The organism is Simiduia curdlanivorans, from assembly GCF_030409605.1.
Taxonomy (GTDB): domain Bacteria; phylum Pseudomonadota; class Gammaproteobacteria; order Pseudomonadales; family Cellvibrionaceae; genus Simiduia; species Simiduia curdlanivorans.
Window position 1 is genome coordinate 3,039,387 of the sequence record NZ_JAUFQG010000004.1, and the last position, 57,671, is coordinate 3,097,057.

Below are 57,671 nucleotides of genomic sequence, written 5' to 3' on the forward strand. Positions count from 1 at the left end.
AAAGGAACAGATAAGGAAGAAGTTCAGTCGGGTTACGATCAAAAAATTGCGTGGTTACGCCAAGTATTGGATTGGCATGAGGAGCTCGGCAACAAGTCTGACGACAATTTACTCGCCGATCATTTAAATCCGAGTTTAAATCAAGATCGAATTTATGTGTTTACCCCAGAAGGGCATGTTGTGGATCTCCAAAGTGGATCGACGCCGCTGGACTTCGCCTACCGTATTCATACGGATGTCGGTAATCGTTGTTGTGGTGCCAAAGTTAATGGCCGAATAGTGCCGCTCAACTACCACCTATGTACCTCAGATCAGGTAGAGATATTGACCGGTAAACGCGAGTCGCCGAGTCGAGATTGGCTAAGCCCCGCCTTAGGTTATGTCACCAGCTCCCGTGCGCGATCGAAAATACAACAGTGGTTTAAGTTACAGGCTAAAGATAAAAACTTAGCTGATGGTCGCTCGCTACTCGACAAGGAGTTCAAGCGTCTCGCCGTGCAGGATATAGATTTCTTAGCACTAGCGAAGACGCTGCGCTATAACAACTTAGATGACTTATACACTGCCGTTGGGGCTAGCGATGTCAGTGTTTCGCAAGTGCTTAACGCGGCTCAGCGTCTGATTGATGCCGATTCAACAGAAGAGCCGCAATTAAATATTGTGCGGCCCTCGAAGAATAAGGGGGATGGAGCGGGCGTATTTATCGATGGCGTGGGTAATCTACTTACCCATATTGCAAAGTGCTGTTCACCAGTACCAGGCGACGCGATCAATGGCTATATAACCTTGGGCAAAGGTGTTTCGATTCATCGGCAGGATTGCAGCAATATTTTGCAATTGGAAGCAGATGAACCCGAACGAATCATTCAGGTTTCCTGGGGCGGTGCGCCGGATAAGGTTTACAGCGTCGATGTGCTTATTGAGGCGTTTGACCGACACGGGCTATTGCGCGATGTAACGGCATTACTCGATAGTGAAAAAATAAACGTTATCGCCATGCAAACTTTGTCCGATAAAAATCTAAATACCGTGGATATGCAAGTAACCATCGAAGTTCGTAATTTCAACGCCCTAAGCCGAGCCTTAACGCGCCTGAATCAGTTGCCCAACATCGCGGCAGCGCGAAGGAAGCGTTGATATGGCTGCTAAATATAAGCTCGATGATTTACTTTATTTAATGCAGCGTTTGCGAGACCCGGCGTCCGGTTGCCCCTGGGATTTAGCTCAGTCTTATGCGTCTATTGTGCCTAGTACGCTGGAAGAGGCTTATGAAGTAACGGATACCATCGAGCGCGGCGATTTAACCCACCTTGAAGAGGAGCTTGGCGATCTATTGTTTCAGGTGGTTTTTTATGCTCGGCTCGGCGAGGAGGATGGGCTGTTTAGTTTCAACTCTATTGTAAACTCGTTAACCTCTAAGTTGTTGCGCCGTCATCCCCATGTTTTTGCCTCGGGGAACTTGTATTCCGAATCAGGTGAAAACGCCACTGTGTCGGTTATGGCCTCGGACGGCGTAAAAAAACAGTGGGAGTCGATTAAATCTCAAGAGCGCGCAGACAAAGGCAAGCATGGTCAGTTGGCTGATGTGCCGCTTAATTTTCCCTCGGTTACCCGAGCACAAAAGCTACAAAAGCGCGCTTCACAGGTGGGTTTTGATTTTGGCTCCATTAAACTTGCCATGGAGAAAGTGCACGAGGAGTTGGCTGAGGTTGAGGCTGAAATTGCTTTGCTGGAAAATACGGATTGCTCTATAGCCTTAGGGCAGGAGTTGGGCGATTTAATTTTTTCGGTAATAAATGTGTGTCGTTTAGCCAGCTTCGATGCCGAAACGCTTTTACGCAGTACCAATAAAAAATTCGAGAAGCGATTTTCCGCTATGGAACAGGTCATTGAAGGTGAAGGGCAGGCGCTTAAAAATACTAGCCTCCAGGATATGGAGGCTGTTTGGCAGCAGGTTAAGCAGCTTGATTAGAGTGTCGGCTTTTTTTCTGGATTTCCTCTTGCCATTCAAAAATGTTCAGTTCGATAAAAACGAATGCGATTAGCCAGAGGAATGCGTCCCAGAAGTCTAGAAAGTCTCCGTCAATCCACCAGTAAATGGCGCAGGCCAGCAATGTGCCGTATAAGCCTGCCTTAATCCAACTGGAAAGCGCAAGAAAAGGGCCCATCACCCGCTTGCTGGTTTGTAGATAGACATCTATCTCTAGCACAACCACGATGAGTACCCAAGTTAGTGCATTGATCACGTCTACAACGGCTAGGTTTTCTATAATGTTATAGGACTCTACGCTGCCTATGATTTCCGTGCCATTTAGTCTCATCATATCTACGCCGTTAAGCTCGTTGCAGCTGGCTGCGCTAAGGGGCTGATATTCGTTCAATGAAATAATTTGAGTAAAGCTTGTGTTGACCAGTTCGCATGCGTCCGCGATGCTAAACGGGCTGGCTGCCATGACGGCTATATAGCGAGATATATAACCATAGAGTGAATAGAAAATGAAAATATAGCTTAGGGTGCGTAGTGAAAACAGCGCCAACTTTACTCTATTAGTTAGATATTTGTCGCTTACGATGTAAGTCTCCAGTTCAAATAGCAGCAAAAGCAACACCCAAGAGAGGGTGTCTATGCTATCGGAATAGGCCTCGCCTAATTGAAAAATCGGTACGCCGCCAGAAAATGTGTGTGCTATAGCCGCAGTATTTTCTTGAAAGAAAAAGTATAGGTTTACAACCAATAAGCTATAGATAGCGTATTTAAATACTTGAAATAAGAAGTACAGTGACGGTTTAGGAAAGTTTATAAATAGGCTCATTAGTTATTTATCTATTATTGTTTTTGGTAAATGACCTTGCCGTTGAAAACGGTCAGTTCAACTTGTGTCTCGGCAATTACATCCCCGTCAAATGCGGCTGCACTCGGGACCAAGTTTCTATCCAATAATACAAGGTCTGCTTTTTTGCCTACTTCAAGAGAGCCGGTGATCTCAGCTTGTTGCATTGCTCGAGCACTGTTGATGGTGAATGCATCTAAGGCGTCGGTAAGGCTTAGCCTTTCGCTTTCGTTGTAGGTTTTACCTTCGGCATAGCGAGTGACTGCTGATGCGAGGTTAATGAATGGGCGGGGGTCCCTTGTATCAACAGGTGCATCGCTCCCTGCAATGATAACGGCGCCATTACGCCTAGCACTGTTAGCAGGGTAATGGTTGGTGATGGTGTAATTAGAGGGATTGTATAAATCTTCTAGGCTGCTCAGTTTATCTATGTAGGGCGTCACTGTTAGGTCGTAACCATAATCTGGTATTGCCCAGGCGAAAGTGAAAGCTAGATAAACGGCATTTTTACTAAATCGAGCTAGGTCGCTGTCTGAGATTTGTTGTGCATGACTGATGGTTTGAGGGCGTTGGTGTTTGTTTTTGGCTTTGGAAGCTTCAAACGCATCTAAGGCGGTTGCAACAGCGCGATCGCCGATTGCGTGGGCATGAATTGAAAAGCCAGCAGCTTCTAGTTGCGCTATGTAGTTGTGAATGAAATTTTCATCGTGTTCGAGCCTACCATTGCTGATTATGCACTGCTCTGGCTGAAACTGATGTTGTTCAAAAAATGTTGTTTTTTCGGCGTTACCTAAGGGTGGGTTGGCGCGGAATTTTTGACAGGCAGGCGAGTCGAGATCGACATAGCCCTGTAGGCGAAGTGTGTCGTCCTGCACCTGAAAAATTGGTTGTAAATAGGGTTTTTTTACTGCTGCGTTTGGCAGTGAGGGCGGGGTGGCGAAAGGATTGCCTTCGATAACGCCATCGACAAAAATTTTAGCCGCGTCAGTTTTAAAAATCTGTGGGTTTTTCTGGCGGTTTTTAATTGCCGAGAACTCATCGATTATGCTGTTAATATTCACTTCACTGATGGAGTTTTGCTTGGTCCAATCCGAGTTATCACGGATGGGGCGACTAAAATTTGCAAAGTCTGCAATAAGGGCACCGGTGTAGCGATAAGTTTGCTGGCCGCTTAATGCGTATTGCTCCAAAATCGGCAAGGTTTCTATATCTGCTGCGGCATCTTGAATGCTGGTAATCCCAGACTTGGCTAATATTGCTGCAATGGCCGGTAGCTTGGCACTTAATTGTTCGGGTGTGCCATCGCCTGTTAACGCACTACTGGGTAAGGCCAGAATGTATCTGGCCGCTTCAGAGAGCTGGCCGTCCGGCTCACCTTGTTTGTCGACACCAATGTATTGCGCATACTCTTGAAAGTCTGTCGCAATGGTTTTGCCGCTCAGGCCGATGATGTCTCCGTGTATATTTTTTGCGGTTAATAGGGCTGCGCTATTGGCGGCACCGTGATGACCATCGTTGCCTCTTAGAAAAATAGGTGTGGTTAGGCTGGCTTTGTCCAGAGCCATTCGTATATTCAGTAGTTCGTCATCAGGTTGATTGCCCTTGGTAAAGTTCCATTGTTCGACGGTAAGCCATTGGTTCGGTTCAAGCTTCGCTTGGTTCAGGCAGTCCGTAATAACAGTGGCGAGTTCAGTTAGCGTTAATGGGCTACTTTCTAGATCGCAATTGCTGCTGGAGACCAGACCGAGTGGGTGTATGTGCGCATCGTGTAGACCTGGCAGTACCATCTTGCCCTTGGCGTCTACAACTTGAGTGTTGTCACCGACAAACTTCTTCGCGCCTGCGTCAGTACCTACGTAGATAATTTCGTCGCCAGCAATAGCTATCGCCTCAGCAAACTCCTGCTTAGCATTCGCGGTATAAAGTGTTCCGTTGGTAATAATCAATGAAGCTGTTGGGCTGGCACTATCACTGCCACTATCACATGCGTTAACTGCTAAGCATACAATAAGAGTGGCGGTAACTTTTATCGTGTTTCTAAGTCTAGACCAAAGCTTCATGATTATTTCCGTTTGTTAATTATACGTTGAGTAAAAGGTATTCGCGTTCCCAGGTAGTAATAACTTTATTAAAGGCTTCAAACTCTTCCATCTTTACCGCCGCATAAGCTTTGATAAAGTCCGCGCCAAAAACTTCCTCAAGCTCTGGGCAGTCGGTTAATAGATTGAGTGCGTGCAAAAGGTTTCTCGGCAGCTCTATTTCACCGTCTTCGGAGGCGTGGCCTTCGCAGTGTGGCGTGGGCGTGAGTTTATTTTTCATGCCGAGATACCCGCACGCAAGCGAGGCAGCAAAGGCTAGGTAGGGATTTACATCAACACCAGGAAATCTGTTTTCAACCCGTTTTCCCGCTGGTGAGCTATCTGGAATGCGGATGCCAGCGGTGCGATTGTCGTAGCCCCACTCGAGATTAACCGGTGCAGCGATATCTTTGGCGAAGCGCCGATAGGAGTTTACGTTGGGCGCGAACAGCGAAATTGTGTGCGGTATATAGCGCTGGCAGCCGCCAATGTAATAACGGAATAGGTCGCTCTCATTGCCATCTTTATCAACGAAAATGTTATCGCCATTTTTATCGACAACGCTCTGGTGGATGTGCATCGCGCTGCCGGGTTCGTTGGTCATCGGTTTAGCCATGAAGGTGGCATAAATGCCGTGCCTAAATGCGGTTTCCCGCATAGTGCGTTTAAAAGTAAACACCTGGTCGGCTAAATCCAAAGCGTTGCCATGCAAGAAATTAATTTCAAGTTGCGCAGCGCCGGATTCATGAATGAGCGTGTCGACATCCAAGTTCTGTGCTTCGCAATACTTATACATGTCGTTGATGATTGGTTCGTATTCGTTGCAACCGTCAATACTGTAGGATTGACGAGCAAACTCCCGTCGGCCAGATCGCCCGGGTGGTGGCGATAGCTCGTAGTCTGGGTCGGTGTTCTGGCTGACCAAATAGAACTCAACCTCTGGCGCAACCACGGGGGTCCAACCTTCCTTTTCGTAGAGGGCGAGGACTTTTTTTAGTACATTCCGTGTTGCCATTGGGTGTGGATCGCCGGCTCGGGTGTAGCAGTCGTGAATGATTTGTGCCGTTGGCTCGTCCGCCCAGGGCACGATGCGCACGGTATTTGGGTCTGGCTCTAACAGCATGTCTGAATCGAGTGGGGCCACAATATCCCAATGGTTGTCCACGTATTCCCCGGTTACCGTTTGAATCAAAATACTTTCCGGGAGGCGGCTGTCTTCCTTAATAAATTTATGGGCGGGAATAAATTTGCCTCGTGCATTACCTGTCATGTCTGGCACGAGACATTCTACTTCCGTAATACCGTTTTCCTTTAACCATGAGTCGATGGAGTCAACCATGTTGCACCTGTTGCGCTGTGATTAGTTTGAAGAGCTACAGTAAATCAAGCCTATTGATCTCTCAATGGGTGGCCGGTAAATAGAATAACGGTTACCCCAAATGGGGCTTGCGTAGTGCCACGGCAAAACATACTATAAAACCGAATTATTATTCAGTCTATTGTTTGGCTGATAAAAACACAAGCGCCCCATTTGGGGCAGCAGGCGAAGATGCAATGAACCGTATTTGGCATGAAACCAAGCAAGCTCATACAAGCTCCTATTACGCAGCGACTGCCAAGCATCAGTTTGATAATGGCGCTCTCGTTGGTCACGAGACGACGGACGTTTGCGTCATAGGCGCGGGCTACACCGGTGTTTCCGCTGCTTTACACCTGGCCGAAAAAGGCTATCAAGTGACAGTGTTAGAGGCGAACCAGGTGGGCTGGGGGGCCTCTGGGCGCAACGGTGGGCACGTTGGCACAGGGCAAAGGAAAGACCAATCTGATCTCGAAACCATGCTTGGCCAAGATAAAGCCTCCTTGCTCTGGCAATTTGGCCTTGAAGCTGTTGCTACGGTAGAAAGTTTGGTTGCCAAGCACCAGATCGACTGCGACTTTAAAACCGGCATCTTGCACCTTGCCAGTAAGGCTAAGGAAATTCCGGATTTCAAAGCGGGTGTTGAGCACCTGCGCGAGCGCTATGGCTACACTCAGGCTGAGTTTCTCACTAAGGCGCAAGTTGACGAGCGAGTGGGGAGCGACAAATATCACGGTGGTTATTTAGATAGCGGTTCGCGCCATTTACATCCGCTGAATTACTTGTTGGGGTTGGCCAAAGCAGCCGAGTTGGCGGGTGTGAGGTTTTACCAAAACTCGCCGGTAACCCATTACGTAAAGGGCGCCAACCCTGTGGTGCATACAGATCAGGGCTCTATTACCGCCAAGTTCCTTGTCTTTGCTACCAATGGCTATCTGGCCGGGTTAGAGCCAAGATTGGCTCGCAAAATTATGCCTATCAATAATTTTGTATTAGCTACTGAGCCCTTGCCCGAAGCGGAAGCTCGGGCACTAATACGTGACGACACGGCGCTACAGGATTCGCTGTTTGTTATTAACTATTGGAAGTTGTCAGGGGATAACCGGCTTATTTTCGGCGGTGGTGAAAACTACACCAGTCGTTTCCCAAGAGATCTAAAAGCCTTTGTGCAAAAGTATATGTTGCGTGTGTACCCCCATTTAGCAACAAAAAAGGTCGACTATGCCTGGGGTGGTACATTGGCTATCACGTTAAATCGTATGCCCAATTTTGGTCGGCTTGAGCCCAATGTTTTCTATGCCCAAGGGTATTCTGGCCATGGAGTACCCACAGCAACCATGGCCGGCAAGTTACTTTCGGAAGCGGTTGCCGGTACGGCTGAGCGCTTTGATGTAATGGCTTCTTTGCCGCAGCCGATGTTTCCCGGCGGTACGCTGTTACGCTGGCCCGGCCTAGTGGCGGGTATGCTCTACTACAGTTTGATGGATAAGCTCTAAAAGGCCAGTTAACGACTTTGCGCGCAAAGCCATGGCGCGGGCAGGCGTTGGTGTGCCATTATTGAGGTATAATTTTGCATAAGTGGAAATTTGACTAGAATTAATTTTTCTAAGATTATCCCACGTGTGCAAACAAGCCTTCGCATGGATGCGAAGCGGCTGTTCGCAGCCCAACCTCAACCAAGGAGTTTTCTTTGAACGAACGCAATGTTAAGCGAACTAATTCGATTATCCCTCGGCGCCAGCCGGTACAGGAACGAGCCAAGCATCGCACTCGGCAGATTTTAGATGTCACCGCAAAACTATTGGGCGAAGTTGGCTTCGACGAATTAACAACGATCCTCATCGCCAAAGAATTGTCTATTTCTGTTGGCTCGCTATATCACTACTTTCCGAATAAGCAAGCCATTCTATATGCCCTCGGTGATCGCTGGCTAGAAACCATGGCCGATGCGCTCACCGATGTTGCAGCCTTGCCCATCGAAGACATGAGCCTAGAGGCCTTTATCGACAAAGCCGTTGAGCGAATGCTAGAAGTTTATCGCGATGAACGAGCCATCTTGCCGCTGGCCCAAGCTATGTGGGCTGTACCTGAACTGCGGGATCTGGACGAGCGCCACGACGCCATGATTATTGAGCGGATGATGGCCATGTTTGTTCGACTGGGTTTTGTTTCTAGTCCAAATGAGTTGAATCGATTGGGCCGAGCTTACCTAGAAATGACCCATGCCCTATCGCTCGTTGTGGTGAACCAGGTTGAAAGTCGCGCCGAGCGCACCATTGCCGATTTGAAGCGGTTGGTTCTGTGCTTGCTTGAGCCCCATAAGGTAGAGGACGTTATTCTGGCGGGCGATAATGATATTGATGGGCCTTGACTCAAGACTCAAGATTTAGCGCTTGCGCTGTTGGCTTTGTGCTTGATACAAACTCAGCAGCAGGGCGCGGTCGCGCAGTACCAGCCTGGCTGTGGCTCTTATGGAAAATAACAGTGTCAGCACGAGTAGGGGTACGAGATACCAAAATGTCATGGGGGCAAGGCTCACAACCTTAAAACCTAATAGGCAGATAAGTGGAATGGCTACCCACTTATGACCAAACAATGCGGCTAAATCATTGCACATGTCAGCTAATTTGTAGTCCGTATAGGCCATGGCTTACTCCAGATAATCGGCAGTGAGGCTTTAAGCCTAGACAACATTTGAATCTAGGAGCAGAAAATGCGCGCACTCCGCTAGCAAGAGTCAGCTGCTATGAAGTTCCCCTGGCGTTGGCAACAAGCGTTACCAAAAATCGCAGGCAATGGCGTAAACACGGTTGCTTTTCTTCGGCTGAAAATTTGGCCGGCATTTTTTTAAAGAGATGGAAATAGATGTCAGTACCAAAACAGTTGGTGATTGCGATATCAAGTAGAGCCTTGTTCAACTTGGATGCTAGCCACCAGGTGTATATAAACCAAGGGCTTGAGGCTTACTCACAATATCAAATTGAGCACGAAGAGGAATTGCTGGAAAAAGGCGAGGCATTTCCATTAGTGGAAAAACTTTTGCGACTCAACGAGGTGTTAACAGATCATCGTGTAGAGGTGATTTTGTTGAGCCGAAACAGTGCCGATACAGGTCTGCGCGTATTTAATTCCATTGAGCATTACAAGTTACCTATTAGCCGAGCCGCTTTTTGCGGCGGCGAAGACCCCTACAGATACATTACCGCGTTCGGCTGTCACTTGTTTCTCTCGACCGATCCAGCGGATGTGCGTTTAGCGCTGCGCGAGGGCGTTGCCGCTGCCACCTTATTGGCCTCTAAAAAGCAGAAAGATCCTGGCGCTCAGCTGCGTTTTGCCTTTGACGGCGACGCCGTTTTGTTCTCCGATGAATCGGAACGAATTTACAAAACCCAAGGCCTCGAAGCCTTTGCCAAAAATGAAAAAGAAGCGGCGAAGTTACCTTTGACCGGCGGCCCATTTAAGCCGTTTTTGGCAGCCTTACACAGTATTCAATCTGAGTTTGAGCCGGGTGCATCACCGATTCGCACGGCACTTGTGACGGCCAGATCAGCACCGGCCCATGAGCGGGTGATTCGAACCCTAAGGGCGTGGAATATCCGCATTGATGAATCGCTTTTCTTAGGGGGGATGACCAAGGCGAGTTTTTTGAAGGCTTATGGCGCCGATGTATTTTTCGATGACCAGCAAGTGCACTGTAGCGCCGCCAGTGAGCATGTTGCGACTGGGCACGTGCCACATGGTGTGGCAAACGAGTAGCGCCTCTAGTTTGCACTGCTATGCTTAAGCGAGGTCAATCACCTGCAGTTAGGTGGCATTATGATAGAAAAGATAGTGTGTGGCACAGATTTAGGGCCTCATGCGTCTTACCTGATATACCACGCGGTGTATTTGGCTCGACAATGTGGCGCAAAAGTTGAAGTCGTTCACGCGGTGGAGCCTTTAGGTAGCTTCGCTAAAGCCGTATTCAAGACATACTCAGGGGCTGATAATCAGCAGGCCCATCAAGCCATCGACAAAATTTTGGCGTCCATCAAAGACCAAGTAATAGAAAGCCTCGCAGATGAATATATGTCTGGTTTGGATGACTTATCCACGATATGCGACGTTGTTGTCGACCAAGGTATGCCCGCCGAGGTCATTTTAAGGCATGCCAAAGAGTCGCAGGCCGACCTGATTGTGATCGGTGGGCAAAGTACGCGAGGCGAGGGGATTGCACTTTTAGGCTCGGTAGCAGCAAAGATACTCCAATTGTCCAAAGTACCCGTTTTAACCATTCCGCTAGCGCATAAAGTCACCATGGAGGAGTCACGTGAAGACAGCCAATTAGGACTTTGGTAGGTGATTCCTTCACTCTCTCTATCTAAATATGGCTTAAGACTGGCAAAGCAAAAAAAACCTATCTATTCTCCATTAGAATATTTCTGCTGATTCTTATAACAGCAACGACATTTCTGCAGCCAATTGGAGGGCTAGTATGAAATTGCAACAACTGCGCTATATCTGGGAAGTGGCACATCACGACCTCAATGTGTCCGCAACTGCGCAGAGCCTCTACACCTCTCAGCCAGGTATCAGTAAGCAAATTAGGTTGCTTGAGGACGAGTTGGGCGTGGAAGTTTTCTCCCGTAGCGGCAAACATTTAACGCGCATAACGCCTGCCGGGGAAGCTATCTTGAAGACTGCGGGGGAGATACTTCGCAAGGTCGAGAGTATTAAGCAGGTTGCACAGGAGTTCAGCAACGAAAAAAAGGGCAGCTTATCGCTAGCCACAACGCATACCCAAGCGCGCTATGCGCTACCGAAGGTTATCGAGTCGTTTATCAAAGCTTACCCCGAAGTTTCTCTGCATATGCATCAGGGTACGCCGATGCAAATATCGGAAATGGCTGCCGATGGCACCGTTGATTTTGCGATCGCAACAGAGGCGTTAGAGCTATTTAGCGATTTGGTGATGATGCCGTGTTACCGCTGGAATCGCTGCGTGGTGGTGCCACGGAATCATCCCCTCGCGCAAATGTCTACCTTAACCTTGGAGTCCGTCGCCAAACACCCCATTGTTACCTATGTGTTTGGCTTTACTGGGCGCTCAAAATTGGACGAGGCTTTTATTGAAAAGGGCTTGGCGCCAAAGGTGGTATTCACTGCCGCCGATGCAGACGTTATTAAAACCTACGTTAGGTTGGGTTTGGGTATCGGCATTATCGCGAAAATGGCCTACAACGAAGAAACCGATAGAGATCTCGTTGCACTTGATGCCAGCCATTTATTCTCCGCCAGCACTACCAAAATTGGCTTCCGTCGCGGTACTTTTTTGCGTGGATTTATGTATGACTTCATTGCGCAATTCGCGCCACACTTAACCCGTGAAGTGGTTGATCAGGCGTATCAGAAACACTCTAAAGCCGAGTTGGACGATCTGTTTGATGGGATGGAGCTGCCGACTTTTTAATCGCTGGTAAGGTAAAAGAAAAGGGGCCTCGGCCCCTTTTTTTGGTTCCTGCTCCCAACTAGGTTGGGCTCAAGGGCTAGAGAAAATCCAGGTCTGGATTGTTCGCTAATATCTCTGTTGCCTCTTCACTGGCGCTGGTTTCCTGCTCGAGTATGTCGCGAACAAACTTTAAATAGACGGTATAAATGACAGCCTCCTGATCGGGTCTTTCTACCACGAAAAAGGGTGCTCTATTCACTTGGTATTTATCGGCAAGCAGCATTCCGGCAGAGTTTTCATCGCGTTCATCGGCAATGAGAATTTCGTCAATAGACGTCATATAGCCGCCTGACTCTAGCTTTTCCAGCACGTCAGCGCATTTTTTGCAGGGGCTGCCGTCGGCCAAGATTTTTTTAACAAGTGTAATTTTCACGTGTATATCCTACTTTTTACTAGCCTTTAACGTTGTCAGCGTGTAATCCGCACTCTTTTTTCGTAGCCTCTTCCCACCACCATCGACCTTCGCGTTCGTGCTGGTTTGGCCCGATGGCACGGGTGCAGGGTTCGCAGCCAATAGAGACAAAACCATTGTCGTGCAAGCTATTGTACGGTACGTCGTTGGCTCGAATATAGTGCCAAACGTCTTGGGAGCGCCAATTCGCCAGCGGGTTAAACTTGGTCAGTTGTGCGCCTGCTCTAGCAAACACCTTGTCGTCTTGGATGACCGGGATGTTAGCTCTGGTGCCGGGGCTTTGGTCTTTCCGCTGGCCTGTTACCCATGCATCCACGGTTAGGAGTTTTCTCTGCAGCGGCATTATTTTGCGTATGCCACAGCACTCTTGATGGTTATCTTCATAAAAACTATACAGGCCTTTTTTGCTCACCAATGCTTGCACGGCGCTGGTTTCAGGGTAGAGGAGTTCAATATTCAGCTTATAGTGCTTGCGCACGCGTTCAATGAATTGGTAAGTCTCTGGGTGTAAGCGTCCAGTATCTAGGCAAAAAACCTGGATCTGCGGGTCAATTTTGCGTGCCATATCGATCAACACCACATCTTCTGCGCCGCTAAAGGAGAGCGCCAAATCAGGGTGGTTATCAATCGCAAATTCAAGAATCTCTTGCGGGCTTTTCGTCTCTAATGTGGCATTAATATCCACTAGTGAAATGGCGTCTGACATAGCAATCCTTGTGACCTTCGTTGTATCTGCGCGCATGGTAATGCTGTTGTGTAATCACTAGCAGAAAGGCGCTGATTTTAGCAAAGCTTGTTATAAGTTATAAGCAACGATTGATTATAGTTTTATAACTATTAGGTTGGATGTTGTGTGTCTAGGTGGTTTTTAAATACTCCGTGGAACATTGATTGCGTTTTGATCGCCAACTACCATATCTTGTGTTTTCAGCAATGTTTTGAGCATTTATTCGCCATATTTTGTGGTGTTCGATGGGGTTTTAGCCGTCATGCATATATCTTGATCGCATGAGAGGTTACTATTTTGGCGTCAATCTATATATGTTCCACGGGGAACAGTCTGTTGAGCTGAAACTAAAGCCCGATCAGTTTCGCCACTTTTGTCATGGATTCCTGGTACTCCTCATCTGGGTTTGAATCTGAGGTGATTCCACCTCCGCCCCAGCAATAGAGTTCACCATCGCTGGCAACCAGCGTGCGAATGGTAATGTTGGCGTCGAAGCGCCCGTTAGCACTGCTATAAAATACCGATCCGCAATAGGCGCTTCTGCCAAAAACTTCGGTCTCGCGGATAATTTCCATGGCTCTGCGTTTGGGGGCGCCAGTAATGGAGCCGCCGGGAAAGCAAGCTTGGAGCAAGTGAATGTTAGTTACCTGCGGCGCAAGGTGGCCGGTAATACTAGACACCAAATGGTGAACATTCTCGAAGCTTTCTAGCTCGAAAAGTTTGGGAACATGAATACTCCCCGGTAAGCAGACGCGGCCTAGGTCGTTACGTAGTAGGTCCACAATCATTAAGTTCTCGGCCCGGTCTTTTTCGCTGTTCACTAGTTGTAGCGCGAGTGCGGCGTCTTCTTGTTTTTCTCGCGAGCGGGCAATGGTGCCTTTGATTGGTTGTGCAAGTACGCGGCCTTGATCGTTTTTTACTAATCGCTCTGGTGATAGGCTGATGAGCGCCTTGTTAGTTGCAATCGATAGAAACGCTGACATTGGCCCGGGTTGCTGTGCTCTTAAAGCTTGGTAGCTAGCGAGTGGCGTCTGTTGTACTTGGTTGCAGCCAAAGCGCTGGGTGTAGTTAACTTGATAGCAGTCGCCAGCGCGAATGTAATCTTGTATTTTTTTTACTGCTAGCTTGTAACAATTTACATTAACTTGCTTCTTTAAATGATTGATTTTGATCGTTTTAAATGGATTTTTTTTGATAGGTTTATCGGTTAAATGTATGATTTTTTGGCGCAGTTCTCTGTCGCAGTCAGATAAAAAGACCAGCTGACTGGTGAACCTGTGGTTGTCTTGAATTAAGGCCCACCGATAGTTGCCAACTGCGAAATCGGGGAAGTCTATTTCGCCACTGGGTTCAACGCCTAATTCGCTCCAAAGGCCAAACTCATAACCGACAAAGCCCAGTAAGCCGCCGCAAAAAGGAAGGTTGGAGGCGATTTCCGACTGGGTTTGTAGTTTTTCGATGGCGGCCCAGCAGTCTTTTGCGCTGCAAGCTTTGGTTTTTGATTGCTGGCTACCATTTTGATAACAAAGGACGCCATCTTGCAGTGTCAGCCACTGTTGTGGCGCGCCGGTAATGATATGATACCGGCCAGAATCGCCACTGAAATTGCAGCTGTCGAGTAACGCTAGGCGGGGCAGCGCCTCGAAAATCTCAAGCCATTGGCAGGGGTTTTCGAGGTATGGGGCGTTGAGTGTCTCGAGCTGCATTGATTGCACTATCGATTTTGGGCGGGCAGTGATTGTAATTGTTTGCTGCCGCCAAGCCAATTTAAGCTTAGATTTTTTAGAAGGGTCGCTCTATGAGCGCGCAATTGGGCGTAAAAAGCAGCAGCGGTTTGTTTCCAGCTGTGTTGAAAGAAGCAGAACTAAAGGGCGATTATGTTGAAGATGTTTATCTTCTCAAGCCCGGTAACAGCATGGACAGGGCAGCTGAGTTTGCTGTTACTCGCCTTAGTGCCCCGGGCAAGCGCAAGCTAGGGCTTCCGCCGCTGGTGATGCTGCACGGCTTGTATCGAAATAGGCAGCAATGGATCGCCTCTGGTCAAGGCTTAGCTATGGCATTGATTAATGAAGGTTACGATGTCTGGTTGCCAGAGTTACGCGAGCATGGAAGTTCACCGCTGCGCTCGCACGTACATGCCACTGAGCCACAAGATATTGCCGAGTGCGACTTGCCGGCCGCGGCTATGTTTATTCGCGAACAGACCGGTGCTCCCGCTATCTGGATTGGTATTGATGTTGGCAGTCTCGCGACTTTGTTTACCCTGCAAAGCGGCATACTTTCAACCCAAATGATTTCGGGTTTGGTGTCTCTCGGTGGGCCCTGTGATAAGGAGGCCATAAGCCTAGGTAAACGTATTGCCAGTGTCGGGCTTCGCACTCGTCTGCTGCAAGAGCGAGCCGGCGATGAGCCCGAACGCCGCGATTGGATCAATTATTGGCGCAAACGATTCGGTTTACTAAGCTACTGGCGTGGCAAGCCGGTGGAATCTCTCAAGCTATTTCTCAGTCAGCCCCGTCAGGTAATGCATATTTTCGCGCCGGAACATTTTGCCGCTAAGCTTTCTCGCTGGCGCAACTTGAACTCGGTGACTATTCATTTACTCGCCGATGAGTGCAAAGACTACGCGAGTGCCAGAGAGTGGTTAGGCCGAGAGGGATGTGTGGAGCAGTTGATGCCGGGTTTGCGTCTATCCATAGAGCAGCTTGCTTCTCAATCAAATAGATAATGACGTTGAATTAATTATGGCCTATCGAGCGCTAGAAAAAATCATTAACTTGTACGACGGTTATTGCAAGTCATTTCAGGTGGATGGCAAGCCCTTGTTGTTAGTTCAAGATGGCAACAGGCCATACCTTTTGCTAAATAGGTGTCCGCATATGGATGCGCGCATGGATAACGCCAGCATTGACGCGGGAAACATTCGCTGCCCAGTGCATGGCATTCAGTTTAATCTGGAAAGTGGTGTGGCGATCGGCCCGCTCGCTAGCTGTTTAAAGCAACTACAAAAGCTACCGCTCATATACGAAGGCGGTTCTGTGGGCGTGGATCTATAATCGCTATTCAGCAGGCGAATTCGCTTTAGCTGTATCTGCTACTTTTAACTGCCATAATTAATCCCTTCACAATAGGGAGTTAGGTTATGGCTATTTCTGCGGGGCAATTTTCCACACCCGATTTGAGCGATGAGCATGGCGATAATGTCATTGCGCTCGACCCAATTTTTCAAAGTTACGGTGGCGCGGCGAATTTTTATGGCCAGATAGAAACCGTTAAATGCTTTGAGGATAACTCTCTTGTTAAGCAATTAGTTGCCGAGCCCGGCTTGGGTCGAGTCATGGTTGTCGACGGCGGTGGCTCGTTACGCAAGGCGCTACTCGGCGATATGTTGGCGGAGCAAGCCGTAAAAAATGGTTGGGCAGGCTTCATCATTAATGGCTGTATTCGCGATGCCGAGGTGATTGCAAAACTTCCACTCGGTGTCAGAGCTCTCAATACCAGCCCGATAAAAACAGAAAAAAAAGGCGTGGGCGAGCAGGGTTGCTCGGTGCGTTTTGCCGGCGTTAGTTTGGCCAGGGGTCAATATGTTTACGCCGATGTAAACGGTATTTTACTTTCTGATAATGCATTGTTTTAAATCTCAATAAAAAAGGGGCTGCATAAGCAACCCCTTCTTTATATCTATCGGGAACCGATTAGAACTGGTTCATTGTGTTGTCTTTACCTGATGCTTTAAGTGCTGCGTCGCCTGAGAAGTACTCTTTGTGGTCGTCGCCCATGTCCGAGCCGGCCATGTTCTGATGTTTCACACAGGCAATGCCCTGGCGGATTTCCTTGCGCTGAACGCCTTCAACGTAGGCGAGCATGCCTTGTTCGCCGAAGTAGCCTTTAGCCAGGTTGTCAGTAGATAGCGCTGCTGTGTGGTAAGTTGGCAGTGTGATCAGGTGGTGGAAAATGCCGGCTTCGCGCGCGGCATCACGCTGGAAGCTTTGAATTTTCTCATCAGCTAATTTCGCTAACTCGGTGCTGTCATATCGCTCGTCCATCAGCTTGGCGCGGTCGTAGCTCGATACATCTTGGCCGGCTTCGGTCATCGCATCAAATACTTGCTGGCGGAAGTTGAGGGTCCAGTTGAATGATGGCGAGTTGTTGTAAACCAACTTCGCATCTGGAACTGTCGCACGAATTTTATTTACCATGCTGGCAATTTGACCAACGTGCGGCTTCTCGGTTTCGATCCACAACAGGTCCGCACCGTTTTGCAGTGAGGTAATGCAGTCTAGTACCACGCGATCTTCGCCTGAACCCTGTTTGAACTGGAATAGGCCGCTGGCTAGGCGCTTTGGACGCAACAGTTTGCCGTTGCGGTTTATTACCACGTCGCCGTTTTTCATATCAGCAGGTGATACTTCTTCAGCGTCTAGGAAGCTGTTGTATTGATCGCCAAGATCGCCAGGGGTGTTGGTTACTGCGATTTGCTTGGTTAAGCCTGCGCCTAATGAATCGGTGCGGGCTACGATAACGCCGTCTTCTACGCCTAACTCAAGGAATGCGTAGCGAACTGCTTGAATCTTGGCCAAGAAATCAGAGTGGGGGACCGTTACCTTGCCGTCTTGGTGGCCGCACTGCTTTTCATCGGAAACTTGGTTTTCAATTTGAATGCAGCAAGCACCGGCTTCAATCATCTTCTTTGCCAGCAAGTAAGTCGCTTCTTCGTTACCGAAGCCGGCATCGATATCGGCAATGATTGGCACCACGTGAGTTTCGTGGTTGTCGATCTTCGCTTGAATTTCTGCGGCTGCTTTTTGATCATCAGCGGCGCGTGCCGCATCTAGCTGACGGAAAAGACCGCCCAGTTCGCGCGCATCGGCTTGACGCAAGAAGGTGTACAGCTCTTCGATCAGGCTAGCCACTGAGGTCTTTTCGTGCATTGACTGGTCGGGCAATGGGCCAAATTCGCTGCGCAGAGCCGCTACCATCCAGCCAGATAGGTAAAGGTAGCGACGCTTGGTGCTGCCTAAGTGCTTTTTAATCGCAATCAGCTTCTGCTGACCGATAAAACCATGCCAGCAACCCAAGGATTGGGTGTATTGCGCTGAGTCGGCGTCGTAGTTAGCCATGTCTTCACGCATGATTTTTGCGGTGTATTTGGCGATGTCTAGGCCTGTTTTGAATTTGTTCTGGGCGCGCATGCGTGCCGCGTACTCTGGATTAATGGCTTCCCACTTAGAGCCCTGAGCTTGACGCAGTGCGGTTACTTCTTGGATATCGTTTGTGTATTGAGACATGGTCTAGTCCTTCCCGTACTGGGTGAATGATCCTGAGGTTGCACATAATGGCTGGCCTCAGTAAGCATCGAACGCTTGAGACTAGTGTAGGTAGGGAGGCTAGATTTGCCTAATTTATACTTTCTATTGCGGGTATTGCTGTTGTGAATTATAGTCGCGTTTCTTATAGAGATGTGGCGAGAGGGCTAAAGGTGAATATTAACCGAATAGATCTAAATTTGTTGGTTTATCTGGATGTCCTATTGCGCGAACGAAATGTGACCAAGGCGGCGAATCATCTGGGTTTGAGTCAGCCTGCCATGAGCAATGGCCTGCGCCGCTTGCGCGATCTCTTTGAAGATCCTTTGTTAGTGCGTACCAGTGAGGGCATGACGCCGACTGAGCGCGCATTAGTGCTGCAGCCGGTTATTCGCGATGTGTTGGCGAATGTGGAGCGTGCTGTGCAGCCGCAGAGTGATTTCGACCCGTCGGCGTCGGACCGGGTTTACCGCATTATGGCCAGTGACTACGCGGAAGCCGTGCTGTTTCCCAATGTTTTAACCCGCTTAAGGCGCGAAGCGCCTGGGGTTACTTTGGATATCATGACGCCCTCTGACGTCAGTTTTTTGGATGTCGAGCAGGGCAAGGTTGATATGGTCATTAACCGCTTTGACTCCATGCCTCAGTCCTTTCATCAGACAACCCTTTGGAAAGACAGCTTTTCCTGCATGTTGAGTCAGGAGAACCCGATCAAGGATCGCTTTTCGCTGGAAACCTATTTGCAGGCTCAGCATGTTTGGGTAAGTAAAACTGGCATGGGCGTGGGCGTGGGCGTTAACCCTAGAGATGTTCAGCGTCTTGGCTGGGTGGATGAGGCCCTCGCTAAACAGGGGAAAAAGCGCCGTATTAGCGTCTTTACCCGCCATTATCAGGCCGCCATGTTGCTCGCTGAGCAAAAAGACCTCATTGTGACCATCCCTTCTAAGGCCGCAAAGTTGCACGCTAGCAATGTTAGGGTTGTTATCGCAGAGCCGCCCTTTGAAATCCCCCAGTTCGAGTTAAAAATGGCGTGGAGCCCGCTGCTGCAAAATAACGCTGCGCACCAATGGATGCGGCGCCTTATTGTCGATGTTGCGCATAGCTCTTAGTATTCTTTGTGTGAATGGTCGGTATTGAAATAATAGGTTAGATAAATTTATCTGGCCTAATTAGAATTTGGTTAACGAAGGTGGTTTTAATCAAGCGACAGGTTTGTTGAGGTTTGATTGCTATTGCCGGCCAATGAATAGAGAGGTTGATATGACAAATAGAATTCAGAAGGGTGGTTTGCAGGTTGCCGAGAGCCTTTATCGTTTAGTCGAAGAGCAAATAGCGCCGGGTACCGGCGTAAGCCCCGAAGCCTTTTGGTCTTCACTTGAATCTATTCTTGCCGATTTCATGCCGCGCAATGAAGCCTTACTCAAGGTGCGCGATGATTTGCAGGGGCAAATCGACAAGTGGCATAGCGCGAATCATGGCCCGATCAAAGATATGGCGGCCTACAAAAGCTTTTTAACCGACATCGGCTATTTGTTGCCTGAGCCTGCAGATTTTTCAATAAGCACCGCCAATGTGGATGAGGAAATTGGCACTCAAGCGGGGCCGCAGCTGGTTGTTCCGGTAAAGAACGCGCGTTTTGCGCTCAATGCCGCTAATGCGCGTTGGGGCAGCTTGTACGATGCACTTTACGGCACAAATGCCATAAGCGAAGACGGTGGCGCGGAGAAAGCTGGTGTTTACAACCCTGTGCGTGGAGCCAAAGTTATAGCTTTTGCGAAAGCGCATTTAGATCAAGCTGCGCCACTGGCAGCCGGTAGCCATGCGGATGTTGTGTTATATAAAGTAAGCTTTGGTGAGCTTCGCGCGGAACTCAAGAATGGTGCCGAAGCAGGGCTTCAAAGTGCGGAAAAATTTGTTGGCTTCCGCGGCCCGGAATCGACGCCGTCCGCGATTTTATTGAAAAATAACGGCCTCCATATTGAAATTCAAATTGATCGCCAAGCTGAAATTGGAAAAACCGATCTCGCCGGCGTGCAGGATTTGCTGGTTGAGGCAGCGGTAACTACCATTATGGACTGCGAAGATTCTGTCGCAGCCGTCGATGCCGAAGATAAAGTTGAAGTTTACGCCAACTGGTTGGGTTTGATGAAAGGGGATCTAGAGGATTCATTTTCTAAAAATGGCAAAACTGTAACCCGTAAGCTCAATGAAGATCGTAGCTACACTGCCGCCAAAGGCGGTGAGCTGGTGTTGCACGGCCGCAGTCTTTTGTTTATTCGCAATGTTGGCCATTTAATGACTACCGACGCGGTGTTGACGGCTGAGGGCAAAGAAATTCCCGAGGGTATTCTGGACGGCTTAGTGACTGTTTTGGCTGCTAAGCACGATGTGTTGAACCAAGGTATTGTGAGTAATTCCCGCACCGGCAGTATTTATATCGTTAAGCCTAAAATGCATGGCCCAGCGGAAGTGACTTTTACCTGTGATCTGTTTGCTCGTATTGAAAAAGCCTTAGGTCTAGCACCGCTGACATTAAAAGTTGGCATCATGGATGAAGAGCGTCGCACCACCGTAAATTTGAAAGCCTGCATCGCCGCGGCAAAAGATCGTGTCGCGTTTATTAACACCGGCTTTTTAGATCGCACGGGTGATGAAATGCACACCAGCATGCTCGCAGGCGCTTTTGTTCCCAAAGCGAAAATGAAGCAGCAGGCTTGGATTGCCGCTTACGAAGATGCCAATGTTGATATTGGCCTGGCCTGTGGCTTGGCTGGTAAAGCGCAAATTGGCAAGGGCATGTGGGCCATGCCGGATGAAATGGCGGCCATGCTGGAGCAAAAGGTTGCGCATCCATTATCCGGTGCCAATACGGCGTGGGTGCCTTCGCCTAACGGTGCGACTTTACACTCAGTGCATTATCACCGAGTGAATGTTCAGGCGCGCCAGCAAGAGCTGTTAACGCGCCAGCAGGCGAGTCTTGACGATATTCTTACCATTCCCGTTATGGAAGATCCCAGTGCGCTAAGCGCGCAAGATATTCAACAGGAATTGGATAATAATGCGCAAGGTATCTTGGGCTACGTGGTTCGCTGGATTGACCAGGGCGTTGGTTGCTCCAAGGTGCCAGACATCAACAATATCGGTTTGATGGAAGATCGCGCCACGCTCAGAATTTCCAGCCAGCACATTGCTAATTGGCTGCATCACGGCGTTTGCACTAAAGCTCAGGTAGAGGAAACCTTTGCCCGTATGGCCGCCATCGTAGATAAGCAAAATGCGGGAGACAAAGACTATGTGCCGATGGCGCCGTCTTTGACCTCCAGCGTCGCCTTTAAAGCGGCATCTGACTTGGTGTTTAAAGGCTTAGCGCAGCCCAACGGTTATACCGAACCCTTGTTACACAGCTACAGACGTCAACTTAAGCAAACGCCCGCTTAAAAAGCCGTAGTTTATATCCGCTACCATCTGTAAACAAAAAAGGCTCCGTTTGGAGCCTTTTTTGTTTGTTAGAATTTATCCACTTTGATGAAAATGCTGGTATCAGTGGCTTGGTTTGACGTCTGGTAGCGCGCGATGCCGCGCTCGTCTGACGAGTTACTGGCTTGAATTCCGCCCACCTGAATCCATTCGCCGAGACGTGCGTTTATTTGTGTGCGCAGGGATTGGGTGTCGATATTGCGGCCATCAACAGCGTTTGCCTCTTGTGTTAAATCCAGTATGACTTGCCCGTTGCGCAAGCGCGCAATAACGCTAATGCCACTGGTGACCGGTTGGTAGTAATCACTCGTTGCTACACCGCCGACAACCCCGTAGCGAGATTGAACCGGGACTTGCTGGCCCGATTGCAGGAATACGCGTTCGCCTTCGAGGGCGCGTAATTGATAGCTGCTTTCACCGCTGCCCCAGCCAGTTGACTTGTGCACGGTCACTGTTTGCTCGGTCGGGATGGGTTTGCCGTCGACGCGAATTCTACCCGTGGTTATATTTCCCTGTGTGCTTAGGCCGCCAGAGCCTCCTTGATTGCTTTTTGATTGGCGCACGCTAATAAGTAGCTGCTGTACGGGGGCGTCAAGTTCATCTACGAGCAGTGCAATTTGTTGAAAGTTAGCTGGCGTAGTTTTTAGAATGAGTTTGTTGCCCGAGGTGGAAATGTGCCCACCAGACTCGATGAGTGGAATGAGTGTGTCCACTAAAGATTCTGGGCTGCGGTGTTTAATTGGCAATGTGTAGATGACAAAACCGTCAGCCGCATAGGCGCTTGGCATTCCAACCCATAGCGCTAACGACAGGAGGGGCGTAATTATGCGTTTCATGATTTGCCTCATCGTCTTAGATACCTAATCGTTGCAATTCCATCACTGGCTCGCCGTATTGCCAAAGGTAGTCAAATTTATGGCCAAATTCCTTGGCGTTGGCTCTATCTTCGAAATTAACAAAACCTTTCCACTCTAGCGAACTGTGTTGCAGTAAAATTTTGCTGTCATCGCCAATCATAAAGGCTCGATCCAGCTTTTGAATGTTTTCAGGGTCAAAGTCCTTTGGCAATACACGCAACTTCATTTTGTCGCTTAGGCGTTTTTGCAGTCCGATCAGTGGATGATAAGTCTCTATAATAGGTTGCGCATTCTGAACCAGTATTTCGATAAGACTGCGTCTAGAGCTGCGCGCAAAGCTGGAGCAGGCATCGACAAATAGCTCGTTGGCATAAAGGTCTGGCGTTAGGTCGGGGCTGTAAATCCGTAACTTGGCACGACACTGGCTTGCGAGCTGGCTGCCAAATGCTGTGAAGGCGGAGAGTTCTTCAAGAATTAGCAGCCCTTGGGTAGTTGGTGCGGGATTGACGCCATTTAGTTCAAATTGATCCATGGGTTTTACTCCTTCAAGGTGAGTGCCTTGAACCTTTTTAACCTATATTAGGCACCTTATCACACAATATTCTTAAGGCACCTCTGAATAACTCCGGTACCTCTCTGGCTTGCAGCAATTTTTGTGACCGCGGCGCTGCCTCGAAGGCATACCGGGGTCTGTCGAGAAGTTGCAACAAAGCGCACGGAAATTGCTGCAAGCCTCGAAGAGCGTGGCCTGGGGCCGTATCCGCGGCGTTGGTATTCTTGCTAAGGGCTAGGGCCATTAACTGCGAATCCCGCCTTGCGGCTAACAGCTCCAGGCCGCGCAGAGTGGTACCGGAGTTATTCAGAGGTGCCTTAATATCTTCGCGGACGTTTCTGTGCCAGCGTACATGATTGCGCCGTGGCTTGAGTGAGGGGCGAGGCACAGTAAGGCGTTAGCTGAAGTGACAGTTTACTGCCGTTTAAGTGCGGTGAGACGCTTTGTTATCAAGCGCTGCCAGCATAAGCCGGCAGTGATTGGGTGGCTATTGTGCTTATTCGTCGTCGAACTCATCGCCACTGGGTTCAAGCGGATCTTCGAGCCAAAGTGCGCCACTCGCAACTAATGTTAAAAGTAGCCTATGACTATCTGCGTTTGCTCGGTGTTCGTGCCAGTTTGGAATCGCTCTGTTGTTGGCGAGTTCGAAGGCGAGCTCAGGTCCGCAATGGTAGGATTTACCATTCACGAAAAGTATTGTCTGGTGGCAGGCGAAGCGTGCATCCGGGGCCTGAAATAAAGCACCGTCATGTTCAACTAGCTCAGCCTGTGCTTGGGCTATATCGTCCTTGCTCGGTTGGTTTACTTGACCGGCGTCGGGATCGTACTTTGGCTCGGTCATGTATTTTCCAAACCACTGGGCGAGCTGTGCTGGATTGTTCAAATGGGATTGGATTATGTGGCCTAGGGTTTCGATGGTTTTAGTGTCGATGACGCCAGGCGTGCTGCTGGTTTGAATAGCGCTGTCTTGATAGCGCAAATGGTCGGGTAGCGATTGACAAACCTCTGCGGCGAAATCATCGATTATTTCCGCGTGCGAAGGTGCCCTGAACCCAACTGAATAGGTCATGCATTCGCCTTCTGCAATGCCCCAGTGTGCAATTTGTGGTGGCACGTAAAGTATGTCGCCAGGCTCTAGAATAAATTCCTCGCGGCAGTCGAAGTCGCGCAATATATTCAGCGGCGTACCTTCAACTTTTTCACTGTTTTCATCACAAGTTTGACCCAGCTGCCAGCGGCGCTTACCAAAACCTTGAATTAAAAACACGTCGTAGAAATCGAAATGGGGGCCAACGCTACTGCCGTCGGGTGCGTAACTGACCATAATGTCATCGAGACGCCAGTTGGGCAAAAATCGAAACTGGTCGAGTAGGGCTGTGACTTCCGGTACCCAATGATCGACAGCTTGTACCAGTAGCGTCCACCCGGTATCGGGTAGCTGGTTAAAATCCTCTTCGCTAAATGGGCCTGCTTTAAGCTGCCAAGGTTTGCCATCGTCTAGCTCGAGTACGAGGCGCGACTCCACGTCTTCTTCCAATGCAAGGCCTGCTAATTCGTCGGGGAATAGTGGGTTTTCCCAATTGGCTAAGCCATTGCGGATGAGGCAGGGCTTTTTCTGCCAATAATTTTCGAAGAAATCGCTCAGCGATATTTCACCTAGTTGGGTCAGTGCCATATGTCTCTACTCGCTCAAGGGGGAATTAAAAACGGCAGCCGTAGCTGCCGTTTTTGTTACAGGTCTTTCGCCTGTTGAACTGCACTGCCGATATAATTATGTGGCGTTAAGGCCCGCATAACCACCTTGGCTTCCTCTGGTACGTCGAGGGTTTCTACGAAATCCAAAATAACCTGTTTTGAAATTGTCTGGCCGCGGGTTAGTGCTTTCAGTTTTTCATAAGGTTCGGGTACATCATAGCGGCGCATGATAGTTTGAATCGGCTCGGCCAAAACCTCCCAGGCATTGTCCAGATCTGCATCTAAACGCGCACGGTTAATTTCTAGTTTACTAATGCCTTTTAACGTGGAGGCAAAAGCAATGGCGCAGTAGCCGAAGCCAACACCCATATTGCGAAGTACGGTGGAGTCGGTCAAATCTCGCTGCCAGCGCGACAGGGGAAGTTTTGCAGCAAGGTGGTTGAACACAGCATTTGCTATCCCCAGATTGCCTTCCGAATTCTCAAAGTCAATCGGGTTAACTTTATGGGGCATAGTCGATGAGCCCACTTCGCCGGCAATGGTTTTCTGCTTAAAGTAGCCTAACGATATGTAGCCCCATACATCGCGATCAAAATCGATGATGATGGTGTTGAAGCGGGCGATGGCATCAAACATTTCGGCAATGTAATCGTGCGGTTCGATTTGTGTTGTGTAGGGGTTAAAGCTCAAGCCTAAACTTTCGACAAACTGCTGCGCATTGGCTGCCCAGTCGATATCTGGGTAGGCCGACAAGTGGGCGTTGTAGTTACCGACAGCGCCGTTAATTTTACCCAATAATTCCACCGCCGAAATACTTTTAATTTGACGCCTTAAGCGCGCCACCACGTTGGCCATTTCTTTGCCGACTGTGGTTGGCGATGCCGTTTGCCCATGGGTGCGCGACAGCATTGGGTCGGCAGCAAAGTCTTTGGCGAGCCTGGCGATGGCAGCTTCTACCTCAGACATCTGCTGAACGAGTAGATCTCTACCTCGGCTCAGCATCAACCCATGAGATAAATTATTGATGTCTTCTGAGGTGCAGGCGAAATGAACGAACTCTTTGATTTTCGCGAGCTCTGCGTTGTCGCCGAATTTTTCTTTAATGAAGTACTCAACTGCTTTAACGTCGTGGTTGGTGGTTGCCTCGATGGCTTTAACGCGAAGCGCGTCAGCTTCACTGAAGTCGTCTACGATATTGTTAAGTAGAGCGTTGGTGGCATCGCTGAAAGGGTTAACTTCGATAACGCCTGGGTGGTTAGCGAGCTGCTGGAGCCAGCGAATTTCTACTTCTACGCGGCACTTAATCAGACCGAATTCGCTGAAAATGGCGCGATAATCTGAGGTTTTGCTTCCGTAGCGGCCGTCGATGGGGGAAACGGCCGTCAGCGCAGACAATTCCATGGGGTAAGCTCCGAGTGGTTTGAAAATTCAGGGGGCAGAATCTTACCTGATTTCAGCCCTAATGGCAGCTAAATCAGTCCGATTTACTGGGGTTTTTCCGAATTTCATAGAGTTGTGCTTCGGCCGATGCCAACAATTTGCGCCGGCTCAACAAAAACTGCCAGCGATTTCCGCCCATTTGCCGCCAGAGGGTTGCCGAGCGAATACCGGCGAGTAGCAACGCACGTATTTGATTAGCAATCCTCGGTTGTTGCAAGTAGGTCATTTCACCCATTACCTGAATTCTGAAATTAAAGGTGCTCAGGGTGTCGGTGTAAAGTGAGGCAAGGTTAGAAACGAGATTCTCGTGATCGACCCCAAAATGGTCCTTTTGGGTGCGTGCAAGCTCCAAGCGCTGACCGATGGTATTGAGCATGTTGGGTGTTGATACTAGTTTTTTTTGTAAATACAGCAAGCCGTGTACATAGCGGTCTGTGTGACTGCCTTTTCGTTTGCCTTGCTCTAAAAACTGTATTAGTCCTTCAAAGCCGCTTTGTAAGCTTTCGCTATAAACGTCTTCCGGGCTTTTTGGGTTTTGAATGAACAGGCTATTGAGCAATACTTGAAAACACTGCTTATCTTTCATGCCTTGGGTTGCGAGTTTCTCGACTTGAATAGCCGCCTCGAAAATACCCGCCAAGGCTAAGGTTTGGTAATCGATTTTGGATAATTGCTTAACGGCTTCTGAACTCATAATGTTATCGATTAAAACTGTAGTTAATGACGGCGCCTCCGAGGCAGGTTTCTTCCAGGTAAAACACGACGTATTGGCCTGGTGTTACCGCTCTTTGCGGTTGATCAAAGGCTACGCGCAATTTGCCCGAGTCGTCGACGGTGACTTCACAAGCCTGATCGGGTTGACGGTAGCGGGTTTTCGCTTTACAGCGAAGCGGGAGGCTAGGGGGTGTGTTTATCCAATGGCTCTGATCGGCGATTAAGGTATCCGTGTAAAGTGAGTCGTGATCTGTGCCTTGTGCGACAACTAACGTGTTATTAGCAAGATCTTTTTCCACCACAAACCAGGGTTCTTCTGGGTAACCTTTTACGCCACCAATGCCTAAGCCTTGGCGCTGCCCTAAGGTGTAATACATCAGTCCGTGGTGCTGGCCAATTGTATTGCCGTCAATGACTTTTATTGGACCCGGTTGTGCGGGCAAATATTGCTCTAGAAAATCCTTGAACCGACGCTCGCCAATAAAGCAAATACCGGTCGAGTCTTTCTTATTATGGGTAATGAGGTTGTGTTTTTCTGCCAGCTTTCGAACCGCAGGTTTCTCTAAGTTTCCAATGGGGAATAAACTTTTCGAAAACTCAGTTTCACCCACGGCATGCAAAAAGTAGCTTTGATCTTTGTTGTTATCGAGCCCTTTTTTTAGCAAGGTTTGGCCGTTAATGGTTTCTCGGCGTGCATAATGGCCTGTGGCAATTAGGTCGGCACCAAGAATTTCTGCATACTCCAAAAATACTTTAAATTTTATCTCGCGATTACACAGAATGTCGGGATTTGGCGTGCGCCCAGCTTTGTATTCGGCTAGGAAGTGTTCGAAAACATTATCCCAGTACTCGGCGGCAAAGTTGGCGGTGTGAAGCTGAATGCCGAGCCTGTCACACACAGATTGAGCATCGGCTAGATCGGCAATGGCGGTACAGTATTCAGAGCCGTCGTCTTCATCCCAATTCTTCATAAACAAGCCTTCCACCTGATAGCCTTGCTCGATAAGTAGGAGCGCAGATACGGATGAGTCAACGCCGCCAGACATACCGACGATGACTTTTTGAGCTGGGTTCATGATAACTACCTTAAATTCGAAGGGCGCCGATTTTACCTGTGCAAGGTACCAAGCTCCAGTGATTGTGCGCCATGCTTGATATATTGATCGAGGACATCGGCGACGAGTGGGCTACGCCACGCTGCTTTTTGCTGCTCTAACTCCTCACGCGAAAGCCAGATAGGTTCAATAATGTCTGGGTCTAGCCTCGCCCCGGGAACCTGCTTTGCATCCTTTGCGCTAAAAGTGGCACGGAAATAAGTGGTGCCGTTGCTGGGTGCGGTATAGCTGGATAAGCTGACGAATCCTGCCAGAGTCACCTTATAACCTGTTTCCTCAAGGGTTTCTCGACATGCAGCCTGGGCCAAGGATTCTCCGGCTTCCACATGCCCCGCGGGTTGATTAATGCGGATACCTTGGTCCGTATTTTCACGCACGAAAAGGTATTTACCGTCCTGTTCGAGAATGACGGCAACAGTGATATGAGGAGCCCAGTAATTATCCATGTTTATGGCTCCGGGTTTTGCCCGTGCGTTTTCTTGTGGTGGCTTTCTTGTGAGGGCGGTTTTGTAGGTTGGTGTTTTCGCCGCTTAATGGTACCGATTCAAAACGTTGATCACCTGGCTGCATGTCGCCGAGTTGCCAGGGGCCGATTGCCACGCGAACCAAGCGAAGGGTCGGGTGGCCAACCGCTGCGGTCATTCTGCGAACTTGACGGTTTTTCCCCTCCGTTATCGTGAGTTCTAGCCAGCTATCGGGAATGGCTTTGCGGTATCTCACTGGTGGCGTTCTGTCCCACAAGCTGGGGGGGGCTATTAATTTTGCTTGTGCCGGCTTAGTTAAACCGTCTTTTAGCTGCACGCCGCGCCTGAGCTCGTCCAGCGCATCTACGTCAAGCTCGCCTTCAACTTGTACCCAGTAGGTTTTAGGTAGCTTATGGCGAGGGTCGGCGATCTTGTTTTGCAATAGGCCGTCATTGGTTAGTAAGACTAAGCCTTCGGAATCAAAGTCTAGCCGTCCCGCCGGGTAGAAATTCGGTAGCTGCACAAGTTCGGCCAAGGTGCGCCTTGCGTTTGTGTCAGTGAATTGACACATCATTTGGTAAGGTTTGTTCAGTAAAATCAGGTTTGTCACAGGCTATTTGTTTCTCGAATAGTGGAAATCGACCCAAGGCTGATGGATAGTAAATCCGGATCTTAATGGCCATGCTATCATGATTCGGAATCGTCCAAATATCGAACTAGGGTGCATCTTTATTATCCCCATTTAGGTGATAATTACCTGTTTATCGATAAAAATTTCCCTCACATGGAGTAACACATGGGTTACCAACACATAGAAATACCTGCAGATGGCGCCAAAATTACCGTCAATGCTGACTTTTCACTAAATGTGCCCGATCGTCCAATCATTCCTTTTATCGAAGGTGATGGTATCGGCGTAGACATCACCCCCGTGATGCGCAAGGTTACTGACGCGGCGATAAAGAAGGCCTATGGCGGCAAAAAATCCATTGCTTGGATGGAGGTTTACTGTGGTGAGAAGGCCGCTGCAAAATATAGTGGCGACTGGTTCCCGTCTGAAACCTTAGATGCCATTCGCGAGTACGTGGTTGGCATTAAGGGCCCTTTGACGACGCCAGTGGGTGGCGGTTTTCGCTCGCTGAATGTGGCTTTACGTCAGGAAATGGATCTCTATGTGTGTCAGCGGCCGGTGCGCTGGTTCAAAGGTGTGCCGTCACCGGTTAAAGACCCAGGCAAAGTGGATATGGTCATTTTTCGCGAGAATGCGGAAGATATTTATGCTGGCATTGAGTGGAAAGCTAACTCTCCCGAAGCTAAAAAAGTGATCGACTTTTTGCAAAATGAGATGGGGGTCAAGAAGTTTCGTTTTACCGAGAACCTAGGTATCGGCATAAAGCCAGTGTCAGAGCAAGGCACTAAACGCTTGGTGCGCAAAGCCATTCAGTATGCCGTCGATCAAAACTTGCCTTCCGTGACCTTGGTTCACAAGGGCAATATCATGAAATTCACTGAGGGTGCATTTTGCGACTGGGGTTATGAGTTGGCGCGCGAAGAATTTGGCGCCACACCGCTGGATGGCGGGCCTTGGCATGCGTTTAAGCACCCCAAGACCGGTGCGCAAATTGTTATTAAAGACGTTATTGCCGATGCCATGCTACAGCAGGTGTTGTTGCGGCCGTCTGAGTACGATGTTATCGCTACTTTGAATCTCAACGGCGATTATCTATCAGATGCGCTTGCAGCCCAGGTGGGTGGCATCGGTATCGCGCCAGGTGCCAACAATTCAGATGCGGTAGCACTGTTTGAGGCGACCCATGGCACGGCGCCAAAATACGCGGGACAAGACAAGGTCAATCCTGGCTCATTAATTCTATCTGCAGAAATGATGCTAAGGCACCTCGGCTGGTTTGAAGCGGCGGATTTGATTATTAAAGGGGTGGAAGAGGCTATTGCGGCTAAAACAGTGACCTATGACTTTGAGCGGCTGATGGATGACGCGACCTTGCTGTCATGCTCGGCATTTGGCGATGCCATTATTGCGAAGATTGGCGCCTAAAATGTGTGCCCACACGCCAGCGGTGCCCGTGTAGGGCGTTAGCGTGTGGGTAATTTGAAAATGGCGCCGGTGGCTTGAATTAACTGGCAACGACCTTTAATTCAGGGCGCTCATTACTTTTTGCGTTGTCATTGGCTTGAATATTGGTTGCGTGCAAGCCTTTATCGCCCTCAACGATATCAAATTTCACAGCCTGACCCGCTTTCAGGGTTTTATAGCCATCCATCTCAATTGCTGAGTAATGCGCGAATAGGTCTTCACCGCCTTGGTCGGGCAGGATAAAGCCGTAACCTTTTGCGTTGTTAAACCATTTAACAGTACCGGTAGGCATAGTATAAATCCTTCTATCGCCTTGATATATAACGTGTTTTTATAGTTTTGATAAAAGCACAGCCGCGTAAAGCCGAAAAACACACCCTTGTAAGACCGCACAACGTACCCATATCTACTGTATCTAGGTCGGCAGAAGGCGGTCAAAAAATGACAAGTTAAGCCATCTTTTAACCAACTGATGCTTTTATGTCAAGAGATTCAACCGTTGAGTGTCTTTGTTTGGCTCGGCATGAGTTAAAATGTGGGCTAATACACCTATAGTTAGAACAGGATGCAGTGAGCCTAGATGGGAAATTTCAAATATCTTCAGCTAACATTAAATAGCGCACACGATGAAGGAGAGGAAGATTCTGAACACGGCACGGGTGTTGCTGTCAAAGAGTCTAAGCCCGCGCTGAAACGGCCATCGATGTATAAGGTGGTATTGTTGAATGACGATTACACGCCTATGGATTTTGTGGTCGACGTGCTGGAAGGCTTTTTTTCCATGAACCGGGAGCAGGCGGTGAAAGTGATGCTTCAGGTTCATAATCAGGGAAAAGGCGTGTGCGGCATCTTCACGCGTGATATCGCTGAAACAAAGGCGGCACAAGTGAATCAGTATGCAAGAGAGAGTCAGCATCCGCTCTTATGCGAAATAGAGGCGGCTGGTGAAGGTGACGAAGCTTAGAGGTTACAGAGATGTTAAGCAAAGACTTAGAAGTTACCTTAAACTTGGCATTTAAAGGCGCCAGGTCCAAACGACACGAATTTATGACGGTCGAACATTTATTGTTGGCCCTGCTCGATAACGAATCAGCGGCGACTGTGTTGCGCGCCTGTGGCTCCGATATTAACAAGCTACGGAAAGAGTTGATCGAGTTTGTCGACTCCACCACACCGCTTATTCCCGAAAATGATCCCGAGCGAGAGACTCAGCCAACGCTAGGCTTTCAGCGTGTTCTGCAGCGCGCCGTATTCCATGTGCAATCCTCGGGGAAAAAAGAGGTTACAGGCGCCAATGTACTGGTAGCGATCTTTAGCGAGCAGGAGAGTCAGGCTGTTTATTACTTAAAGCAGCAATCCATTGCCCGCATTGATGTTGTTAACTATATCACTCACGGCATCTCCAAAGTTTCAGGGCACTCTGGGCATGCGGCCCAAGAGCCCAATTCAGATGTTAGTGATGATGACGCTACCGTCGATGGCAACACTGCGCAGAGCCCACTGGATAGCTATACCACCAACCTTAACGAAATGGCCGCGAATGGAAAAATAGATCCTCTCGTAGGGCGCGTCGACGAGGTGGAGCGGGTTGCTCAAATTCTTGCCAGAAGGCGTAAAAATAACCCACTGCTGGTGGGCGAGTCCGGTGTTGGTAAAACGGCAATAGCGGAAGGTTTAGCGAAAAAAATTGTTGATGGCGAAGTGCCCGAAACACTCATGGATGCTGTGGTCTACTCACTTGACTTAGGTTCACTGCTAGCGGGTACGAAATACCGCGGTGATTTCGAGAAGCGCTTTAAAGGCCTCTTAGCCGACTTGCGCAAGCAAGATAAAGCCATTTTATTCATCGACGAAATTCACACCATTATCGGTGCCGGTGCGGCGTCCGGTGGGGTAATGGATGCCTCAAACTTGTTGAAGCCTTTATTGACCTCCGGCGAAATGCGTTGCATTGGTTCAACCACTTTCCAGGAGTATCGGGGTATTTTTGAAAAGGATCGGGCCCTATCGCGCCGGTTCCAAAAAATCGATGTTAACGAGCCGTCGGTCGATGATACCTACCACATCCTAAAAGGCTTGAAGAGCCGCTTCGAAAAGCATCACGGCTTGAAATATACGGATACAGCGCTGCGTGCGGCGGCAGAATTAGCCGGTCGTTATATCAACGATCGATTCATGCCCGATAAAGCCATCGACGTGATCGACGAGGCGGGGGCATTTCAGCAGCTACAGCCTCCGCACAAACGCAAAAAGCAGATTGGCGTTCCCGATATCGAGGCCATGGTTGCAAAAATTGCCCGTATTCCGGCGAAAAGTGTTTCGAGTAACGATAAAGAACAGCTGAGAACCCTCGAAGAACAGTTGCGCATGGTGGTGTTCGGTCAAGATCAAGCGGTCGGCACTGTATCTACGGCGATAAAGTTGTCTCGTGCTGGCCTAGGATCAATCGACAAACCCATTGGCTCTTTCCTATTGGCTGGCCCTACGGGTGTGGGTAAAACAGAAATTTGCCGTCAGTTGGCCAAGATTATGGGCATTGAGCTTTTGCGCTTTGATATGTCTGAATATATGGAACGCCATACGGTATCGCGCTTGATAGGTGCGCCGCCTGGCTACGTAGGTTTTGATCAAGGTGGTTTGTTAACGGATGCCGTAACCAAACACCCACACAGCGTTGTACTGTTGGATGAAATCGAAAAAGCGCATCCTGAGGTCTTTAATCTGTTACTTCAAGTGATGGATCACGGAACGCTAACCGACAATAACGGCCGTAAAGCGGATTTTAGAAATGTCATTTTAGTGATGACCACCAATGCGGGTGCACATGTGCTAAGCCAGCGCTCAATTGGGTTTACTAAGCAAGATAACTCTACTGATGGGATGGAGGAAATTAAGAAAGCCTTCACCCCAGAGTTTAGAAATCGACTAGATGCCGTGGTTCAATTTGCGCCGCTAACGCTTGAAGTTATCAAGACAGTCGTGGACAAATTTTTGGTGCAGCTACAAGTACAACTCGATGACAAGCGCGTGCACTTGGCCGTATCTGATGCGGCGCGGGAGTGGCTTGCGGTTAATGGCTACGATGAAAAAATGGGCGCTCGCCCGATGGCGCGTTTGATTCAGGAAAAAATCAAGAAGCCACTGGCTGAGATGGTACTCTTCGGCGAGCTGGCAGATGGCGGCGGAACTGTGACGGTGGATGTGGAAAACGACGAGCTAATGGTGAGCACCGAGCATGAAATTGAAGCTGCTATGTCTTAAATGTGTGGTAGCTCAGATTTTATCTGGTAGCTACCCGTTTCACCGCGCTTTTTGTCCATTCTAGATCCAGCTGAGATCGTTAACCTATATAGACATTCGTGCCTCAATCTCGAGTTACGGATGCCTATAACCTTTATTAAGTTTTTGTTTGTTCACGTCTGTGTGGGTTTTCGCTTTCTTGTTTGGGTTACTTTTTAAAAGCAACCCATTGGCGAGCAACCTGATTTTGGTGTCCAATTCCTGAAGCTGTAGCATCAATGCTTCATAATCTCGATCGACCTCGGTACCCAGTATATTCGTCGCTTCGGCAATGGGTACTTCGCGAATCAATCTATCTCTAATCGTCACCAATGAACTCGCGGTTTGTAGTTCGCCGGCTTCAAGTGCTTGGATCAATTGGTTCGAGGCCTCTATCGCATGTCTTATTGTCCCTTTCATTAAGTAGCCCCTTGGTACTTTTTAACGGTGCTTTTAGCTTAGCGCTTTTCGTTCGTATTGATAGCTAAAAAGCCCTGCTTGGTGCGGCAATGTTTTGCCGAAATCTACAGTCGATTGAGTCAGAAAATTGCCGCTCTGCTTTTTTTTCTTCATTCGATCCCTTTGATCTTGATTTTTCTATCGTAAATACAATGGGTTACCGTTGTTTTTAAAAGTTGGCATGGGCGTTGCTCTAATCCTTTTGAGTTCTATGTGGCTGGTCGAAACCGGAGTTTTGGCAAGCTGATTTGGCAAAATACTCTAGGGTAGAGGAGAAGCAACATGCCATTAGTCATCAATACCAATGTGCAATCACTGAATGCACAGAGACAGTTGGTGAAGTCGGGCGACGATTTAAGTCAGGCGATGGAACGTTTATCATCCGGTAAACGTATCAACACCGCGGCTGATGATGCGGCAGGCTTGTCCATCTCAAATCGCATGACGTCACAAGTAAGAGGCCTAAATCAAGCCATACGAAATGCCAGTGATGGTATTTCCCTTATCCAAACCGCTGAAGGTGCGCTGGATGAGACAACAAATATCTTGCAGCGTATTCGCGAGTTAGCGATTCAATCATCGAACGGTATTTACGATGACAGTAACCGCAAGACGCTCGATGCTGAGGTTCAGCAGTTGATTGCTGAAATGGATCGAATTGCAGAAACAACATCGTTTAACGGCCAAAAATTGTTAAATGGCAGCTTGGGTGACGTGGCATTGCAGGTCGGAGCCCAATCCGGAGAATTTATAGATCTGAAAGTGGGTGAGTTGAACTCATCAACACTTGGTGCCGCGCAGGATGCTGGATTGAGTAACACCAGCCGGTACTATGACAACCCGGCGGCTGGCGCCCTTGGTATTACCGCAGGTGATTTAACCATCAATGGTATTGCCATAAGCGGCACCAGTTCTGCCGACGATAACGCATCGACATCTAATGCCAATGCCAGTTCGATTGCGCTAGCTGCTGCGATCAATAAAGTGTCAGATTTGAGTGGTGTAAAAGCCACCATAAATAGCACCGTGATGGCGGGTGCATCCATGACCCCACTTGCCGCGCAAACTGGTACCTTTACCATCAATGGTGTACCTACCGCCGCAGTAACGACAACCGCAGATGGTGCAACTACACGTTCCGCTATCGTAGCGGCGGTCAATGCAATATCCGCTCAAACCGGAGTTACCGCTGTTGACTCAGGTGAGGACGCAACCGGTATCAACTTGATTGCAGAAGATGGACGAAATATTGAAATCACTGCTTCGGCTGCAGCATTGACGGCTGCCAATACAGGCATCCGTTTGGCTGCAACATCCACCGATCCAGCCCTACAAATTGGCAGTGTATCTCTTTTATCTGTTGATGGCGGCGACGTGGTAATCGGTGGTGACAGTAGTTTGACACCTCAATCTGGATTCGTAGCAGGAACTTTTTCTGGCGAGTTGGCACAAGCTACAAGTGCATCACATGAAGGCGCCGATAACGCTGCTAGCCAGCTGCAAGCAGGTGATTTGGTAATCAATGGCATTCAAATAGGCGGGGCGAAAGCAACTGATGATACTGCCAGTACCGCAGGTAAAACCGGCAGTGCTATTTCAATCGCCAAGGCAATTAATAATGTTTCCGAGGCGACGGGTGTTAGTGCATCGGTTACAGGCACAACAATTACAGGCCAGTCTTCACCAACAACACCAGCTGCTGCAGGCGATACTTTTTCCACTACTATAAATGGCATTGTTTTACCAACCGTTACGAGTATTGGAGAGTTAAGTGCAGACCGGGCAGCAACTGTTGCTGCTATTAATCAAATTTCTGGTCAAACTGGCGTTGTCGCCCGCGATACCGGTAGTGGTATTGAAATGCTAGCGGCTGATGGAAGAAATATCACGTTAGCCGCTACAGTGGTGAGTGGGGCGGACGCAGAGGCGTTTGGACTGGGTGATGCAGCTGGTGCAGCTCCAAGCACAGCGTTTACACAAACGACTTTTGGGGCTGTGACTTTATCATCGGGCGCTCAAATAGAAATTACCGCGGGAGCCAACGGCATTGCTGGGCTTGAAGGTATTGGCTTTAGGGCTGGCCAGTTTGGAGCAACAGAAAGTGGCCAACTACTCAAAGATGTTAGTGTTGCTACCTTTAAGGGCGCTCAAAAAGCGATACAAGCAGTCGATAACGCATTAGAAAGCATTAACGCTACTCGCGCAGATTTGGGTGCAATTAACAATCGCCTAGATTTCACCATCTCTAACCTGATGAACGTTACGGAGAACACGGCAGCTGCGAGAAGTCGAATCATGGACGCTGATTTTGCGGCAGAAACTGCAAACTTGAGTAGAGCACAGGTACTGCAGCAGGCTTCACAAGCGATGCTTGCTCAGGCAAATGCTTCCACTCAACAGGTGCTTCAATTACTTAATCAGTAATTTAGTTTTAAATAGCCAGTCCTTAATAACTTAGGGGCTGGTTTTTTTATATATTAAGAAATAATCGTTCTAGGACGCAGCTTCACTTAAATCACAAAAAGTTGAGATTTATCGCTTCAAAATCAATCAGATAGTCATCATTTTCCACCCGACGGCAAACTCTTGCCGCTTTCGCCTAAAGCTTTACCGCCCTCTGTCGATAACCTAGTCAGAAGCGCTTCGACCTGTTCGAGCCTTTAAGGCAGGCTGGTATATAACCGGTCATCATTGAGGAACCGTGATAGGAGGCAATCATGCCCTTAGTCATTAACACCAACGTTCAATCGCTGAACTCTCAGCGTCAACTGGTGAAGTCCGGTGCAGACATGTCGAAAGCCATGGAACGCCTGTCTTCAGGTATGCGTATTAACAAAGCAGCGGATGATGCTGCCGGTTTGGCCATTGCCAACCGTATGACGTCGCAAGTACGGGGCCTGAATCAGGCCGTGCGTAACGCGAACGACGGCGTGTCCATGGTACAGACCGCCGAAGGTGGTTTGAACGAAATAACCAACATGCTCCAGCGTATGCGCGAGCTTGCGGTACAGTCTGCTAACGGAATTTACTCCGACGCAGACCGTGCAACATTGAACGCAGAATCAGAGCAGTTGAAGTCTGAAATTCAACGTATTGCGGATACCACTTCCTTTAACGGTCAGGCACTGCTTGATGGTTCTTTAGGTAATGTTTTGCTGCAGGTGGGTTCTGAGGCGAATCAAACTATCGGTGTGAACATTGCTGAAGTGAATAATGAGAAACTAGGTGTTAGTGCTAAAGCAGGCTTGAGTTCGTTTGCCCAAACTGGTTTGGCAACTGCTCTGAATGGCCTAGGAACCGGTGATCTTATTATCAATGGTGTTGCAATCGGATCTGCGGATAGTTCGGCGGATACGGCGTCAACGGCCAGCGCGACTTCAAGTGCTATTTCTATAGCTTCGGCTATTAATGCAAAATCTGACTTGTCTGGGGTGACTGCAACCGTTGAGCAATCAACGCTTGGTGGTGCGGCTATGCCGGGTGCCGGCGCGTTAGATACCACCTTATCGATCAACGGTATTGCTTTAGGAACTCTAGATCGCGCCGCTAACTCTACAGATGAAGAAGCTCGCGCCGCTACGGTGACATTAATCAATAATTATTCTGCCCAAACGGGTGTAAAAGCCATGGACAGCGGGACTTCTGAAGGTGGCGTTGTACTGGTCGCAGAAGATGGACGAAATATTGCCCTGACGGCAGGTACGGCTGCAAGCATGGCCGGCTTTGGTTTAACCTTTGGTGGCGCCGATGGCGAGACTGAGATTACCACGGGTACGGTAGCACTGCGTTCGACCTCTGGCGGCGATATTACGATTACTTCTGATGCTACAGGCGATGCCAGCGATGGTGGGTTTACTGTCGGTAAATACTCGGGTGTCCAAGCGCAGGTAGCAACACAGCTGGAAGACAGCACCACCGCACTTTCTGCGGGTGATGTGGTTATCAACGGTGTTAGCATTGGTGCATCTCAAGCCAGCAGTGATACGGCTTCCTCTGTTAATAAAGACGCCAGTGCCATCTCAAAAGCTGCAGCCATAAACAAGGTGTCTGAGCAAACGGGTGTTACAGCTGTTGTGCTGGAGAACTTCGTTAAAGGCACAAGCCAAACCGCGACAGCCGCTGCTGATGCCATGGATATCAATATCAATGGCATTAATATAACCGCGACAATGACCGGTGTACTCAGCGATGATCGTGAGTTAATTGTTAACGCGATTAACGATAAGTCCGGTCAGACGGGTGTTTATGCTGTCGATTCGGGTGAGGATGCTGGTGGGGTTCAGTTGTTTGCAGCCGACGGCCGCAATATTGATGTGGCTGATAATGCTTCCACCGATGCAACGCTGGCCGATTATGGTTTGGCTGTAGCCACAAACATTGGTGAGTTTACGCTAGTATCAGATAAGTCCATTGAGGTTTCTTCGGGCACCGGAACCATTGCGAACTCAGGTTTGACGGCCGGTACTTATGGCAACGCTGAGGACGGCCAGTCCATCGCCAATGTAGATATCTCTACTGCGGCTGGTGCGCAATCTGCCATTAAAGGATTGGATAACGCCATCGATAACATTAACGCCATTCGAGCCGACCTCGGTGCGGTAAGTAACCGTTTGGACTTCGCAACATCCAACTTGATGAACGTATCGGAAAATACCGCAGCAGCCCGCTCGCGTATTCAAGATGCGGACTTCGCGGCGGAAACAGCGGCGCTGAGTCGTGCACAAGTTCTACAGCAGGCATCCACCGCGATGTTGGCTCAGGCGAATGCACAGCCACAGCAGGTTCTGTCACTACTCCAGTAATGGGGCAGTAACAGATAACTTAAAGCGGGTGGGGTAGTCCCCCACCATGAAAGCTGAGAGGTTTTCCCATGAATGAAGTTAGAGCAACACAAGTGGCTATGACGATAGCTGCCGGGTCTGCTTCATCGAAAGGGGCTGCTGGCGCAACAAGCAGGGAAACCGGCAAAATATCGCCGGTGGAACAACCCGAGCAACCGCAAGAAGCGAAGAAAGTTGAATTACCACAAGAACCTGTTGTTCTTCAGGAAGTGGTGGCAGACATGAATAACTATATTCAGTCTGTGCAGCGGGATTTGCATTTCGCGGTGGATGAAGACCTTGATCAAACCGTGATCAGGGTGATGGACCGGGATACGGGCGAGCTCATTCGCCAGATCCCAGAAGAAGTGTTTTTAGACTTGGCACGAAAAATGAAGGCAGAACAAGAGCCCTTTCATTTGGTTAATGCCCAGGGCTAAAAGCCGTCAGGTTACGACGGGGTGCGCTTGCGCACCCTTTGTCGCATCTGAATATTTGATATAACCCGTTATGTTTTATTCGCTTCTTGATATAGCCGAGCGCGGATAAATAGAGAGGTAGATATGATTGATTCAAATGTCCCCTACTTGTTAGGTGCCGGATCGGGTATCGACTCCAAAGCGCTGGTCGAGCAATTGGTAGAGATTGAAAAGTCTGCCAAACAGGGCCAAATTGACTCAAAGCGAACCAGTTATGAAACTAAGCTGTCTGACTACGGTCTTTTTAAAAGTGCGCTTTCTACGCTGCAAAGTGCTCTGACGACCTTAAAAAATCCCGAAACCTTTACGGCAAAATCGGTGTCATTTCCGGATAGCGATGTGGTGATACCAACGGCCGTTAAGGCGGGTGCACAAACGGGTACCTTTTCCATTGAAGTTACCAACATTGCTAAATCCCAAAGCTTAAGTTCTCCCTCTTTTACCAACATCACCGACGAGGTAGGGAAGGGCACATTAACCTTTAATTTCGGCGATTGGGACGACGTTATTCCGCCGACGACCTTTACTGCTGATACGAATAAAGTTGCTAAATCGATCGTCATTGATGATACCAACAATACACTTGAAGGCTTACGCGATGCGATTAACACTGCCGGCTTAGGTGTTCAGGCAAGTATTGTAAATGACGGGTCTGGCTTTAAGCTATTGATGAAAGCCGAATCGGGTGAAAACAACCAGTTAAGTATTTCTGTGGTTGAAGATGAGGCGGTGCCATCGGATAACGATGCAACCGGTTTGTCTCGGTTTACCTTCAATGAAACCGCCTTGCAAATGACCCAACAGCAGGCCGGCGCTGATGCACATTTAATTATGAACGGCTTAGCGGTCACGCGCACCACGAATAATATTACCGATCTTATAGACGGCTTCAGCTTTACCATTGCTAAAGATGCACCGGGGGAAGTTGTAAACATCTCTATTCTTGATGATAAAACCAGTGCCGAAGATGCGATACGAAACTTTGTTGATTTGTATAACGAGTTTTTAGAGGTGGTTAAACCGTTGACCGGTTTAAATGAAGAAACCAGTGAGTACGGTAGTTTGTCGCGCGACGCCTTGGCTAAATCCATGCTGAACAAAATTCGCGAGTTTATTACCCAGCCGGTAGAAGGTATTAGCTCAGGCTTAAATGCGCTTACAAACCTAGGGATTCGCACCGAGTTAGATGGCTCCATTTCCATCGATGAAACAGTGTTCAGCCAAGCCTTCGATGAAAATTACGCAGATTTAAAAAATGTATTTGCGGCCTCAACAGCTTCTAGCGCGGATAAAGTTAAAGTAACTGGTTATGGCACAAGTACCGTTGCAGGAACCTATGAAATAGAAATAACGCAACAGCCGGAGAAGGGGACTTTCACGGGCACTGCAAGCTTGGGTTTTCCACTCGATACAACCGGCAAGGACTACAGCTTCAATTTTGAAGTCAACGGCGTTGCGACGGCGAGTCTGGCCTTACCGGGCGGTGTGGTTTACGCAAATGAAACCGAAATGGCGACAGCGTTCGAACAGCTGATCAATAGTGATAGCGCGTTAGCGGCGGCAGGCGTAAAAGTCGACGTAAGTTTCGATACGGACCATTTCGTTTTTACGTCTAATGCGTTTGGTAGTAATTCGCTTGTGTCTATCACTGCTGGTGGCGCCGACATTGCAGATTTGGGTTTATCAGTAGCGGCTGGTACGGCGGGTAAGAATGTGGTGGGAATGGTTAATGGCGTTGAAGCTTTTGGTCTGGGCGATGTTTTATTGCCCGCCTATGGCACTGATGCTTACGGGCTTAAACTGAGAATTTTACCTGGCGCCACCACTGCCTCAGTGACATTTGCCCGGGGCATTGGCGATAACCTTGATCGTTTGGTGACGGACTTTCTTGGATCTCAGGGCCCAGTTACTACCCGTGAAAAGGGGCTTGCGGAAGACATTGCCGACTTAGATGAAGATCAGGAAAAGCTCGATAGTCGAAGTGCGGCCTACCAAGCCAGATTGCAAGCGCAATTCATCGCTATGGAAGCTATTGTCGACTCGTTAAACAGCACGCGCGACTACCTAAAAAGTGTGTTAGATAACCTACCATTTACCGCGAATAATAACTAAAGCAATTTGGGCGAGTGTCGATAACCTTGTGAGAAACATGCGCCTTTGCAGTTTCGAGTGAATTGAGGTCGATATGAATCTTCGTGCTAATGTGAATGCCTACACTAAAGTTCGCAATGAGACCGCCGTTGAAACGGCGAACAATCATCGGCTTATTGAACTCTTGTACGATGGTGCTTTGGAGCGTATCGCCCAGGCGAAGGGCGCACAACAGCAAGGTAGGATCGATGTTCGTGGGATTAAAGTAAGCCACGCGATTAACATTCTTATGGGTTTGCGCGACGCCCTTAATCCAGCTCAGGGCGCCGAGCTGGCCGGCAACCTCGACTCCCTTTACGATTATATTCAGCGCCTGCTGTTAAGCGGTCATAAAGAGGGATCGGTCGAGAAGTTTGATGAGGCGAGTAAGTTGCTTAATGAATTGGCGAGCGCTTGGCGGGAAATTGGAGCGATGGTGGGGTGAAGAGCGCTGCAAGCCGCAAGCTGTTTGCTGCAAGAAAAATCACAATCAAAAATTAGGTCCTAGCGGGCCTATTTTTTTGCGCGACCAAAATTGTAGGGTCTGGGCATCCGGCTTGCAGCTTGCAGCTAGAAAAAGTTGGCATTATCTTCGCATTAAAAACTTTCAAGCACCTAAGTGCTGAGGTTTTTTTGACACTTGAGGATAATCCGATGACTGTAGTTGCCACTCGCGCTGCCAAAATGATGGCAGCTGAACCCAATGAAATATCCCCCCACCGTGTGATCGCGCTTCTGCTCGACGGCGCCTTAGAGCGCATTGGCCAAGCAAAGATGTGTTTAGCCGAAAATAACCAAAAAGACTTTGAAGTGCTGCTTGTTAAGACCGTTGGAATTTTAAACGGATTAAGGTCAAGCCTAGATTTCGAAAAAGGCGGTGAAATTGCAGCTAACTTAGATTCAATCTATGACTATGTGGCCGATAAGCTCATACAACAACACAATCCAGAAGCGCTAGCCGAAGCGGAACATTTGCTCTCTGAAATTAAATTGGGGTGGGACGGAATAACCGACCAAGCAACCAGCATCGCTAGATAAACCAGTCGATTGGTCGAAGCGATTCAAGCAGGGCGGCTTAGCGTTTCCCTAACCGCATTACCGTAAGCGTTAGGTTTATTGGCTAGGGGCGGAGGCGGACTAATCTTCCGGGTGGTTGTGTTTGAATTGCTCTGTATTCACGAAAAATTTTAGTCGTCCTTTTCTTTAAGTTTGCATTCCTGCTGTCGATAACCTGAGGTAGCTAATCTATCTCAGGAGTATCACATGGCGTTAATACCGCACAGCCAATGGCGTTTAGTTCGCATGCGTAAAGCGTTAGAGTCGGCTTTATCTGAGCAGGACTGGGATAAGGTTCGGCAATTTGACCTAAGCCTTATGCAGGCGTTAAATGAAGCTAGTGAAGACCCAGAGCGCGACGCAAAAACACTTCTGATGGAGCTAAATGCTGTCGTGCACCTCTACAAAGACTTAGTGCTGAGTTCTGAGTTACATCGCACGGTTAATCAGTTACATTGAATGGGTAAACCCAGTTTTAACACGCTAAGCTTGGTTAACAGCTTGAGGACTCGTCATGTTTAAAGCTAAAGGAACGGAGTTGTATCAGCGCCTTGGGCTTGAGAGCCAAGTGCAAGGGGCGAGCCCGCATCAACTCATTGCACTTCTGTACAATAGTGCCACGGCGCAGCTGGAGCAGGCGCTGCTCGCTGATAGCCAAGGTAAAGACGACGTCCGGCGTAAACACGTGGCCAAATGTTTAGGGGTTATTGGCGGTTTATCGGAATCATTAAATTTTGACGTGGCTTCTGATTTACCTTACAACTTACACAACCTTTACCTCTATATGCAGGGCAAGCTGGTGCAGAATCAGCGCCAATTTTCCAAGTCGGATTGCGAGGAAATTCTCGCTTTGCTGGAAACACTGAGCGATGGCTGGGGCGGCATTGCGAGTAAAGTAAACTAAGCCCTGTATATTTAATAACCTCTCTTAATAGCACCTTTTTGACTTTTACGGTCTCTTAGAACAAGAAGCACGTAACTACGTCAATTTCTAGACGAAAACATTCCATCTAAACCCCTGCCAAGAATTTGACCAGTGGCAAAGTTTTGACTATTACTTGTTGCACTAAGTTGTTTTTTTGACTTCCGACACGGAAGTTAATGCCAACAGTGATAGGGGCCTCCAGGTTGAGGTGATGTTCGTCGCCGGATTGCAGTAATCCTTAGGTGTAAATTAGGAAATCCACATGTTGTTAGAACCCATTAAAATTCTTGTTGTAGATGATAACGCCGAGCGCCGGCGGGACCTCAAGGTAATCTTAGATTTCATGGGTGAATCCGCCCTTACTGTTGATACCAGCCGCTGGGAAGAGGAGGCTGATCTGGCCGATAGCGCCCATCGTTACAGCGCTGTTTTTTTGGGCGAAAATAAGGATCATCCTGCACTCATTTCGCGCCTGCAGCGGGTACATGATTGGGATCAGGGCCTGCCAGTTATCCTCGTCGGGCAAGAGTCGGCGCTTCCCGCCGAAACCAATCCTTATTTAAAGCATAAAATCATTGGCGAAATGCCAAGCCAGCCCACCTACAATCAATTACTTGATCTATTGCATAGAGCCCAACGCTTTCACAGAATGCTGAGTCGCAATGCCAAGTCAGGTACTAAACGCGTTCCCCATCTGTTTAGGAGCTTGGTTGGCTCCGCGCCTGCGGTTGAGAAAATGCGCGAAATGATGGCGCAAGTAGCCGACAAAGATGTCACCGTGTTAATTACAGGCGAGTCTGGCACCGGCAAAGAGGTTGTCGCTAGAAACCTGCACTATAACTCGACCCGTCGCGACAAGCCTTTCGTACCCGTAAATTGTGGTGCGATTCCGGCGGAGCTTTTAGAAAGCGAGTTATTCGGTCATGAAAAAGGCGCTTTCACCGGCGCTATTAGCTCCCGTGCTGGGCGTTTTGAAATGGCCGAGGGCGGTACGCTGTTTCTCGATGAGATAGGCGATATGCCGCTCAACATGCAGGTAAAGATACTTCGCGTGTTGCAAGAGCGCTGTTTTGAGCGGGTTGGTAGCAATAAAACCCAACCCACCAATGTTCGAATTATTGCCGCAACCCATCGCAACTTAGATGACATGATTACCGAAAATCGGTTTCGCGAAGACTTGTACTACCGGCTGAATGTATTCCCCATTGAGGTTCCGGCCCTAAGAGAGCGAGCCGAAGATATTCCGGTTTTAATTACCGAGCTGGTTTCGAAAATGGAGGCCGAAGGGCGCGGTAGTGCACGCTTCAACTCCTCGGCTATATTATCTTTGTCTCGACACGAGTGGTCCGGCAATGTCAGAGAATTGGCGAACTTGGTTGAGCGTATGGCCATCATGATGCCGGGCAAGGTGGTGGGCGCCCAAGACCTGCCTAGTAAATATCAGCATGTGGATGAACTGGAGCAAGAAGAGTTTTTTCAGCTCGAACAAGATAGCCATAACACGGTTATTAAGGTGGGTGAAAACCCTCTATTACCTGATACCGGCATCGATTTGAAAGAGTACCTCACGTCCCTTGAGTGCAGTCTTATTCAGCAGGCCTTAGACGATACGGGTGGTGTGGTAGCGCGTGCAGCCGATCGATTGACGATTCGTCGAACCACGCTCGTGGAAAAAATGCGCAAGTATGGGTTGAGTCGTTAAATTTGGCCGCAAGCCGCAAGCCGCAAGCCGCAAGCCGCAAGCCGCAAGCCGCAAGCAAAATCAAAATCAAAATCAAAATCAAAAATATGGCCCTTGCGGGCCACTTTTTTTGCACGACCCTAGCTTGTAGCTTGTAGCTTGTAGCTTGTAGGGGGCGGCCCCCCGCCTTGTAGCTTGTAGCTTGTTCCCCCTTCACCGGATAAACTTTGCCGCATTCGCTTTTCTTGGCACTTCCTTTGCACCTGTCTTATTTGAACGCAGAAATGCGATTTTTTTGACACCTTGCTGGAATAAGCCATGGGGCAATTAGCCGTAAACTCGATACAACGGGAAGACTACGAAAAACCAGACGGCTTGAAGTCTGCGTTTGAGCTCTTTAATGAGATGTCGGCTCAGTTGGCAAACTCCTATGATGCTTTGCAGTCGAGAGTTTTAGAGCTCAACCAAGAGTTGTCGACGGTTTCCGCCCAGCGTTTACAGGAATTGGCACAGAAGGAAAAATTGGCCAATAGGCTAGAGACGCTGCTCAATGTCTTGCCCGGTGGCGTTATTGTGTTGGACGCCTTTGGCAGAATAACTGAAGCCAATCCGGCCAGCCGCGAAATGCTATCTGAACCACTGATCGGATGTTTGTGGCGACAAATCATTGAGCGCAACTTTTCTCCCAAGGCCGATGACGGGCACGAGGTTTCCACCCTGGATGGGCGCCGTTACTCTATTGCTACGCGCTCCCTCGACGGCGACGGGCAAATCATTCTATTGACCGATCAAACTCAAACCCGGCATTTGCAAGACCAGCTCAGCCGCCACGAACGGCTATCTTCGCTCGGTAAAATGGTGGCCGCACTGGCCCATCAAATTCGCACACCGCTTTCGGCTGCGTTGCTTTACGCCAATCATTTGACTCAATTTGACGGCGATGTCGAGCGCTCTCGAGTCTGCACCGAAAAAATCCGCGGGCGACTTTTGCACATGGAACAGCAGGTTAAAGACATGCTGTTTTTTGTGAAGGGCGAATTGCCGCTACCCGATATTATCACCGTGCAAAAGCTCAAAGAGGCACTGGAAGAAGCTCTTGATGCAGCGCTAAAGCAGGCCAATGTCAACTGCCAGTGGGTCGTCAGAAATCCGCAATGCAGTATTAAAGTCAATCTCGAAGCCATTAGTGGCGCGGTGCAAAACCTGGTCGATAATGCCTTGCAAGCCGATAGCGAGGCCAAGCCAATTGCGATTACCTTAGAGTCTTTTCTCAACGATGCGCTGGCCATTAGCGTGTTAGATCAAGGCCCTGGTTTGCCCGAGGATATCGCTGATTCGGTGTGTGATATTTTTGTGACCAACAAAGCCCAGGGCACCGGGCTTGGTTTAGCCGTGGTTCAGCAAGTGGCTAAGGCACACAGTGGAAAATTTACCATTCGATCGATAAAGGGCAAGGGCACGCGCGCCAGTTTGATTCTGCCCGTACTTCATTCCCAGTCGCAAACAACATCAACGTCAGAGGTGAAAGCATGACCGCGCAAGCCGTTAATGAGCGTCCCGCAAAACTCAGTGCGGAAACCGTTTTGATTGTCGAAGACGACGCAAGTTTGCGTGATGCCATGGAGGATACGCTCTCTTTTGCGGGTATAAGTACGGCGTCTGTGGCCTGTGCCGAGGCGGCCATTAGCTATCTGTCCGATGGCAATGAGGTTGCCATGATCGTTTCCGACATCAACATGGGTAAACTTTCCGGGCACGACCTACTGCGCCATGTGCGTCAATACCACCCACAGGTACCCGTGTTACTAGTGACGGCCTACGGCAGCATTGTCGACTCGGTAGAAGCCATGCGCGAGGGCGCGGTGGATTATTTGGTGAAGCCATTTGAGTCCCAGGACTTGGTCCAGTTAGTCCATAAACACGCAATCAATCAGGGCATTGTGTATGACGCGCCGGTGGCCGAGTCGGCACAAAGCAAGCAGCTACTGCAGCTGGCCGATCGAGTGGCGCAATCGGATTCTACGGTATTAATACTCGGTGAATCAGGCACAGGTAAGGAGGTGTTAGCCCGCTATATCCACGCTCGATCGGCGCGTAGGGATCAACCCTTCGTGGCCATTAACTGCGCAGCCATACCTGAAAACATGCTCGAGGCCGTGCTTTTCGGCCATGAAAAGGGGGCCTATACCGGCGCTCACGCGAGCGCACCCGGTAAATTTGAACAGGCCAACGGTGGAACTTTGTTGCTCGATGAAATATCGGAAATGGCGCTCGGTTTACAGGCTAAATTGTTGCGGGTTTTACAGGAGCGCGAGGTTGAGCGCTTGGGCGGTCGAAAATTGATCAAGCTCGATGTTAGGGTTATGGCTACCTCGAATAGAGGCATGCGCGAAGAGGTGCTAAACGGCCGTTTTCGCGAGGATTTGTACTACCGCTTAAGTGTGTTGCCTATGCAATGGCAGCCCCTTAGGGCGCGCAAAGATGATATTCGCCCATTGGCCGAGAGCCTTATGCGCCGGCATGCGCAAAAGCAGGGGCGCAAAGGCGTTGTGTTAAGCCCGGCAGCCATACAAACCTTGGAAAACTACCCTTGGCCAGGCAATGTTCGAGAGCTGGATAATGTCATGCAGCGGGCGTTGATTTTGCAGCCTAGCTCGCGCATAGAACCCTTGGATCTAGGCTTGGAGTTTGGTTTAGGCCAAACCCCAGCCGACCAGTCCTTGTTTGTACCGAGTGCTGCTGCCGCGGTGCGACAGCAAGAAACCCCCGAGCCCAATGTGTCCGATGGCCTGCTGGGCGACGACCTGAAAAAGCGTGAATTTGAGGTGATCGTAGATACCTTGCGCAAGGTTCATGGCAGTCGAAAGGACACCGCGGCTCGCCTCGGCATCAGCGCCCGAACCCTGCGCTATAAAGTGGCTCGATTAAAGGATGATGGCTTTGATGTAGACGGCGCTTGGAAGATGGCACACTGATAAAAATTAGTGAAATAAACAGTTGACCGCAGCGCTAGCCCGTTATATTTTCCGCGACAGGCTAGGGTCGACCCAGATGCGGATGTAGCCGGTCTCGAATCTACCTTCAGCTTATAACTAAAGCAGCTTATTTCTTTGAATTTTCTGCTTTTTGATAACCAGATTTTTTGCTTAGGTGGGGTAGGTTATGTCTGGTATGGAATTAAGTGTTGGCTTCGACGACAGTGACGATGTGTACGTTATGGACAATAGCGTGGATGACGTAGATACACGCGTGGCAGCAAATGCAACTGACCCGAGGCGCCGTTTAGAAGAGCGTCTCGAGGAGATGCGATTAAAGCGCGAACTGCGCGAACTGGATTTGGATTTTCGAATTTAAATCACTCCCTAAGAAAAGCGGCATTAGCCGCTTTTTTTTCGCCTGAACAATTCCTTTTTAAGCTCAAAGGCAAATTTGTGCCGCCGGCAATTCTTGGCCTGCTTTGTGCATTTATAGGTGAAAGAGCACAACATTTGGCTGAAAAGTCAAAAAGCCGACGGTGATAATTATGGTAGAAAGAATGGATATCAACCGTTTGTTGGTGGAAATGCGAGCCATAAAACAGCAAGCCATGCCGCCACAAGTAAACGATGTCAAAGCCTTGGCTGGTCAAATCCAACCGGGCACGGTAATTGGTGCAACAGAGCCGCCATCGAGCGGCTTCGGCGAGCTCTTTTCAAAAGCGGTTAACAGTGTGAATAACACACAACAAGAATCCACTGCCTTGGCAAAAGCTTATGAAATGGGTGACCAAGGTGTTGATATTACCGATGTCATGATTGCGTCGCAAAAAGCTAGTGTGTCTTTCCAGGCCATGTTGCAAGTGCGAAATAAGTTGGTAGATGCCTACCGCGACGTTATGAACATGCCTATTTAATTTTTGCGGAGCTAAAGCAATATGGCAACGGCAGCGGCTGATTTAGACGATGATTTGTCCGGCGGCGGAAAACCCGGCAACGATTTAGTTGAAGGTTTTAACAACTTAAATCTGATTCGCCAGGCTGGCCTAATGGTCGGCTTGGCGGCTAGTGTGGCCATTGGTTTCGCCGTTGTATTGTGGACCCAGGGTGAAGATTATCGCCCTTTATACGGTAGCCTAGATCGCTTAGACAGTAGCGAAGTGACGCAAATCCTAGAGCAAAATGATATTGGCTTTAAGGTGGATGGCAGCACCGGAGCGCTTCTAGTGGATGCCGATAAAATTCACACGGCGCGTTTGAAATTGGCCGAGGCGGGTATACCCGGTGACAAATCCATAGGCTTTGAGTTACTCGATAAAGAGCAACCCTTAGGTACCAGCCAGTTCATGGAAGGGACGCGCTACCATCGTAGCCTCGAAGGTGAATTGGCCCGCACCATTACCAGTATCAATGCAGTGCGTAGCGCCCGGGTACATTTAGCGATACCTAAGGCTTCGGTGTTTGTACGCGACGCGAGAAAACCAACCGCATCCATCTTCGTCGAACTCTATCCCGGTCGACAGGTAAAGCCCGAACACGTTAAAGCTATGGCCAATCTAGTGGCGTCCAGCATTCCCGAGTTAAAACTCGAAGACGTTACCATTGTCGATCAACGAGGCAATTTACTCAGCGCCGGCGAAGAAAATCTCGAGTTGGTGATGGCGGGGAAGCAGCGCACCTACACGCGTCAAATTGAAGGCGATATAGTTGGCCGTATAAACTCAATCTTAGAACCTATCATCGGTGCCGGGCGCTATAGGGCGGAGGTTTCCGCCGAAGTAGATTTCACTCAGGTGGAGCAGGCGGACGAAATGTTTAACCCGGATTTGCCCGCGGTGAGAAGTGAGCAAACCGTCGATGAATCTCAAATAGGTAACTCTACAGCGGCGGGTATTCCTGGCGCCTTAACCAATCAACCACCTAATGACGGAGCGGCCCCTCAGGTTGCTGGTGCCGGTGAAGCTGGCGGTGCCAATCAATCGCGCCGAGACAGTAAACAAGCGACGCGAAATTTTGAACTCGATAGAACGGTTAGTTATACCAAGCATCAGTTAGGAAAGATAAAGCGCTTAACGGTGGCGGTTGTGGTCGATGACAAAGTCGTTGCGTCGGCTGAGGGTGAGCAACGCCAGCTTTGGACCGAAAATGAGCTCGAGCGATTATCTATATTGGTGCGCGATGCGGTTGGCTTTTCCGCGGCAAGGGGGGATAGTGTTAATGTACTGAACTCGCGTTTCATGGGTATTGAAGAAGTGGTTGTCGAAGAATTGGAGTTCTGGCAGCAACCCTGGTTCTTTAATCTGGCCAAACAAGCCGTTGGGCTCATTATTGTCTTAGTATTAATTACCGGATTATTAAGACCTGTTTTGAAAACCTTGGCAGTAGCGGGTCAACGAGCGAAGGAATTGGAAAACGCCAAAGAAATGGCGGCGCTTGAAGATGCGGGCTTAAGTGGTTTTGAAAATCTATCCGATGAAACTGTAACACTCACAGGCGGCGACGGCTTAGCCTTGCCAAGCCCAGAGGAGAGTTACGAGCAACAAATCAATATGATCAAGGGGTTAGTTGCCGAAGACCCCGGTCGAGTGGCGCAGGTTATAAAACGCTGGGTAAATGAAGAATGAGTGACCCTAAAGCTTCGCAAAAAGCGGCTGACGAAAAGCCGAAATTAAAGCTTTCCAAAGTAGATCAGGCGGCCATTTTGCTGATGTCTATGGGCGAGGCAGATGCTGCACAAGTTTTAAAACACATGGGTCCGAAGGAGGTGCAGAAAGTCGGCACCTCTATGTCGCACCTTAACAACGTGCAGCAATTTGAAGTTGAAGCGGTTATCGCAAATTTTCTAGAAGAAGTTAGAACCTTAACCGGTTTGGGTATGGGTGCCGATGGCTATATCAGAAATATGTTAGTTAGCGCCTTAGGTGAGGATAAGGCCAACGGGCTTATCGATCGTATTTTACTGGGCGGCAACACCACCGGTTTAGATACCTTAAAATGGATGGAATCTCGCTCTGTTGCCGATATTATTCGCAATGAGCACCCGCAAATTCAAGCCATTGTGTTGGCCTATCTCGATAGCGACCAAGCTGCCGAAATCATGGGTTATTTCCCCGATAAGGTGCGGCTAGACATCATGATGCGCGTAGCTTCTCTCGACACAGTGCAGCCCAGCGCGCTGCAAGAGCTCAATGATATTCTCGAGAAACAATTTTCCGGTAATGCCGGGTCGCAAACCAAAGCGATGGGTGGCGTGAAAGTAGCTGCCGAAATTATGAACAATTTAGAGAGCTCCATCGAAGCCGATCTCATGGACTCCATTAAAGAGGTGGATGAAGATCTCGGCACCCAAATTCAAGACCTTATGTTTGTCTTCGACAACCTTAAAGATGTGGATGATCGTGGTATTCAAGCGCTATTGCGCGAAGTTTCCTCTGAGATTCTTATCATTGCGCTCAAAGGTGCTGATGAAAGCCTTCAGGAAAAAATCTTTAAAAATATGTCTAAGCGCGCGGCCGAATTGTTGCGCGATGATCTCGAAGCTAAAGGCCCTGTCCGGCTTACCGAAGTTGAAGGAGCGCAAAAAGAAATTCTTACAATTGCTAGGCGCATGGCTGATGCTGGTGAAATCATGCTCGGTGGCAGCGGCGAGCAAATGCTTTAACGGCTAGCTAGTTTATATATTCCGGCCAATGGATGAGTGAGTAGTGAATGGCGTCTTCCGATAAAGCCTATATCAGCGCTGAGAATGCAACCCACGCGGTTACATGGCTGCCGCCACAAGTGGGTAAACAGGCGAATAAAATTCCCAGTGCTGAAAAAGAAGCACGCGAAGCCAAGCGCCGTGAAGCAGAACGAGCTAAAGAGCGGGTTGAGGATGTAGAACCGGCCAAGTATCCGACCACCGATGAAATTGCCGCGATCTTTGATGCCGCGAGAAAAGAGGGCTTTGCCGAGGGTTTCGCGGCGGGAATGAACCAAGGCTTAGAGCAGGGGCGCGCTGAAGGCGCTGAAAAATCTTACGCTGAACATCATGCCCAAGCCGAGCAGTTGAAGGCTAAGTTACAGGCCATGCTGGATAATTTAGCCGGCCCGGCTGAGCAGGAACAACAACACATATCGGCAATCCTTACACAGGTCATAAAGCGTTTAACGCGCAAGCTTGTTATGACCGAGTTGTCAACGCCAAGCCCGCATATTGAAAATTTAGTTTCTACTTGTGTGGCCTTATTACCCGCGACCCAAACAGAGAGGCGCGCGGTTATTCAATTACACCCAGATGATCTTGCTTATTTGCGTGGCGAGGCTCAATTAGCGTCTATTTTAAGCGCCTGCGAATGGCAGCCTAATGCCGACGTGGCGCAGGGAGGCTGCCTAGTAATTTCACACAGCAGCCAGCTCGACGCAAGGGTTGAGTCGCAATTGCAAACCCTGTTTGAGAATTTTGATAACGGACGCTTTTCCAGTGACGCTGAAGATGAGCCGGCGTTGCGTGTCAGTGAAAAAAGTATCAGTGCCTCAGTCGATCACGGGGATAGCTTAGCAGCCAGTTCGGAATCACAATTAGCCTCAGCTGAATCTGAAACCCAGGATGTTTTTAAACCAGCCATTGATGAGGGAGATTCATCCGCGCAAACCGAGCAAGCACAAGAAGCTCATAAGCCGGTACAACCCGAGCCACCCTTAGACGATGATGGCTCATATGTGGAGTGATATCGCTAGCAGCATTAATGCTCTGGTTCCCGGCGCCGGCGAACCCTTGTTACCGAGAGTGGAGGGGCGGTTAACCCGGGTTGTGGGCATGACACTTGAAGCCGAGGGGGTAGATGTTTCCATTGGCCAAGCCTGCGATATCCTAACGAATTCTGGGCCCGTTGCTGCAGAAGTGGTTGGCTTTAGCGATCAAAAAGTGTTTCTTATGCCCATGGCGCAAGCGTCAAATTTGCGCGTCGGCACCCGCGTTCGTCCCAGGGCGCGCGCCGACGGTATTTTGGTTGGCAATGGGCTGCTAGGGCGTGTTATCGATGCCTTGGGTCAACCCTTAGACCGAAAGGGGCCGCTGAGTGACGTAGCGGACTCGGTATTGGGCCAACAAGCGATCAACCCACTCGATAGACACCCCATATCCGAGCCCCTAGACGTGGGTATTCGGGCTATTAACGGTTTATTGACAGTGGGCAAGGGCCAGCGCATTGGCCTATTCGCCGGCAGTGGCGTGGGTAAGAGTGTCTTGATGGGCATGATGACCCGGTTTACCCAAGCCGATGTGGTGGTGGTTGGTTTGATTGGCGAACGTGGACGCGAGGTAAAAGAGTTTGTCGATCATATTTTAGGTAAAGAGGGCTTGGCGCGCGCCGTGGTGGTGGCTTCACCGGCGGATGATGCACCTCTGCAGCGGCTCAGGGCATCGCATTTAGCCACTGAGATTGCTGAGTATTTCCGCGATCAAGGTAAAAACGTCTTGCTCTTGATGGACTCCTTAACCCGCTATGCCCAGGCGCAGCGAGAGATTGCCCTAGCCATTGGCGAGCCACCGGCCACCCGGGGCTATCCGCCATCGGTGTTCGCCCGATTACCGCAATTGGTAGAGCGAGCTGGTAACGGCGTGGAAGGGGGCGGCTCAATCACGGCTTTTTATACCGTGTTAACCGAAGGTGACGATTTACAAGACCCTATCGCCGACTCTGCCCGCGCCATTCTCGATGGCCATATCGTGCTGTCGCGACGCTTGGCCGATGAGGGTTTATATCCAGCTATCGACGTCGAGGCCTCTATTAGCAGGGTCATGCCCAATGTCGTGAGCGAACAACATTTAAGAGCGGCACAGCAGTTTAAAGGCATGATGTCACAATACACCCAGAATAAAGATTTGATCAGCATTGGTGCCTATCAACCCGGGTCAGATAAGACACTAGACCTCGCCATCGAGCGCTTGCCTTACTTAAAAGATTTTGTCCGGCAATCGCTTAATCAGCCGGTTAGCTTTCGGGACGCAGAGCAGGGCCTAAGGAAGTTATTACAGCCAGCGCCGCTGAAGCCGTCGATGGATAGAGCCAGCGCCCAAGCTGATTCTCAAAGCCTATGAGCCTAAGGTTAAAGCGCGCGGAACTGGTGATTAAGCTTGCCCGGCGCAAGGAAGACCAAGCCGCAAGCCTGCTGCGCCAATGGCGCGAGCGAGTAGAAAATCAGCGCCAGCAGTTGTTAGAGCTGGAAAACTACCAAGAAAGCTATCACAGGTGGCCGCAAGGGGCACAATCAGTTCAGAGCTTGATCACTGAACGAGCCTTTTTTACGCAGTTATCGGGAGTGGTCGATGAGCAACGCCAGCGCCTTTCCCAAATGGAACATCAATACCAACTTTATGTAAATCACTGGCAGGGCCTGCACAAGCGGCGCCAGCTACTCGACGAGCACCGCGACAGGGTTGCCCTCGATGAAACTCAGCGCTTGGATAAGCAATGGGATAAGCTTTGCGATGAGTTAGCGATCACCGCCTTTTCCGCTAAAAAGTAAGTTGCTTATGCCAGATAGCAAAAAAGCGCAGTTTTTCAACGCTCATTATATGACAATGGAATAATCAGCTATGCTTAGCCTTGTGTACTGCCCTCGGTAGTCTCGCTCCGAGATATTGCCCGATACAGAAAGGAAACGACTATGGGAATTCGCGCCACCTATATTGCAGACGACAATCAGCTCACTATTGCCATTGAAGGTCGATTTGATTTTTCTGCACATCAGGAGTTTCGCTCAGCCTATGAGAATGCCGAGCCAAGGCCGGCGCGTTATATCGTCGATATGAAAGACACCAACTACTTAGACAGCTCGGCGCTGGGCATGTTGCTGCTTCTGCGCGACCATGCTGGCGGCGACGGAGCTGACATAACCATCGTTAACTGCAGTCAAGACGTAAAGAAAATCCTCACCATCTCAAATTTCGAGCAACTTTTTACAATCAAGTAATCGTGATTGCTGGGTGAATTGCGCATGGTAACCAGTGCAGTACTGACCATATTAATAGCCGATGACACCAAAACTGACAGGCTCATTCTGGAGCGTATAGTCAAGAATGAAGGCCATAACGTCGTTAGTGTAGAAAATGGTGTTGAGGCCGTTCGTGCTTTTACCGAAGTGCACCCAGACATCGTTTTGCTCGATGCCTTGATGCCAGAAATGGACGGCTTTGAAGCCGCCAAGGCAATCAAGGAACTTGCCGGTGACGACATGGTGCCGGTGATTTTTTTAACCTCCTTAAACGACACCGACTCTTTAGTTAAGTGTTTGAACGCAGGCGGTGACGACTTTCTCTCCAAACCCTATAACCGCTTTATATTGCAAGCAAAGATTAAAGCTTTTTCTCGCATGCGCGATATGCATTCAACTATGCGCCAGCAGCGCAATCAAATTCAGGCCCACCACGACCATATGCTGCAAGAGCAGGCCGTCGCTAAACAGGTGTTCGACAATATTGCCCACAGCGGTTGTTTACATGCCTCCAATGTAAAATATTTTATGTCGCCATTGGCTGTATTCAATGGCGACGTATTGGTTGGTGCCTTAAGGCCCTCGGGCAGCATGATGATTTTGTTAGGCGATTTTACTGGCCACGGCTTGCCAGCCGCCATTGGTGCTATGCCTTTAGCGTCGACCTTTTACGGAATGGCGCATAAGGGCTTTTCGCTTTCTGATATTTTGCGGGAAATTAATCAAAAGCTTAAAGATACACTACCGGTTGGTTTGTTTTGTTGTGCCACCATGGTTGAAATGAACTTTGTTCGAAATCAAATTAGAATTTGGAATGGCGGTTTACCGGATTGTTTTATCTATCGTCAGGCCAGCAAAAAAGTGGAAGTGGTTAAATCTAGCCATTTGCCCTTAGGCGTTGTGGCTGGAAAGGCGTTTAAAGAAGATAGTTGTTTTATCGAACTCGATGAAGGCGATCGCGTATTTCTTTGGTCTGATGGCATCCACGAGGCCCGCAACAGTGAGGGCGATATGTTTGGTGAGCAGCGTTTATTAAACGTCTTTCATCAGGTGTCGGCGGGCGAAGCTATCTTTGACGATATTCTTACCGCTGTACATAGGTTTGTTGGCTCCGTTGAACGCGATGATGATCTGTCTTTGGTTGAACTGGTCATGCAGTCGCCCTCGAACCTGGAGCAACTTCTAGAGCAGCACGGCAGCAGTTCTGCCCGTGGCTTAACCGAGTGGTCACTGATCTTTGAAGTAAAAGCCGCTAGCTTTCGATTTTTTGACCCTTTGCCCTTGTTGCTGGATATTTTACAGTCTGTGCCTGGGTTGAGAAAACATGGCGGTAACCTTTATACAATATTGGCCGAACTCTATTCTAATGCTCTCGAACACGGGGTGTTAAAATTGGATTCCGCTATGAAAAAATCCGCCGATGGTTTTTTGGAATATTATAACTTGCGTTCGCAGCGTCTAGATCAAACCGAAGGCTCGGTGACTTTCGGTATTAGCCATAAGCTGGAAACCGATGGTGGCTTATTAACCATCACCGTAAAAGATACCGGCGCTGGTTTTGATTACAAAAGCATGCAAGCTAAGGCCGAAAACCTCAGTTATTCCGGTCGCGGTATGCACTTAATAAGTGATCTTTCCCAAAAAGTGACTTATAAAGGTGTTGGCAATGAAGTAGAAGTTCAGTTTGCCTGGCATGAAGACCATTAACACCTTCGAACATTATTTAGTGACTAGGATGGAACGAGTACAGGTATGAAACAGCTAGACATTGAAGCCATAGAAACACTTAAGGAAGTGATGGAAGACGATTTTACCATCCTACTAGATACTTTTTTTGAAGATTCCAAATTACGCCTAGAGGATTTACGGAGCAATATATCGTCTGAGGACGCGGAGGCGTTGCGACGTACTGCCCATAGCTTTAAAGGCAGTGCGAGTAACTTAGGCGCCTTGGCCTTGGCCGATTTATGTATGCGAGCCGAATCACTGGGCGCTAAAAGGAGCCTAGAAGGTGCTGATACGCTGGTCAATCAAATAAAAGATGAATACTTTGCTGTTGAAGCCTTATTGAAATCTTATCTCTAACCTAACCTCTGCCGCCTACATTAACCGGTGCGCTAGTTGGCAACAAAATTGCAATACCTCCAGTACTAGATCCATTAAGGCCTTTGCAAGAGGTCTTAGTGTTTGGATGAGCAGCAATATTTGCCTTAATGGGGCAAATTGTTGCCGGTTATTAACCATGGGGTTGTAGTTATGAGCATAAACCAAGCGGCAATA

The 57,671-nt window shown here is 49.0% G+C and carries 55 protein-coding genes (2 of these 55 cut by a window edge); 37 read left to right on the plus strand and 18 right to left on the minus strand.

Translation table 11 applies throughout. The annotated features are described in order from the left end of the window. Together relA and mazG are read left to right on the plus strand one after the other, a co-directional pair. A protein-coding gene (gene relA, locus QWY82_RS13470) for a GTP diphosphokinase (RefSeq protein WP_290263214.1) crosses the window boundary here: on the plus strand, nt 1–1,137 show its 3' portion. It extends 1,116 nt beyond the left edge of the window; 1,137 of the gene's 2,253 nt are visible here — the last part of the coding sequence; its start codon lies beyond the left edge, outside the window; it ends in the stop codon at nt 1,135–1,137. Nucleotide 1,138: 1 nt separating this feature from the next. Then, nucleotides 1,139–1,972, plus strand: a complete 834-nt coding sequence (gene mazG, locus QWY82_RS13475) for a nucleoside triphosphate pyrophosphohydrolase (protein WP_290263216.1) — start codon at nt 1,139–1,141, stop codon at nt 1,970–1,972. Here the strand turns inward: mazG and QWY82_RS13480 are convergent. From QWY82_RS13480 to QWY82_RS13490, 3 genes are read right to left on the minus strand one after another with little or no spacing between them, the layout of a single operon-like run. After that, nucleotides 1,956–2,813, minus strand: a complete 858-nt coding sequence (locus QWY82_RS13480; protein WP_290263218.1) for a hypothetical protein — start codon at nt 2,811–2,813, stop codon at nt 1,956–1,958. The genes mazG and QWY82_RS13480 overlap by 17 nt on opposite strands. A 14-nt stretch (nt 2,814–2,827) precedes the next feature. Beyond that, nucleotides 2,828–4,891: an amidohydrolase gene (locus tag QWY82_RS13485; RefSeq protein WP_290263220.1), complete on the minus strand. Its 2,064-nt coding sequence runs from the start codon at nt 4,889–4,891 to the stop codon at nt 2,828–2,830. A gap of 19 nt (nt 4,892–4,910) precedes the next feature. Further along, entirely contained in the window at nt 4,911–6,248 is a 1,338-nt protein-coding gene (locus tag QWY82_RS13490) for a glutamine synthetase family protein (protein ID WP_290263222.1), read from the minus strand. A gap of 215 nt (nt 6,249–6,463) precedes the next feature. Between QWY82_RS13490 and QWY82_RS13495 the strand changes: the two genes are divergently transcribed. Together QWY82_RS13495 and QWY82_RS13500 are read left to right on the plus strand one after the other, a co-directional pair. After that, on the plus strand, nt 6,464–7,762 hold the full coding sequence (locus tag QWY82_RS13495; protein WP_290263224.1) for an NAD(P)/FAD-dependent oxidoreductase: 1,299 nt from the start codon (nt 6,464–6,466) through the stop codon (nt 7,760–7,762). Nucleotides 7,763–7,956: 194 nt separating this feature from the next. Beyond that, complete coding sequence (locus tag QWY82_RS13500; RefSeq protein WP_290263226.1) at nt 7,957–8,637, plus strand: TetR/AcrR family transcriptional regulator; 681 nt, start codon at nt 7,957–7,959, stop codon at nt 8,635–8,637. Nucleotides 8,638–8,652: 15 nt separating this feature from the next. Here QWY82_RS13500 and QWY82_RS13505 read toward each other — a convergent pair whose 3' ends face one another. Further along, nucleotides 8,653–8,913, minus strand: coding sequence for a hypothetical protein (locus QWY82_RS13505; protein WP_290263228.1), 261 nt, complete (start codon nt 8,911–8,913; stop codon nt 8,653–8,655). A gap of 218 nt (nt 8,914–9,131) precedes the next feature. Between QWY82_RS13505 and QWY82_RS13510 the strand changes: the two genes are divergently transcribed. From QWY82_RS13510 to cysB, 3 genes are all read left to right on the plus strand, one after another. Beyond that, entirely contained in the window at nt 9,132–10,022 is an 891-nt protein-coding gene (locus QWY82_RS13510; RefSeq protein WP_290263230.1) for a 5'-nucleotidase, read from the plus strand. Nucleotides 10,023–10,082: 60 nt separating this feature from the next. After that, nucleotides 10,083–10,604: a universal stress protein gene (locus QWY82_RS13515; RefSeq protein ID WP_290263232.1), complete on the plus strand. Its 522-nt coding sequence runs from the start codon at nt 10,083–10,085 to the stop codon at nt 10,602–10,604. Nucleotides 10,605–10,740: 136 nt separating this feature from the next. Continuing rightward, nucleotides 10,741–11,715, plus strand: coding sequence for an HTH-type transcriptional regulator CysB (gene cysB, locus QWY82_RS13520; RefSeq protein ID WP_290263234.1), 975 nt, complete (start codon nt 10,741–10,743; stop codon nt 11,713–11,715). Between the two features lie 76 nt (nt 11,716–11,791). Here cysB and QWY82_RS13525 read toward each other — a convergent pair whose 3' ends face one another. The 3 genes from QWY82_RS13525 to pabB form a co-directional block, all read right to left on the minus strand. After that, nucleotides 11,792–12,127 (minus strand): hypothetical protein, encoded by a 336-nt coding sequence (locus QWY82_RS13525; protein WP_290263235.1) that lies wholly within the window; start codon nt 12,125–12,127, stop codon nt 11,792–11,794. 19 nt (nt 12,128–12,146) lie between these two features. Beyond that, the gene (locus tag QWY82_RS13530; protein ID WP_290263237.1) at nt 12,147–12,872 is read right to left on the minus strand and encodes a phosphoadenylyl-sulfate reductase; all 726 of its coding nucleotides are present in this window, start codon (nt 12,870–12,872) and stop codon (nt 12,147–12,149) included. Between the two features lie 368 nt (nt 12,873–13,240). Then, nucleotides 13,241–14,599 (minus strand): aminodeoxychorismate synthase component I, encoded by a 1,359-nt coding sequence (gene pabB, locus QWY82_RS13535; RefSeq protein WP_290263239.1) that lies wholly within the window; start codon nt 14,597–14,599, stop codon nt 13,241–13,243. A 92-nt stretch (nt 14,600–14,691) separates the two neighbouring features. Here pabB and QWY82_RS13540 point away from each other — a divergent pair, with 92 nt between their 5' ends. The 3 genes from QWY82_RS13540 (at nt 14,692) to rraA (ending at nt 16,530) form a co-directional block, all read left to right on the plus strand. Continuing rightward, nucleotides 14,692–15,621 carry an alpha/beta hydrolase gene (locus tag QWY82_RS13540; protein WP_290263241.1) on the plus strand — a complete coding sequence of 310 codons (930 nt, stop codon included), beginning with the start codon at nt 14,692–14,694 and terminating at the stop codon, nt 15,619–15,621. Between the two features lie 16 nt (nt 15,622–15,637). After that, on the plus strand, nt 15,638–15,949 hold the full coding sequence (locus tag QWY82_RS13545; RefSeq protein WP_290263243.1) for a Rieske (2Fe-2S) protein: 312 nt from the start codon (nt 15,638–15,640) through the stop codon (nt 15,947–15,949). Nucleotides 15,950–16,035: 86 nt separating this feature from the next. Continuing rightward, a complete protein-coding gene (gene rraA / locus QWY82_RS13550; protein ID WP_290263246.1) occupies nt 16,036–16,530 on the plus strand; it encodes a ribonuclease E activity regulator RraA in 495 nt (164 codons plus the stop codon). Nucleotides 16,531–16,588: 58 nt separating this feature from the next. Here rraA and QWY82_RS13555 read toward each other — a convergent pair whose 3' ends face one another. Further along, on the minus strand, nt 16,589–18,181 hold the full coding sequence (locus QWY82_RS13555; protein ID WP_290263248.1) for an isocitrate lyase: 1,593 nt from the start codon (nt 18,179–18,181) through the stop codon (nt 16,589–16,591). 191 nt (nt 18,182–18,372) lie between these two features. Between QWY82_RS13555 and QWY82_RS13560 the strand changes: the two genes are divergently transcribed. After that, the gene (locus tag QWY82_RS13560; RefSeq protein WP_290263250.1) at nt 18,373–19,308 is read left to right on the plus strand and encodes a LysR family transcriptional regulator; all 936 of its coding nucleotides are present in this window, start codon (nt 18,373–18,375) and stop codon (nt 19,306–19,308) included. 151 nt (nt 19,309–19,459) lie between these two features. After that, nucleotides 19,460–21,637 (plus strand): malate synthase G, encoded by a 2,178-nt coding sequence (locus tag QWY82_RS13565; RefSeq protein WP_290263253.1) that lies wholly within the window; start codon nt 19,460–19,462, stop codon nt 21,635–21,637. Between the two features lie 68 nt (nt 21,638–21,705). On the opposite strand, the gene QWY82_RS13570 is transcribed toward QWY82_RS13565, so the two are convergent. From QWY82_RS13570 to QWY82_RS13605, 8 genes are all read right to left on the minus strand, one after another. After that, nucleotides 21,706–22,512 (minus strand): hypothetical protein, encoded by an 807-nt coding sequence (locus tag QWY82_RS13570; RefSeq protein WP_290263255.1) that lies wholly within the window; start codon nt 22,510–22,512, stop codon nt 21,706–21,708. A 16-nt stretch (nt 22,513–22,528) separates the two neighbouring features. Beyond that, the gene (locus QWY82_RS13575) at nt 22,529–23,065 is read right to left on the minus strand and encodes a DUF7931 domain-containing protein (protein ID WP_290263257.1); all 537 of its coding nucleotides are present in this window, start codon (nt 23,063–23,065) and stop codon (nt 22,529–22,531) included. Nucleotides 23,066–23,582: 517 nt separating this feature from the next. Then, the gene (locus QWY82_RS13580; RefSeq protein WP_290263259.1) at nt 23,583–24,761 is read right to left on the minus strand and encodes a cupin domain-containing protein; all 1,179 of its coding nucleotides are present in this window, start codon (nt 24,759–24,761) and stop codon (nt 23,583–23,585) included. Nucleotides 24,762–24,817: 56 nt separating this feature from the next. Next, complete coding sequence (gene purB / locus QWY82_RS13585) at nt 24,818–26,182, minus strand: adenylosuccinate lyase (RefSeq protein ID WP_290263261.1); 1,365 nt, start codon at nt 26,180–26,182, stop codon at nt 24,818–24,820. A gap of 73 nt (nt 26,183–26,255) precedes the next feature. Beyond that, the gene (gene hflD, locus QWY82_RS13590; protein ID WP_290263262.1) at nt 26,256–26,915 is read right to left on the minus strand and encodes a high frequency lysogenization protein HflD; all 660 of its coding nucleotides are present in this window, start codon (nt 26,913–26,915) and stop codon (nt 26,256–26,258) included. Between the two features lie 4 nt (nt 26,916–26,919). Further along, the gene (mnmA, locus tag QWY82_RS13595; RefSeq protein WP_290263264.1) at nt 26,920–28,011 is read right to left on the minus strand and encodes a tRNA 2-thiouridine(34) synthase MnmA; all 1,092 of its coding nucleotides are present in this window, start codon (nt 28,009–28,011) and stop codon (nt 26,920–26,922) included. A gap of 32 nt (nt 28,012–28,043) precedes the next feature. Then, entirely contained in the window at nt 28,044–28,496 is a 453-nt protein-coding gene (locus QWY82_RS13600; protein ID WP_290263267.1) for an NUDIX domain-containing protein, read from the minus strand. Beyond that, nucleotides 28,489–29,124, minus strand: coding sequence for a pseudouridine synthase (locus QWY82_RS13605; protein ID WP_290263269.1), 636 nt, complete (start codon nt 29,122–29,124; stop codon nt 28,489–28,491). Before QWY82_RS13605 ends, QWY82_RS13600 begins: the two co-directional genes overlap by 8 nt. 186 nt (nt 29,125–29,310) lie before the next feature. Between QWY82_RS13605 and icd the strand changes: the two genes are divergently transcribed. Continuing rightward, nucleotides 29,311–30,570 carry an NADP-dependent isocitrate dehydrogenase gene (gene icd / locus QWY82_RS13610; protein WP_290263271.1) on the plus strand — a complete coding sequence of 420 codons (1,260 nt, stop codon included), beginning with the start codon at nt 29,311–29,313 and terminating at the stop codon, nt 30,568–30,570. Nucleotides 30,571–30,649: 79 nt separating this feature from the next. Here icd and cspD read toward each other — a convergent pair whose 3' ends face one another. Then, a complete protein-coding gene (gene cspD / locus QWY82_RS13615; protein ID WP_290263273.1) occupies nt 30,650–30,901 on the minus strand; it encodes a cold shock domain-containing protein CspD in 252 nt (83 codons plus the stop codon). Nucleotides 30,902–31,189: 288 nt separating this feature from the next. Here cspD and clpS point away from each other — a divergent pair, with 288 nt between their 5' ends. Together clpS and clpA are read left to right on the plus strand one after the other, a co-directional pair. Continuing rightward, nucleotides 31,190–31,573 carry an ATP-dependent Clp protease adapter ClpS gene (gene clpS / locus QWY82_RS13620; RefSeq protein WP_290263276.1) on the plus strand — a complete coding sequence of 128 codons (384 nt, stop codon included), beginning with the start codon at nt 31,190–31,192 and terminating at the stop codon, nt 31,571–31,573. Nucleotides 31,574–31,584: 11 nt separating this feature from the next. Then, on the plus strand, nt 31,585–33,870 hold the full coding sequence (gene clpA / locus QWY82_RS13625) for an ATP-dependent Clp protease ATP-binding subunit ClpA (protein ID WP_290263278.1): 2,286 nt from the start codon (nt 31,585–31,587) through the stop codon (nt 33,868–33,870). Nucleotides 33,871–33,984: 114 nt separating this feature from the next. On the opposite strand, the gene QWY82_RS13630 is transcribed toward clpA, so the two are convergent. Further along, nucleotides 33,985–34,308 carry a hypothetical protein gene (locus QWY82_RS13630; protein WP_290263280.1) on the minus strand — a complete coding sequence of 108 codons (324 nt, stop codon included), beginning with the start codon at nt 34,306–34,308 and terminating at the stop codon, nt 33,985–33,987. Between the two features lie 321 nt (nt 34,309–34,629). Here QWY82_RS13630 and QWY82_RS13635 point away from each other — a divergent pair, with 321 nt between their 5' ends. The 22 genes from QWY82_RS13635 to QWY82_RS13740 all read left to right on the plus strand — a co-directional run. After that, nucleotides 34,630–36,771 (plus strand): flagellin N-terminal helical domain-containing protein, encoded by a 2,142-nt coding sequence (locus QWY82_RS13635; protein WP_290263282.1) that lies wholly within the window; start codon nt 34,630–34,632, stop codon nt 36,769–36,771. Between the two features lie 293 nt (nt 36,772–37,064). Continuing rightward, complete coding sequence (locus QWY82_RS13640; protein ID WP_290263285.1) at nt 37,065–39,149, plus strand: flagellin N-terminal helical domain-containing protein; 2,085 nt, start codon at nt 37,065–37,067, stop codon at nt 39,147–39,149. A gap of 68 nt (nt 39,150–39,217) precedes the next feature. After that, entirely contained in the window at nt 39,218–39,607 is a 390-nt protein-coding gene (locus QWY82_RS13645; protein WP_290263287.1) for a flagellar protein FlaG, read from the plus strand. 123 nt (nt 39,608–39,730) lie between these two features. Continuing rightward, on the plus strand, nt 39,731–41,758 hold the full coding sequence (gene fliD / locus QWY82_RS13650; protein WP_290263290.1) for a flagellar filament capping protein FliD: 2,028 nt from the start codon (nt 39,731–39,733) through the stop codon (nt 41,756–41,758). 73 nt (nt 41,759–41,831) lie between these two features. Next, nucleotides 41,832–42,221, plus strand: a complete 390-nt coding sequence (fliS, locus tag QWY82_RS13655; protein WP_290263292.1) for a flagellar export chaperone FliS — start codon at nt 41,832–41,834, stop codon at nt 42,219–42,221. 209 nt (nt 42,222–42,430) lie between these two features. Beyond that, the gene (fliS, locus tag QWY82_RS13660) at nt 42,431–42,814 is read left to right on the plus strand and encodes a flagellar export chaperone FliS (RefSeq protein ID WP_290263295.1); all 384 of its coding nucleotides are present in this window, start codon (nt 42,431–42,433) and stop codon (nt 42,812–42,814) included. 225 nt (nt 42,815–43,039) lie between these two features. Beyond that, nucleotides 43,040–43,291 (plus strand): hypothetical protein, encoded by a 252-nt coding sequence (locus tag QWY82_RS13665; RefSeq protein ID WP_290263297.1) that lies wholly within the window; start codon nt 43,040–43,042, stop codon nt 43,289–43,291. A gap of 55 nt (nt 43,292–43,346) precedes the next feature. Further along, nucleotides 43,347–43,736 (plus strand): flagellar export chaperone FliS, encoded by a 390-nt coding sequence (locus QWY82_RS13670; protein WP_290263299.1) that lies wholly within the window; start codon nt 43,347–43,349, stop codon nt 43,734–43,736. 286 nt (nt 43,737–44,022) lie between these two features. Continuing rightward, nucleotides 44,023–45,459: a sigma-54 dependent transcriptional regulator gene (locus QWY82_RS13675; RefSeq protein WP_435431473.1), complete on the plus strand. Its 1,437-nt coding sequence runs from the start codon at nt 44,023–44,025 to the stop codon at nt 45,457–45,459. Between the two features lie 297 nt (nt 45,460–45,756). Beyond that, a complete protein-coding gene (locus tag QWY82_RS13680) occupies nt 45,757–46,971 on the plus strand; it encodes a sensor histidine kinase (RefSeq protein ID WP_290263304.1) in 1,215 nt (404 codons plus the stop codon). Beyond that, on the plus strand, nt 46,968–48,413 hold the full coding sequence (locus QWY82_RS13685) for a sigma-54-dependent transcriptional regulator (protein ID WP_290263306.1): 1,446 nt from the start codon (nt 46,968–46,970) through the stop codon (nt 48,411–48,413). Before QWY82_RS13680 ends, QWY82_RS13685 begins: the two co-directional genes overlap by 4 nt. 187 nt (nt 48,414–48,600) lie before the next feature. Continuing rightward, complete coding sequence (locus QWY82_RS13690; protein ID WP_290263308.1) at nt 48,601–48,792, plus strand: PA3496 family putative envelope integrity protein; 192 nt, start codon at nt 48,601–48,603, stop codon at nt 48,790–48,792. 169 nt (nt 48,793–48,961) lie between these two features. Continuing rightward, nucleotides 48,962–49,330: a flagellar hook-basal body complex protein FliE gene (gene fliE / locus QWY82_RS13695; protein ID WP_290263310.1), complete on the plus strand. Its 369-nt coding sequence runs from the start codon at nt 48,962–48,964 to the stop codon at nt 49,328–49,330. 21 nt (nt 49,331–49,351) lie between these two features. Then, nucleotides 49,352–51,037, plus strand: a complete 1,686-nt coding sequence (fliF, locus tag QWY82_RS13700; protein WP_290263312.1) for a flagellar basal-body MS-ring/collar protein FliF — start codon at nt 49,352–49,354, stop codon at nt 51,035–51,037. After that, a complete protein-coding gene (gene fliG, locus QWY82_RS13705) occupies nt 51,034–52,074 on the plus strand; it encodes a flagellar motor switch protein FliG (RefSeq protein ID WP_290263314.1) in 1,041 nt (346 codons plus the stop codon). Before fliF ends, fliG begins: the two co-directional genes overlap by 4 nt. Nucleotides 52,075–52,121: 47 nt before the next feature. Next, nucleotides 52,122–53,123, plus strand: a complete 1,002-nt coding sequence (locus tag QWY82_RS13710) for a FliH/SctL family protein (protein ID WP_290263317.1) — start codon at nt 52,122–52,124, stop codon at nt 53,121–53,123. Further along, nucleotides 53,113–54,495 carry a flagellar protein export ATPase FliI gene (gene fliI, locus QWY82_RS13715; RefSeq protein ID WP_290263318.1) on the plus strand — a complete coding sequence of 461 codons (1,383 nt, stop codon included), beginning with the start codon at nt 53,113–53,115 and terminating at the stop codon, nt 54,493–54,495. Before QWY82_RS13710 ends, fliI begins: the two co-directional genes overlap by 11 nt. Nucleotides 54,496–54,521: 26 nt before the next feature. Next, nucleotides 54,522–54,923, plus strand: coding sequence for a flagellar export protein FliJ (locus tag QWY82_RS13720; protein WP_290263319.1), 402 nt, complete (start codon nt 54,522–54,524; stop codon nt 54,921–54,923). Nucleotides 54,924–55,064: 141 nt separating this feature from the next. After that, a complete protein-coding gene (locus QWY82_RS13725; RefSeq protein WP_290263321.1) occupies nt 55,065–55,370 on the plus strand; it encodes an STAS domain-containing protein in 306 nt (101 codons plus the stop codon). 24 nt (nt 55,371–55,394) lie between these two features. After that, nucleotides 55,395–57,098, plus strand: a complete 1,704-nt coding sequence (locus QWY82_RS13730) for an ATP-binding SpoIIE family protein phosphatase (RefSeq protein WP_290263322.1) — start codon at nt 55,395–55,397, stop codon at nt 57,096–57,098. A gap of 45 nt (nt 57,099–57,143) precedes the next feature. Further along, nucleotides 57,144–57,476 (plus strand): Hpt domain-containing protein, encoded by a 333-nt coding sequence (locus tag QWY82_RS13735; protein ID WP_290263325.1) that lies wholly within the window; start codon nt 57,144–57,146, stop codon nt 57,474–57,476. Nucleotides 57,477–57,647: 171 nt separating this feature from the next. Beyond that, nucleotides 57,648–57,671: the start of a flagellar hook-length control protein FliK gene (locus QWY82_RS13740; protein WP_290263327.1), read on the plus strand. Its footprint extends 1,404 nt past the window's final position; only the first 24 of its 1,428 coding nucleotides appear in the window; it begins with the start codon at nt 57,648–57,650; its stop codon lies beyond the right edge, outside the window.

Coding starts and splice junctions, on each gene's coding strand:
- mazG (WP_290263216.1), top strand. CDS start 1,139: ATGGCTGCTAAATATAAGCTCGATGATTTACTTTATTTAATGCAGCGT.
- QWY82_RS13480 (WP_290263218.1), bottom strand. CDS start 2,813: ATGAGCCTATTTATAAACTTTCCTAAACCGTCACTGTACTTCTTATTT.
- QWY82_RS13485 (WP_290263220.1), bottom strand. CDS start 4,891: ATGAAGCTTTGGTCTAGACTTAGAAACACGATAAAAGTTACCGCCACT.
- QWY82_RS13490 (WP_290263222.1), bottom strand. CDS start 6,248: ATGGTTGACTCCATCGACTCATGGTTAAAGGAAAACGGTATTACGGAA.
- QWY82_RS13495 (WP_290263224.1), top strand. CDS start 6,464: ATGAACCGTATTTGGCATGAAACCAAGCAAGCTCATACAAGCTCCTAT.
- QWY82_RS13505 (WP_290263228.1), bottom strand. CDS start 8,913: ATGGCCTATACGGACTACAAATTAGCTGACATGTGCAATGATTTAGCC.
- QWY82_RS13510 (WP_290263230.1), top strand. CDS start 9,132: ATGTCAGTACCAAAACAGTTGGTGATTGCGATATCAAGTAGAGCCTTG.
- QWY82_RS13515 (WP_290263232.1), top strand. CDS start 10,083: ATGATAGAAAAGATAGTGTGTGGCACAGATTTAGGGCCTCATGCGTCT.
- cysB (WP_290263234.1), top strand. CDS start 10,741: ATGAAATTGCAACAACTGCGCTATATCTGGGAAGTGGCACATCACGAC.
- QWY82_RS13530 (WP_290263237.1), bottom strand. CDS start 12,872: ATGTCAGACGCCATTTCACTAGTGGATATTAATGCCACATTAGAGACG.
- pabB (WP_290263239.1), bottom strand. CDS start 14,599: ATGCAGCTCGAGACACTCAACGCCCCATACCTCGAAAACCCCTGCCAA.
- QWY82_RS13540 (WP_290263241.1), top strand. CDS start 14,692: ATGAGCGCGCAATTGGGCGTAAAAAGCAGCAGCGGTTTGTTTCCAGCT.
- QWY82_RS13545 (WP_290263243.1), top strand. CDS start 15,638: ATGGCCTATCGAGCGCTAGAAAAAATCATTAACTTGTACGACGGTTAT.
- rraA (WP_290263246.1), top strand. CDS start 16,036: ATGGCTATTTCTGCGGGGCAATTTTCCACACCCGATTTGAGCGATGAG.
- QWY82_RS13555 (WP_290263248.1), bottom strand. CDS start 18,181: ATGTCTCAATACACAAACGATATCCAAGAAGTAACCGCACTGCGTCAA.
- QWY82_RS13565 (WP_290263253.1), top strand. CDS start 19,460: ATGACAAATAGAATTCAGAAGGGTGGTTTGCAGGTTGCCGAGAGCCTT.
- QWY82_RS13570 (WP_290263255.1), bottom strand. CDS start 22,512: ATGAAACGCATAATTACGCCCCTCCTGTCGTTAGCGCTATGGGTTGGA.
- QWY82_RS13575 (WP_290263257.1), bottom strand. CDS start 23,065: ATGGATCAATTTGAACTAAATGGCGTCAATCCCGCACCAACTACCCAA.
- QWY82_RS13580 (WP_290263259.1), bottom strand. CDS start 24,761: ATGGCACTGACCCAACTAGGTGAAATATCGCTGAGCGATTTCTTCGAA.
- purB (WP_290263261.1), bottom strand. CDS start 26,182: ATGGAATTGTCTGCGCTGACGGCCGTTTCCCCCATCGACGGCCGCTAC.
- hflD (WP_290263262.1), bottom strand. CDS start 26,915: ATGAGTTCAGAAGCCGTTAAGCAATTATCCAAAATCGATTACCAAACC.
- mnmA (WP_290263264.1), bottom strand. CDS start 28,011: ATGAACCCAGCTCAAAAAGTCATCGTCGGTATGTCTGGCGGCGTTGAC.
- QWY82_RS13600 (WP_290263267.1), bottom strand. CDS start 28,496: ATGGATAATTACTGGGCTCCTCATATCACTGTTGCCGTCATTCTCGAA.
- icd (WP_290263271.1), top strand. CDS start 29,311: ATGGGTTACCAACACATAGAAATACCTGCAGATGGCGCCAAAATTACC.
- cspD (WP_290263273.1), bottom strand. CDS start 30,901: ATGCCTACCGGTACTGTTAAATGGTTTAACAACGCAAAAGGTTACGGC.
- clpS (WP_290263276.1), top strand. CDS start 31,190: ATGGGAAATTTCAAATATCTTCAGCTAACATTAAATAGCGCACACGAT.
- clpA (WP_290263278.1), top strand. CDS start 31,585: ATGTTAAGCAAAGACTTAGAAGTTACCTTAAACTTGGCATTTAAAGGC.
- QWY82_RS13630 (WP_290263280.1), bottom strand. CDS start 34,308: ATGAAAGGGACAATAAGACATGCGATAGAGGCCTCGAACCAATTGATC.
- QWY82_RS13635 (WP_290263282.1), top strand. CDS start 34,630: ATGCCATTAGTCATCAATACCAATGTGCAATCACTGAATGCACAGAGA.
- QWY82_RS13640 (WP_290263285.1), top strand. CDS start 37,065: ATGCCCTTAGTCATTAACACCAACGTTCAATCGCTGAACTCTCAGCGT.
- QWY82_RS13645 (WP_290263287.1), top strand. CDS start 39,218: ATGAATGAAGTTAGAGCAACACAAGTGGCTATGACGATAGCTGCCGGG.
- fliD (WP_290263290.1), top strand. CDS start 39,731: ATGATTGATTCAAATGTCCCCTACTTGTTAGGTGCCGGATCGGGTATC.
- fliS (WP_290263292.1), top strand. CDS start 41,832: ATGAATCTTCGTGCTAATGTGAATGCCTACACTAAAGTTCGCAATGAG.
- fliS (WP_290263295.1), top strand. CDS start 42,431: ATGACTGTAGTTGCCACTCGCGCTGCCAAAATGATGGCAGCTGAACCC.
- QWY82_RS13665 (WP_290263297.1), top strand. CDS start 43,040: ATGGCGTTAATACCGCACAGCCAATGGCGTTTAGTTCGCATGCGTAAA.
- QWY82_RS13670 (WP_290263299.1), top strand. CDS start 43,347: ATGTTTAAAGCTAAAGGAACGGAGTTGTATCAGCGCCTTGGGCTTGAG.
- QWY82_RS13680 (WP_290263304.1), top strand. CDS start 45,757: ATGGGGCAATTAGCCGTAAACTCGATACAACGGGAAGACTACGAAAAA.
- QWY82_RS13685 (WP_290263306.1), top strand. CDS start 46,968: ATGACCGCGCAAGCCGTTAATGAGCGTCCCGCAAAACTCAGTGCGGAA.
- QWY82_RS13690 (WP_290263308.1), top strand. CDS start 48,601: ATGTCTGGTATGGAATTAAGTGTTGGCTTCGACGACAGTGACGATGTG.
- fliE (WP_290263310.1), top strand. CDS start 48,962: ATGGTAGAAAGAATGGATATCAACCGTTTGTTGGTGGAAATGCGAGCC.
- fliF (WP_290263312.1), top strand. CDS start 49,352: ATGGCAACGGCAGCGGCTGATTTAGACGATGATTTGTCCGGCGGCGGA.
- fliG (WP_290263314.1), top strand. CDS start 51,034: ATGAGTGACCCTAAAGCTTCGCAAAAAGCGGCTGACGAAAAGCCGAAA.
- QWY82_RS13710 (WP_290263317.1), top strand. CDS start 52,122: ATGGCGTCTTCCGATAAAGCCTATATCAGCGCTGAGAATGCAACCCAC.
- fliI (WP_290263318.1), top strand. CDS start 53,113: ATGTGGAGTGATATCGCTAGCAGCATTAATGCTCTGGTTCCCGGCGCC.
- QWY82_RS13725 (WP_290263321.1), top strand. CDS start 55,065: ATGGGAATTCGCGCCACCTATATTGCAGACGACAATCAGCTCACTATT.
- QWY82_RS13730 (WP_290263322.1), top strand. CDS start 55,395: ATGGTAACCAGTGCAGTACTGACCATATTAATAGCCGATGACACCAAA.
- QWY82_RS13735 (WP_290263325.1), top strand. CDS start 57,144: ATGAAACAGCTAGACATTGAAGCCATAGAAACACTTAAGGAAGTGATG.